This window comes from Desulfobulbus sp. (assembly GCF_031547805.1).
Taxonomy (GTDB): Bacteria; Desulfobacterota; Desulfobulbia; order Desulfobulbales; family Desulfobulbaceae; genus Desulfobulbus.
Map to the genome: position 1 here is coordinate 1 of NZ_JAVBRQ010000030.1, position 57671 is coordinate 57671.

General features: G+C 61.9%; 49 protein-coding genes, 1 tRNA gene and 2 riboswitches (1 of these 52 running past the window's edge). Of the genes, 30 read left to right on the forward strand and 20 right to left on the reverse strand.

The window, feature by feature from the left end; all coding sequences use genetic code 11:
• Positions 1-150: 150 nt before the first annotated feature.
• The 4 genes from RMR13_RS10460 to RMR13_RS10475 form a co-directional block, all read right to left on the reverse strand.
• On the reverse strand, positions 151-714 hold the full coding sequence (locus tag RMR13_RS10460) for a hypothetical protein (RefSeq protein ID WP_310600578.1): 564 nt from the start codon (positions 712-714) through the stop codon (positions 151-153).
• A complete protein-coding gene (locus RMR13_RS10465) occupies positions 711-1133 on the reverse strand; it encodes a hypothetical protein (protein ID WP_310600579.1) in 423 nt (140 codons plus the stop codon). Before RMR13_RS10465 ends, RMR13_RS10460 begins: the two co-directional genes overlap by 4 nt.
• 2 nt (positions 1134-1135) lie before the next feature.
• Positions 1136-1855, reverse strand: coding sequence for a TIGR04255 family protein (locus RMR13_RS10470; RefSeq protein WP_310600580.1), 720 nt, complete (start codon positions 1853-1855; stop codon positions 1136-1138).
• 307 nt (positions 1856-2162) lie between these two features.
• Positions 2163-2240, reverse strand: a tRNA-Pro gene (locus RMR13_RS10475).
• A gap of 328 nt (positions 2241-2568) precedes the next feature.
• On the opposite strand from RMR13_RS10475, the gene RMR13_RS10480 reads away from it, so the two are divergent.
• From RMR13_RS10480 to RMR13_RS10490, 3 genes are all read left to right on the forward strand, one after another.
• On the forward strand, positions 2569-3690 hold the full coding sequence (locus tag RMR13_RS10480; protein ID WP_310600581.1) for an AI-2E family transporter: 1122 nt from the start codon (positions 2569-2571) through the stop codon (positions 3688-3690).
• Positions 3691-3848: 158 nt separating this feature from the next.
• Positions 3849-4661 carry an undecaprenyl-diphosphate phosphatase gene (locus RMR13_RS10485; protein WP_310600582.1) on the forward strand — a complete coding sequence of 271 codons (813 nt, stop codon included), beginning with the start codon at positions 3849-3851 and terminating at the stop codon, positions 4659-4661.
• Positions 4658-5281, forward strand: coding sequence for a DedA family protein (locus RMR13_RS10490; RefSeq protein WP_310600583.1), 624 nt, complete (start codon positions 4658-4660; stop codon positions 5279-5281). Before RMR13_RS10485 ends, RMR13_RS10490 begins: the two co-directional genes overlap by 4 nt.
• 199 nt (positions 5282-5480) lie before the next feature.
• On the opposite strand, the gene RMR13_RS10495 is transcribed toward RMR13_RS10490, so the two are convergent.
• A complete protein-coding gene (locus tag RMR13_RS10495; RefSeq protein WP_310600584.1) occupies positions 5481-5621 on the reverse strand; it encodes a hypothetical protein in 141 nt (46 codons plus the stop codon).
• 61 nt (positions 5622-5682) lie between these two features.
• On the opposite strand from RMR13_RS10495, the gene RMR13_RS10500 reads away from it, so the two are divergent.
• From RMR13_RS10500 to RMR13_RS10510, 3 genes are all read left to right on the forward strand, one after another.
• Positions 5683-7158, forward strand: coding sequence for a DegQ family serine endoprotease (locus RMR13_RS10500; protein WP_310600585.1), 1476 nt, complete (start codon positions 5683-5685; stop codon positions 7156-7158).
• A gap of 261 nt (positions 7159-7419) precedes the next feature.
• Positions 7420-7604, forward strand: a riboswitch (cobalamin riboswitch).
• Between the two features lie 240 nt (positions 7605-7844).
• A riboswitch (cobalamin riboswitch) is annotated at positions 7845-8029 on the forward strand.
• A 130-nt stretch (positions 8030-8159) separates the two neighbouring features.
• Positions 8160-10199, forward strand: coding sequence for a TonB-dependent receptor (locus RMR13_RS10505; RefSeq protein WP_310600586.1), 2040 nt, complete (start codon positions 8160-8162; stop codon positions 10197-10199).
• Positions 10200-10252: 53 nt separating this feature from the next.
• Entirely contained in the window at positions 10253-11044 is a 792-nt protein-coding gene (locus tag RMR13_RS10510) for a TonB family protein (protein WP_310600587.1), read from the forward strand.
• A gap of 12 nt (positions 11045-11056) precedes the next feature.
• Here the strand turns inward: RMR13_RS10510 and RMR13_RS10515 are convergent, their stop codons facing one another.
• From RMR13_RS10515 to RMR13_RS10525, 3 genes are read right to left on the reverse strand one after another with little or no spacing between them, the layout of a single operon-like run.
• Positions 11057-11794, reverse strand: a complete 738-nt coding sequence (locus RMR13_RS10515; protein WP_310600588.1) for a UPF0280 family protein — start codon at positions 11792-11794, stop codon at positions 11057-11059.
• Between the two features lie 31 nt (positions 11795-11825).
• Complete coding sequence (locus RMR13_RS10520; RefSeq protein ID WP_310600589.1) at positions 11826-12236, reverse strand: 4Fe-4S dicluster domain-containing protein; 411 nt, start codon at positions 12234-12236, stop codon at positions 11826-11828.
• Positions 12233-13426, reverse strand: coding sequence for a homocysteine biosynthesis protein (locus RMR13_RS10525; protein WP_310600590.1), 1194 nt, complete (start codon positions 13424-13426; stop codon positions 12233-12235). Before RMR13_RS10525 ends, RMR13_RS10520 begins: the two co-directional genes overlap by 4 nt.
• A gap of 216 nt (positions 13427-13642) precedes the next feature.
• Here RMR13_RS10525 and acnA point away from each other — a divergent pair, with 216 nt between their 5' ends.
• The 3 genes from acnA to RMR13_RS10540 all read left to right on the forward strand — a co-directional run bounded on the left by acnA (position 13643) and on the right by RMR13_RS10540 (position 19079).
• The gene (acnA, locus tag RMR13_RS10530; protein ID WP_310600591.1) at positions 13643-16315 is read left to right on the forward strand and encodes an aconitate hydratase AcnA; all 2673 of its coding nucleotides are present in this window, start codon (positions 13643-13645) and stop codon (positions 16313-16315) included.
• A gap of 77 nt (positions 16316-16392) precedes the next feature.
• Positions 16393-17481, forward strand: coding sequence for a polysaccharide deacetylase family protein (locus RMR13_RS10535; protein WP_310600592.1), 1089 nt, complete (start codon positions 16393-16395; stop codon positions 17479-17481).
• Positions 17482-17564: 83 nt separating this feature from the next.
• Positions 17565-19079: a DUF4080 domain-containing protein gene (locus tag RMR13_RS10540; RefSeq protein WP_310600593.1), complete on the forward strand. Its 1515-nt coding sequence runs from the start codon at positions 17565-17567 to the stop codon at positions 19077-19079.
• 182 nt (positions 19080-19261) lie between these two features.
• Here the strand turns inward: RMR13_RS10540 and RMR13_RS10545 are convergent, their stop codons facing one another.
• From RMR13_RS10545 to RMR13_RS10570, 6 genes are all read right to left on the reverse strand, one after another.
• Positions 19262-20317, reverse strand: a complete 1056-nt coding sequence (locus RMR13_RS10545) for a M48 family metallopeptidase (RefSeq protein ID WP_310600594.1) — start codon at positions 20315-20317, stop codon at positions 19262-19264.
• 38 nt (positions 20318-20355) lie between these two features.
• The gene (locus RMR13_RS10550) at positions 20356-21780 is read right to left on the reverse strand and encodes a DUF898 family protein (protein ID WP_310600595.1); all 1425 of its coding nucleotides are present in this window, start codon (positions 21778-21780) and stop codon (positions 20356-20358) included.
• Between the two features lie 743 nt (positions 21781-22523).
• Positions 22524-22997 carry a DUF4411 family protein gene (locus RMR13_RS10555; RefSeq protein ID WP_310600596.1) on the reverse strand — a complete coding sequence of 158 codons (474 nt, stop codon included), beginning with the start codon at positions 22995-22997 and terminating at the stop codon, positions 22524-22526.
• Complete coding sequence (locus RMR13_RS10560; protein ID WP_310600597.1) at positions 22994-24301, reverse strand: XRE family transcriptional regulator; 1308 nt, start codon at positions 24299-24301, stop codon at positions 22994-22996. The genes RMR13_RS10555 and RMR13_RS10560 overlap by 4 nt, the downstream gene beginning before the upstream one ends.
• A gap of 217 nt (positions 24302-24518) precedes the next feature.
• Positions 24519-25766 carry a translesion error-prone DNA polymerase V subunit UmuC gene (umuC, locus tag RMR13_RS10565; protein ID WP_310600598.1) on the reverse strand — a complete coding sequence of 416 codons (1248 nt, stop codon included), beginning with the start codon at positions 25764-25766 and terminating at the stop codon, positions 24519-24521.
• A gap of 2 nt (positions 25767-25768) precedes the next feature.
• On the reverse strand, positions 25769-26206 hold the full coding sequence (locus RMR13_RS10570; RefSeq protein ID WP_409070285.1) for a LexA family protein: 438 nt from the start codon (positions 26204-26206) through the stop codon (positions 25769-25771).
• Between the two features lie 270 nt (positions 26207-26476).
• On the opposite strand from RMR13_RS10570, the gene fdnG reads away from it, so the two are divergent.
• The 21 genes from fdnG (at position 26477) to RMR13_RS10675 (ending at position 50633) form a co-directional block, all read left to right on the forward strand.
• Complete coding sequence (fdnG, locus tag RMR13_RS10575; protein ID WP_310600600.1) at positions 26477-29548, forward strand: formate dehydrogenase-N subunit alpha; 3072 nt, start codon at positions 26477-26479, stop codon at positions 29546-29548.
• A gap of 11 nt (positions 29549-29559) precedes the next feature.
• Positions 29560-30432 carry a formate dehydrogenase subunit beta gene (fdxH, locus tag RMR13_RS10580; protein WP_310600601.1) on the forward strand — a complete coding sequence of 291 codons (873 nt, stop codon included), beginning with the start codon at positions 29560-29562 and terminating at the stop codon, positions 30430-30432.
• Positions 30429-31049 carry a formate dehydrogenase subunit gamma gene (locus RMR13_RS10585; protein WP_310600602.1) on the forward strand — a complete coding sequence of 207 codons (621 nt, stop codon included), beginning with the start codon at positions 30429-30431 and terminating at the stop codon, positions 31047-31049. Before fdxH ends, RMR13_RS10585 begins: the two co-directional genes overlap by 4 nt.
• A 90-nt stretch (positions 31050-31139) precedes the next feature.
• Entirely contained in the window at positions 31140-32048 is a 909-nt protein-coding gene (gene fdhE, locus RMR13_RS10590) for a formate dehydrogenase accessory protein FdhE (protein WP_310600603.1), read from the forward strand.
• A 76-nt stretch (positions 32049-32124) separates the two neighbouring features.
• On the forward strand, positions 32125-33324 hold the full coding sequence (locus RMR13_RS10595; RefSeq protein WP_310600604.1) for an MFS transporter: 1200 nt from the start codon (positions 32125-32127) through the stop codon (positions 33322-33324).
• A gap of 303 nt (positions 33325-33627) precedes the next feature.
• Positions 33628-35139: a WD40 repeat domain-containing protein gene (locus RMR13_RS10600; protein ID WP_310600605.1), complete on the forward strand. Its 1512-nt coding sequence runs from the start codon at positions 33628-33630 to the stop codon at positions 35137-35139.
• A 53-nt stretch (positions 35140-35192) separates the two neighbouring features.
• Positions 35193-36551: a radical SAM protein gene (locus RMR13_RS10605; RefSeq protein WP_310600606.1), complete on the forward strand. Its 1359-nt coding sequence runs from the start codon at positions 35193-35195 to the stop codon at positions 36549-36551.
• Positions 36548-36964 carry a PqqD family protein gene (locus tag RMR13_RS10610; RefSeq protein WP_310600607.1) on the forward strand — a complete coding sequence of 139 codons (417 nt, stop codon included), beginning with the start codon at positions 36548-36550 and terminating at the stop codon, positions 36962-36964. The genes RMR13_RS10605 and RMR13_RS10610 overlap by 4 nt, the downstream gene beginning before the upstream one ends.
• On the forward strand, positions 36961-38400 hold the full coding sequence (locus RMR13_RS10615) for a radical SAM protein (RefSeq protein WP_310600608.1): 1440 nt from the start codon (positions 36961-36963) through the stop codon (positions 38398-38400). The genes RMR13_RS10610 and RMR13_RS10615 overlap by 4 nt, the downstream gene beginning before the upstream one ends.
• On the forward strand, positions 38397-38687 hold the full coding sequence (locus RMR13_RS10620; RefSeq protein WP_310600609.1) for a hypothetical protein: 291 nt from the start codon (positions 38397-38399) through the stop codon (positions 38685-38687). The genes RMR13_RS10615 and RMR13_RS10620 overlap by 4 nt, the downstream gene beginning before the upstream one ends.
• Entirely contained in the window at positions 38684-40696 is a 2013-nt protein-coding gene (locus RMR13_RS10625; RefSeq protein ID WP_310600610.1) for a radical SAM protein, read from the forward strand. Before RMR13_RS10620 ends, RMR13_RS10625 begins: the two co-directional genes overlap by 4 nt.
• Before the next feature lie 9 nt (positions 40697-40705).
• Positions 40706-43489, forward strand: coding sequence for a radical SAM protein (locus RMR13_RS10630; protein ID WP_310600611.1), 2784 nt, complete (start codon positions 40706-40708; stop codon positions 43487-43489).
• Between the two features lie 242 nt (positions 43490-43731).
• The gene (locus RMR13_RS10635; protein WP_310600685.1) at positions 43732-44256 is read left to right on the forward strand and encodes a NifB/NifX family molybdenum-iron cluster-binding protein; all 525 of its coding nucleotides are present in this window, start codon (positions 43732-43734) and stop codon (positions 44254-44256) included.
• Between the two features lie 19 nt (positions 44257-44275).
• A complete protein-coding gene (locus RMR13_RS10640; RefSeq protein WP_310600612.1) occupies positions 44276-44491 on the forward strand; it encodes a hypothetical protein in 216 nt (71 codons plus the stop codon).
• Between the two features lie 67 nt (positions 44492-44558).
• On the forward strand, positions 44559-44969 hold the full coding sequence (locus RMR13_RS10645) for a hypothetical protein (protein ID WP_310600613.1): 411 nt from the start codon (positions 44559-44561) through the stop codon (positions 44967-44969).
• A complete protein-coding gene (locus tag RMR13_RS10650; protein ID WP_310600614.1) occupies positions 44966-45832 on the forward strand; it encodes an ATP-binding protein in 867 nt (288 codons plus the stop codon). The genes RMR13_RS10645 and RMR13_RS10650 overlap by 4 nt, the downstream gene beginning before the upstream one ends.
• Positions 45817-46719: a 4Fe-4S binding protein gene (locus RMR13_RS10655; protein WP_310600615.1), complete on the forward strand. Its 903-nt coding sequence runs from the start codon at positions 45817-45819 to the stop codon at positions 46717-46719. Before RMR13_RS10650 ends, RMR13_RS10655 begins: the two co-directional genes overlap by 16 nt.
• A gap of 52 nt (positions 46720-46771) precedes the next feature.
• Complete coding sequence (locus RMR13_RS10660) at positions 46772-47146, forward strand: NifB/NifX family molybdenum-iron cluster-binding protein (protein ID WP_310600616.1); 375 nt, start codon at positions 46772-46774, stop codon at positions 47144-47146.
• A gap of 15 nt (positions 47147-47161) precedes the next feature.
• Entirely contained in the window at positions 47162-47521 is a 360-nt protein-coding gene (locus RMR13_RS10665) for a NifB/NifX family molybdenum-iron cluster-binding protein (protein ID WP_310600617.1), read from the forward strand.
• A 318-nt stretch (positions 47522-47839) separates the two neighbouring features.
• Entirely contained in the window at positions 47840-49924 is a 2085-nt protein-coding gene (locus RMR13_RS10670) for a hypothetical protein (RefSeq protein ID WP_310600618.1), read from the forward strand.
• A gap of 193 nt (positions 49925-50117) precedes the next feature.
• The gene (locus tag RMR13_RS10675; RefSeq protein WP_310600619.1) at positions 50118-50633 is read left to right on the forward strand and encodes a GNAT family N-acetyltransferase; all 516 of its coding nucleotides are present in this window, start codon (positions 50118-50120) and stop codon (positions 50631-50633) included.
• A 285-nt stretch (positions 50634-50918) separates the two neighbouring features.
• Here the strand turns inward: RMR13_RS10675 and RMR13_RS10680 are convergent, their stop codons facing one another.
• The 6 genes from RMR13_RS10680 to RMR13_RS10705 all read right to left on the reverse strand — a co-directional run.
• Complete coding sequence (locus RMR13_RS10680; protein WP_310600620.1) at positions 50919-51845, reverse strand: transporter; 927 nt, start codon at positions 51843-51845, stop codon at positions 50919-50921.
• A 743-nt stretch (positions 51846-52588) separates the two neighbouring features.
• Positions 52589-53818: an FAD-dependent oxidoreductase gene (locus RMR13_RS10685; RefSeq protein ID WP_310600621.1), complete on the reverse strand. Its 1230-nt coding sequence runs from the start codon at positions 53816-53818 to the stop codon at positions 52589-52591.
• A gap of 14 nt (positions 53819-53832) precedes the next feature.
• The gene (locus RMR13_RS10690; protein ID WP_310600622.1) at positions 53833-54156 is read right to left on the reverse strand and encodes a thioredoxin family protein; all 324 of its coding nucleotides are present in this window, start codon (positions 54154-54156) and stop codon (positions 53833-53835) included.
• A 117-nt stretch (positions 54157-54273) separates the two neighbouring features.
• Entirely contained in the window at positions 54274-55608 is a 1335-nt protein-coding gene (locus RMR13_RS10695; protein ID WP_310600623.1) for an alkyl/aryl-sulfatase, read from the reverse strand.
• Between the two features lie 55 nt (positions 55609-55663).
• Entirely contained in the window at positions 55664-56782 is a 1119-nt protein-coding gene (dctP, locus tag RMR13_RS10700; protein WP_310600624.1) for a TRAP transporter substrate-binding protein DctP, read from the reverse strand.
• A gap of 283 nt (positions 56783-57065) precedes the next feature.
• On the reverse strand, positions 57066-57671 hold the 3' portion of the coding sequence (locus tag RMR13_RS10705) for an MFS transporter (protein ID WP_310600625.1). Its footprint extends 837 nt past the window's final position; only the last 606 of its 1443 coding nucleotides appear in the window; its start codon lies beyond the right edge, outside the window — the gene reads right to left on this strand; the stop codon is at positions 57066-57068.

Here is a 57671-nt window from a genome sequence, read left to right on the forward strand (position 1 = left end):
AATCATGGCGGCTCTCCATCGGGTCATAGGGTGGCAAGGCTCTTTAAAACGATGGAAACAATAGCATATTATCGATAAATCAACAAGTTAATGGTTTAATCCGCTGCAGATTACTGCATCTAATTTTCAAGATACCCATAACAAATACGATTAATCATGCCTGCCATCATCTCTGGCCAAATAGCGAACCAAACATGAATGGAGCAATAACCAAGATTTCATGGTCAATCGAGCAACTAATTCTGTAAATGTTGATAAACATTTTTTGTCAATTGAGCATATCAAAGTAAAATCAATGTAAAAACCTTGCGCCATGCCTCCACCCCAAGATGGGATGTAAAATTTTTTATAAGTGCTGTAAGACTGAAGCTTCGATATTATTTGTCCTGGTGTATCTGTCGTTAAAGGAATTATTGGAGTGATATGTGAATAATGGGGTGACGATATATCACGTTGGAGATCACAAGTATTTCCAAGAATCATCCAATAATCATATTCTTCCTCAAGGAGTTTAATATTTCCTAATTCGTCAACAAAAGGAAATTGCCCGGCAAACTTTAAAATATCACCTTGACATAAAATTGGTTCAAGATTTCTTTCAAAGAAAAAGAAATTGAAAATTTCCTTAGAAGAGACAAGCCCTTTTATCTCTTCTCCTAGTCCATCAAAGTCATAAATTGGCGGCCAACGGCCATCACATCCTAAATTGTTCATCCCTTGTGGATTCGATTGTTTATAAAAATTGTTTTTGTTCTTATTGGTTTTGATGCAAAATATTGCTCAACTTCTCTGTCGATTTCTTCGTTTACTGGTAAAAATGCTAATTTTTTAATAACATTTAATGAATCCTTAACGTCTAATTTTGAATCGATATATTTATTTGCATCAAAATAGGCGAAATTTTTAAGCGGTGACCATGTATGAGATGGAAATTTGTAAACTGGATTCTGAATATTACTCCCTTGGTTTTCGATGGCGCATCCATAATGTTTCATTCTTTCCAATGGCCTTTGGTCATTGATATTTGCCATCCCGCCATTATAAAACAGAGCACCGCACAAAAGATAAGTTACCGCTAGATTTTGATTAATATAATATGGTTTTTCTATATATGTTCCAGCATCATTTTTCATTATTAATACTCCGGATTCAATGTTTCAACGAATTCCTTCTTCAACAATTTGAAGAAAAAATCAAGCGCCTCGTCATGACACTTATCAATTAGATCATTCAACCCATCAAAATAAAAACGATCCTGAGGTTCAAAAAAAGTATCCGTATCTATAATAGAGCCAACCTTCTCCTTTCCAGACAAAACAACAGTTGCATTATTGACAACCTGAGCCCTGGTTGAGCATCCATCATTATTAAAAATAGCTGTAAAAACAGACTGCACAGAATCCAAAGGCTTGTTATTCAGAGTAATTGAAAGGTTGATATGGTCGTAAATATCGAATTCGAAAAAATCAATGTAACGAACTCCAACACGGGAGAATGAATCAACAACCCCTGATTTCTTTATATTTTCAAGCAAGTCTTTCAATTCAGGGAAATACTTCTCTTTCCATCCACTATAATTCCCAGTATTAGATAGTGAAATTACACGGGGGCCAATGTTCAATTTAAAAGGTGGTGCTTCAGCTTGATAATACGGATTGAACCACAAATTGGGATCATTTCTTCTTATATCTTCAGGGATAGCTGTAATGGGAAGATTCTTGAAATCAGAATATTTTGAATTCACTTGGGCAAAAATCATTCCTAAGATTGCATCAGGAGGAACTTTGCTTTCGTAGCGCAACTCCACAACGGCATCAATTATGGGATCAGGAGTGATTTTTGTTGGACGTTTCATGGGCAGAGTACCTTTTGACCGGGATGGCTTGAAGTCCTTTCGTGAAAGAAAAGGGGTGCATGCAAACCGCTTTTTACAAGCGAGTATATAGCATTCTTAATGATTTGTCAGCGTAATCAAGCCTTGACAACCTCCTCAAATTTTGACCCCTACCGGTACGACTACACCCTGAAAATATTTTTTTATAGCTTAGGGTTACTGTGTAGGCAGCCATATGACATGAAACCGGCATGAAACCGGCACAAGCTTGATAAAAATAAAGGGTTACCGGAAAACCGATAACCCTTTATTTTTTCTTTATAAAAAATGGTCGGGGCGGAGTGATTCGAACACTCGACCTCCTGCTCCCAAGGCAGGCGCGCTAACCAGGCTGCGCTACGCCCCGACAATGATGGCGGTTTGGTCGAAGGGTAACTTTACTACACCATTCATCTGGAGCCTGCAAGCATTTTTCCTGTGATATTCGGGGAAAAGCTCGCTAATCCCGCCGCATGCATCCCAAAAGACAAGCTAACAAAACCCGATTCCTGTCCGAACATCGGGGACCACCTCTTCCCAGCCGTCCCGCCGGTTTTTTCCCGTTCCGCCCCCCTCCTTCTTGCCGGCCATTATTCGGCTGGCGCAATCCAGAGGGATTGCGTACAGTAAGGATGGCATAAGCCTGCCGCCGGACCGGACCGGCCAGTCTCGGCGAGCAGTCTTTGGAGTACCCCATGGCCGTCCCGCCCACCCTGATTCAACGCATCACCTTCCTGCTCATCAGCTTCGTCGCCGCTCTGGTTCTCGGGCTGGTGCTCTGGCCATTCTGGACCCAGTTGGTGCTCGCCTTTCTCTTGGCCAGCGTGTTCCGACCGCCATACATATGGTTGTGGACTCGCCTGCATGCGCCTTGGGCCGCCGCCTGCCTCACCTGCCTGCTGATCACCCTGTGCGTTTTTCTGCCGTTGCTGTTCTGCATCGGCGCCCTGTCCGCCGAGATTCCCGGAGTCATCAGCCTGGTCAGGGAGAACGACGTGCTGCAACTGCTCCAACAAGGGCTGCACAGCAACCCGATGCACCGATTAAACCTCCTGCTTGCCGGGCTTGGCATCCACATCGATCTGGAGCGTCTTCCCGGCCTGATCACCGATCTGTCCACCACGGTCGGGGTCTTCGTCTACAATCAGGTCTCGGGCTGGGCCGCCAACATCGTGCGATTTGTGCTCCAATTCCTCCTGGTGATCGTCGGCGTCTTCTTTCTCTTAATCGAGTTCGAGCGGCTGACCAACTTTCTCATCCGGCTCTCGCCGCTGCCCGAGCCGCAAAACCGATTTCTCATCGATCGCTTTTCGGCCATCTCCGGCGCCATCCTGGTCGGCAACAGCTTAAGCGGCCTTATTCAGGGAGTGTGCGGCGGCCTCTATTTCGCCGCCCTGGGTCTGATCTCGCCGGTGCTCTGGGGCTCGGTGATGGCCGTCGTAGCCTTCATGCCGATCGTCGGCATCGGGCTGGTCCTGCTGCCGACCGCCCTGATCCTCGCCCTCAAGGGCAGCGGTTGGCTGGCCCTGGCAACGGTTGTGTTCTACCTGTCACTCACCTTTGCCGTCGATTACCTATTCAAGCCCAAATTCGTCGGCAACCAGGCGAAACTGCCGCCGCTCCTCGTCCTGCTGTCGATTCTTGGAGGAATCAACCTGTCCGGTGTCATGGGCATCATTTACGGCCCGCTGGCACTCACGGCATTCTTCACCTTGGTCGACATGTATCTTCTTGAATATCAGCCCTACTTTGACCACAGGGATGCCGACGGCCGTCACGATCCGGTGGAACGCGATGTGCCGGACCAAGGCTCCTGATCCCATACAATCCCCCAGAATTGCACGCATCTCCTTGACATGACCGGGGCGATCAAGTAGAGCAGGAAATTTGCCGGTTCCGCTGCCGGGATCGGTCATGGCGAGGGGTACGCCTTTTTCCGAATCCACCCCGTTTTTCTTCTGCTTGCGGAGTACCGATGGAATTTTTTGCATTGATTCAAAGCATTGTGCTTGGCCTGGTGGAGGGCCTCACGGAATTTTTGCCGATCTCCTCCACCGGCCACCTGATCATCGCCGGCGATCTGCTCAATTATACCGGCGAGCAGGCCAAGACCTTCGAAATCTGCATCCAGCTCGGCGCGATCCTGGCGGTCTGCTGGCTGTACCGGCAGCGGCTGATGCGGGTGGCGGTCGGCGTGACCCGCGAAGCCGGAGCCCGGCAATTCGTGATCAACCTGATCGTCGGGGTCCTGCCCTCGGCCGTTTTCGGGCTGTTGCTGCACAAGCTGATCAAAGAATACCTGTTCAACCCGGTGGTGGTGGCCCTGGCGCTGATTGTCGGCGGTTTGATCATCTTCCTGGTCGAACGGAAGCAGCGCAAACCCCGCATCACCACGGTCGAACAGATGAGCGCGGCCGATGCGCTCAAGATTGGCTTTGCCCAGATTTTTTCCATGATTCCGGGAACGTCCCGCTCGGGGGCGACCATCATCGGCGGCATGCTCTTCGGGCTCTCCCGTCAGGCGGCCACGGAGTTTTCCTTTTTTCTTGCCATCCCCACCATGTTTTTGGCCACCGGCTACGACGTCTACAAATCCTGGGGCACGCTGGCCCAACAGGATCTGGCATTTTTCGCCGTGGGCTTCGTCACCGCCTTTCTCAGCGCGCTGGTGGCCATCAAGGGGCTGATCCGCTATGTGGCGCACCATGACTTTACCATCTTCGCCTGGTACCGGGTGGTGTTCGGCGCCCTGGCCCTGGTCTACTTCCTCCATTGGTCCGCACCATGATTACTGAACTGATCACGGAAATCGCGGTGAAAATTCTTGAAACCACCGCCTACGCCGGCGCCTTTTTGCTCATGGCCCTGGAAAGTATGATCGCCCCGGTGCCCAGCGAGGCGGTGATGCCCTTTGTCGGCTTTCTGGTCACCGACGGCAAGTGGAATCTCTGGCTGGCCGTGCTGGCCACCAGCTCGGGGTCGATGGTGGGATCGCTGGCCTCCTACGCGATGGGCTATTACGGCGGCAAGCCGCTGGTGCTCAAGGTGGGCCGGTACTTGCTGCTCAACCGCCACGATCTGGAGCTGACCGAGCGCTATTTCAACCGGCGCCAGGGCTTGTACACCGTATTCGCGGCCCGCTTCATCCCGGTGATCCGCCACTTCATCTCCATCCCGGCCGGGATGGGCAAAATGCCGCTGATCCCGTTCGTGCTGGTCTCGACCGTCGGCGCCACCCTGTGGAACGGCTTTTTGCTCTATCTGGGCATGCGCCTGCGCGAACACTGGACCGTGGTGCAAAAGTATTCCCACCAGGTCGATATCGTCATCGTGGTGACAGCGGTGATCGGCATCGGCTGGTTCATCCGCAGCCGGCTTGCCGCCCGCAAGCATCGCCTCGACAACTGAACACCGCCACAGCGCCGATCCGGCGTGAATCGGCCGGATCGACGGCCGCCTTGCCGCCCGAGGCGCCGCCTCCTTCTCCGTTCGAGATCCCTCCACCCTGCCGGTGATACGCGCACCTCCCCCCTATCGGAAAAATTCCCGGGGGAACGCGCCGCTGAGAAGAGCAGCCGGTTGGAACGACCCCAGCGCGCGGTGCCGACTACTCGATCGACACCCGCATCTCCGCCTCCGCACCACCGCCCAGGAAGCGGCTCAATTCCATGGCCAGCCTCTTGACGAACCAACGGCCCGGTATAATGTTGTTGCCAGCATCGTCAAAATCGGCTGTTAGCCGCGCCAAACCGTTGTCCCCGTTCCGCGGGATGACCGCCTTCCTTTCCATGCTCAAATGGAGAACCATTATGGACCAATCCCACAAACGCACCGAATCCAAACGCACATCCGTCCTCGCCTCGTGCCTGCTTTGCCTTATGCTGCTGGCCGGAGGCCATCATGCCGCCTTTGCCCAAAGCGATGACGACCTGGCCCTGCTCGACCGTTCCGCCAAGGCTTTTTCCTCCGTGGTCAAGAAAGCCGGCCCGGCGGTGGTGTATGTCGGGGTGGAAAAAGAAACTTCCGCCAAAGGCATGCCCCAATTTCCCGACATGTTCAACGATCCCTTTTTTGAACGGTTCTTTGGCCCCCAGTTCCGCCATCCCCGGACCAATCCCAAGCAGGATAAGCGGACCTTCAAGCAGCAGGCCGCCGGTTCCGGCTTCATCATTTCAGGCGACGGCTATATCCTGACCAACAACCATGTGGTCGAGGAGGCCAGTAAAATCACCGTGCGCCTGGCCGATAAGCGCGAATTCCAGGCCAAGGTGGTGGGGACCGACCCCCAGTCCGACGTGGCGGTCATCAAGATCGACGCCAAGGACCTGCCGGTTCTGCCCCTCGGCAATTCGGACAAGCTGGAAGTGGGTGAGTGGGTCATCGCCATCGGCAGCCCCTTTGAACTGAGCCAGACCGTCACCGTCGGGGTGGTCAGCGCCAAGGGCCGCAACCGCATGGGCATCACCGATTACGAAAACTTCATCCAGACCGACGCCGCCATCAATCCCGGCAACTCAGGCGGCCCCTTGCTCAACATCCGCGGCGAGGCCGTGGGCATCAATACCGCCATTTTCTCGCGGAGTGGCGGCTACATGGGCATCGGCTTCGCCATTCCGATCAACATGGCCAAGTCGATCGAGCAGCAGCTGCGCAAGAGCGGCAAGGTCACCAGGGGCTGGCTGGGCGTCATGATCCAGGATGTCAACGAGGAGCTGGCCAAATCCTTCGGCGGCAAGGCCGGCGGTGCCTTGATCACCGAAGTGAGCGACGACTCCCCGGCCAAGAAGAGCGGTTTGCTGCAGGGCGACATCGTCATGTCCATCAACGGCGAACCGGTGGCGGATGTGGCCGACCTGCGCAACAAGATCGCCATGACCCCGCCGAACACCGACCTCAAGCTGCACATCTTGCGCGACGGCACTGAAAAGGACCTGGTGGTGGCCGTGGGTGAGCAGCCGGCGGACATGGGCGCACTCGCCAAGAAGATGACCGGCACCGCCCTGGGCGAATTCGGGCTGACCCTCCAGGATCTGACCAAGGAGGTCGCCGAACAATTCGGCTATGCCAAGGACCAGGGCGTGTTGATCGCCGATGTCGATGCCAACAGCCCGGCCGCCGAACTGGGCCTGCAATCGGGCATGCTGATCGAGGAGATCAATCGCACCCGGGTCCGCAACCTCAAGGAGTTGCAGCAATCCTTGAAAAAGGCCGGCAATGCCAAGCAGATCCTGTTGCGGGTCCGCTCCGGCGAGCAAAGCCAATATGTGGTGTTGCAGTTGAAGTAGGCCGCACGACCCGCAAACCGCAGGCTGAACGAGCCGGCATGGGCAACCATGTCGGCTTTTTTTATCCAGCCGCGCGAGAGGCGGCATGCGAGACAGCGCAATCGGACCGGGCAACACGAATACGTGCCGATATTTCGCATGATTCCGATGACACCCCCCGCTGGCGCAGCTCCCGGGTCGGCCGCCAACGGCTGAAGCGGCCAGCCGTTTTCCCTCCGGCCATCGCCGCCATTTTTCCCTTGACGAGAACCCTCACATGGGTTCTAGAAAGACCGTTTGGGTGTTCATTCGTGAACTGAAAAGGGAACTCCGTGCAAGTCGGAGACGGGCCCGCCGCTGTAACCGGGGACCAACGCTGCACCGTGTCACTGGCCGCCAGGCCGGGAAGACGCAGCAAGTAGGATGAACCGGGAGTCAGAAGACCTGCCTGAACGCGCGAAAGACGAGTGCGAGGACGGCACGCTTTCGACATTGTTGTCTGTGGATAAAAAAGGGCTATCCCGGATCGATCTCCATCGATCCGGGATTTTTTTTTGGGGGGAGAGGAAAGGGGGTGAAAGGCAGCGGCACTCCTTTTCCCTGCCGGCCAAGTACCGGCTGGACACGCTGCCCGCCGTACCGTCGACCGGCCCGACGGCGCGGCGCTTGGATGCAATCGGCCGGAACACCGGGCCATCCGTGCCCGGAGACGACAACGCCTATCAGGTGCTCGGCAACGAGCCAAACAGGGAACCCCGTGCAAGTCGGGGACGGGCCCGCCGCTGTAACCGGGGACCAACGCTGCACCGTGTCACTGGCCGCCAGGTCGGGAAGACGCAGCAAGTAGGACGATCCGGGAGTCAGAATACCTGCCTGATAAGCACGTGCATGCCACGCCTTCCCGCGGACCTCGGGACGACGGGCGGATCTCGCGGAGAAACAGGGAATCTCCAGATCGATTATGTTTCGGTCCGGGGAGTTGTATGCCTCGGACGCACAATTCCAATCACCTGGAGGTTGCAATGAGGAACGCGAAACTTTTTCTCCTGGCGCCATTGTCCCTGGCGGCGGCGCACGCGCCGCTGGCCTGGGCCGCCAACAACGAGCCGACCGTCATGGACGAGGTGGTGGTCACCGCGACCAAAACCGAGGAGACCCGCAGGGCGATCGTCAACAGCGTGGTGGTCAAGGACGCCTACGATATCGAGGAGGCGCCGGCGACCTCGCTGGGCGAACTGCTGGCCAACGAGCCGGGCATCGACTGGCGGACCCGCGGCAATTACGGCGGTGCCGCCGAGGAAATCCACCTGCGCGGCATGGGCGGCGACGGCACTCTGGTACTCATGGACGGAGTGGTGCTCAATTCTCCGTCGCTCGGTTCGGCGGACGTGAGCCAGATCCCCCTGAACAGCATCGAGCGGGTGGAGGTGGTCAAGGGACCGGGCTCCCTGCTGTACGGCTCCGGCGCCATGGGCGGCACGGTGAACGTCATCGGCAAGGAGCCCAAACGGGAGGGCTTTGCCGCCAAGGTCGAGGCCGGATACGGCACCGAACACACCTACCATCTCGCGGCGGAAAACGGCGGTTTCGTCCTCGGCGACTTCGGCTATTACCTGACCCTCAACCGCAAGGAAACCGACGGATTCCGCGACAACAGCGACCTGACCCACAACGATGCCACGGTCAAACTGCTACTCGACAAGGGCAAGCAATTCCAGGGCAGCCTGGACGCGGGCGTGGTTGACCGCGACTACGGCCTGCCCGGCCCGCAGCCGCCTGCCGGCACGGTCCCGTATCTGCCGTTCTACAACGACGATTCCGCGACCCTGCTCGATTGGAGCGAGGACACCAACAGCCACGCCGCCCTGACCTTCAAGGGCCAGGGCGCCGAGTGGCTCGACTGGCGGATCAAGGGCGATTGGAACAACCTGGACGCCACCACCCTCAGCCGCCTCAGCTACAGCGGCGGGGGCAGCAAGACCGATGTCACCAATACCGTCAAGGGGCTGGAAGGCAACCTCGATTTCCACGCCTTTTCCCGTCGGGTGGGCTTATTGGTGGGCAGCGAGTACCGCAATTACGACTACGACAACGAGATGTACGCCCTCGACACCGCCGGCCGGGAGATGGCCGGCAGCCTGCAGGCGGGGGAGCACCGGGTCTTCACCAACGGCACCTTTGCCGAGCTGAGCCTCAAGCCCGTGGAAATGCTGAAGCTGGTGGGTGGCTACCGCTACGAGACCCATTCATTGTTCGGGCACGAGGACGTCGCCCGCTACGGCCTGGTGCTGACCCCCTTGGCGGACACGGCCATCAAGTTCAACCGGGGCCAGCATTTCAAGGCCCCGACCATGAACGACCTGTTCTGGCCCGACGATCTGTCCACCAAGGGAAATCCCCATCTCAAGCCGGAAACCGGCTGGCACACCGACGTGACCGTGGAACAGGGCGGGCTGCTGGACGGGAAGCTGTTTACCTCGGTCTCCTGGTTTGAATGGGATATCGACGACAAGATCAGCTGGGCCGAGGATCCAAACCAACCCAGTCCCACCGGCTGGGGCAACTACTGGACGCCGTCCAATGTCGACACCTATCGGGCCGATGGCTGGGAGTTCAGCGCCAAGGTCGGCCCCTTCTACGGCCTGCTGGCCGATTTCGCCCTGACCTTGACCGATGCCGAGGAAGAGAGGAACCACGGGGCCACCAGGCCGGCCCTCTACGTCCCGGATACCCAGTTCAAGGCCCAGTTGAGCCATGCCAGCGACTTCGGGCTGACCTCCACCGTGACCGCCCGCTACACCAGTTCCCGGCCCGGCTACTACCAAAACGACGCCAGCCGGGATGCGGCCATCGAGCTCGATTCCTACTGGACCGTGGATGTCAAGCTCCAGCAGATCCTGGCCACCCATTGGACCGTGACCCTGCTGGCGTCCAACCTGCTGGATGAGGAGTACGACACCTATCTCGCCGGTTTCTCGGATCAGAGAACCGGCGCCTACACCCAACAACCCTATCCCGGGGCCGGCCGGAGCCTGTTCGTCTCCCTGGCTTACACCTGGTAAAACGGCGGCGCATCGGCCTGTCGACGAAGAACGCGCGGTAACGGAGGGCGGACATGGAGCATATTCTGGCGGAACGGGAAATCGCGATGATGGTGGCGGCCCGGGAGGAAGCGCGGCCGATGCCGGCTGGAGGGCGACGGCCGCCGGGCTGGCGGCTGTCCCTGGCCGGGGCGCTGGCGGTCCACGCCGGTCTGTTCGTGCTGCTCCAGGCCGCGCCGGGTCCCTCCCGGCCGCCGGCAGTGTTTTCGTCCGAGGTGGTGGAGGTGGCCCTGCTTGCCGAGGCTCCGAGCGCCGACCCGCCGGCCGCCGCTCCCCCGGCGACGGCCAAGGCTCCGATACAGCGGGAAACGGCACCGAGGCCGGCGCCGCCCGCCCATCGCCAACGGGCCGCAATGCCGCCGCCGGAGTTGGCGCGACCCGTCCAGCCGCCCCCACCCTCCGCTCCGGTCGAAACCGCCTCTGCCGCCCCTTCGGAGACCGTGGCGGCGACCAAAACGCCGGTCGCGGCTTTGGCCGGCAATGGCGGCGACGCGGCTGCGTCGTCGTCGGCATCCGGCCCCACGCCCGCCGAGGTGCCGGCCAAGCCGCGCTATCGCGACAATCCGCCGCCTCCCTATCCGGAGCCCGCCCGACGGCTTCGCCTGGAAGGCACGGTGGTGCTGGAGGCCCTGGTCAACGGCGTCGGCACGGTCAACGATTTGGCCGTGCACGCCTCCAGCGGCCATCGACTGCTGGACGACGCCGCTTTGCGGGCGGTCCGGAGCTGGCTGTTCGAACCGGGCAAGCGGGGCGGCATGCCGGTGGCCACCACGGTGCTGGTCCCGGTGCGGTTTGCCCTGCGCTAGGTGCAGCTCTGGCTATCCTTGGAAATCGGAGCGGAGATCGCGGGTGATCTTGCGGCGGGCTTCGGCGTCCTGGTTGCGGACCAACTCCGGCAAACGGCCCCAGAGACCGATTTTGCCGTCCTTGATCGCCAGGATGCCGTCGATGCCGGCAATGGCGCCGACCCGGTCGAGCACCGGGGTCAGGTCGCGCTCCTTGGTGATCAGGTTGCAGACCAGGGTGACGGCGGCATCGGCCAGCGCCGCGTCCCTGGCCACCACCGTGGCCAGGTCGCACCGGCCGAAACTGACGGAATGCCCCATCTTGGAGGAAGAGGAACACAGGGCCAGGGGCAGGTCCGCCGGATTAAGGCGCAGGGCCAGCTTGCCAGCGATGGCATTGTCGCCGGCGTACAGGCCGATGGTGACCTCGCGGTCGGAATGGACGAAGATGTCGCCGCCGTTTTCGACGATGGCCTCGCCGCACCCGGCGGCCGCGGCGGCCTCGACCCCCAGCTGCGCCAGGGTGCCGGCCACGGCGGCCATGGGGCCGAGCCCGGTCAGTTCGCTGGCAGCGGCCATGCGGAGGGCCGCCTCGGGCGGATCGTCCAGCAGGACGACCGGCACCAGGGAGGTGAGGAATTCGGGGTGGCGGCCGATATAGCGTTCCAGCTTGCGCCGTTCCTCGACCACGGTCCGAGTCACCAGGTCAAAGGCCTCGCAGGCCACCCGTAAATTGGTTTCCTTCCAGGCAAAAGAACGGTAGACGCGCATCGGCAAGGCGGCTGGGCGGCCCGGTTTTTCCTCAGAAGGTCGAGGAGCAGGCGCCGAAGGGACAGGCGGCGATGCAGGCCAGGCACTCGACGCAACTCTCCTCGTTGAAGCCCACGGTCCGGGTGGGCCGGTCGATGATCGACAGGGCCGCGGTCGGGCAGTGGACCACGCAGGCGCCGCAGTGGACGCACCGGCTCTCGTCCCAATGCACGCCCTTGTTGCCGGCGTGGATGACCACGTCGAAGGTGGTGAGGAAGGCAAAGGCCCGGTCGATGTTCTCCTGGGTGCCGGTCACCTCCAGGCTCAGATATCCTTCCTCTTCCGGCGTTACCTTGGCCCGGAAGATATTGACGATCAGATCGTAGTCCTTGACCAACTGGTAGACGATCGGCTTCTCGGTCTCGCTCTTGGGAAAATAGAGATAGATTTTCTTGGTGATCATCTGACCGGTCCCGTGATGTTCATGGATTGCATGCCCTGGTTGAGCGGCAGGCGCTGGCTGGGCTCGGCCAGCAGGAATGTGCCGTCCTGGATCTCGCTCTTGAGCAGGTTACAGATCTTGAGCGCCTTGTTGTAGGAGGAAAGCGAGGTCACCGGTATTTTCTTGCCCATCAGCTCGACCTCGCCTGCGCGCAACTCCTCGTAGGAAAACCGCCCCAGGACCTTGCCGGTCTTTTCCGGATAATCCGCCGAATAGTCGATGACGCAAGCGGAGATGTCGCGGTCGCGCACCGTGGTCCGCTTGAGGATCTGCGGGTTGAGGATGGGAATGGGGATGCCCACCCCCAGCGCCAGCGACACGCCGTAGCCCTTGAAGCTGGCGCCGCGAACGAACTCGGGCAGCATCTCCTTCATGTTGCCGGTCAGGGCGAGGGTGCCGGCGCCCTCCACCGGCACGTCGTTTTCGCCGCGCTCGACCAGCGAGCAGTGCTGGGTGCCCTCGGCATAGACATGGCCCCGCGCCCCGGCCAGCCACACGCTGGTGCCGACGCCGATGGTCTCGTACAGGGGATCGTTCAGCAGCGGTGCCAACTGGCCGGCCGAGCAATAGGTCATGTTGCGCATCTTGGCCCGGAGAATGCCCAGGTAGGTGTAGATGCGCTTATCCGAGACGTTGACCGCCACATTGTAGTTCTGGTAGCAGTTGCGCGGGTTGACCATGATCGCCTGGTTGAGGTCGTTGATGTCGAATAGGGTGCGGACCTCGCGGCGGGGATAGTCGTCGGTGCCGTAGGAAAGGCCGAAAAGCTGCAGCTTCTTGCCGGCCACCAATTCCTCGATCACGTGGCCGCCGCCGTAGCGGAATTCGCCGGGAGGATACATGTTGGCCGGATCGTTGTGGCGCAGCTGGGTCGCGCCGAGATAGACATCGACCGCGGCGATGCCGCAATAGGCGGCCACATCGTTGATCCAGGCCTCGGAGATGCGCATCTTGGGCTTGCTGTGGCCGAAGTTGAGGAAGCAGCCGGAGGAGCACATCGGGCCGAAGGTGGCGGTGGTGACCACGTCCACCTCCTTGGCCGCGGCCTCCAAGCCCCGTTTATCGACATAGTCGATCACCTCTTCGGCGGTCAGGACCACGGCCTTGCCGGAGGCTATTTTCTCGTTGATTTCCGCATAGGTCTTGGTCATGGGACATTCTCGCAAATAAGGGCTCTTTAGATTCGCCGGAAAGTGCCTACTATAGGATAAATGGAGCAGAACGGCAAGTTGCCGCAACAGGGTGACGACGAAAAAGCCCCAGCCCCGGTGCTTTGCGGCCCGGCCGGCCGCCTTCCTGCTTGTGCTGAGCCGGATGAATCGTGTAAGGAGAATTATTCCCCATTATTTCTTCAGGAGGCATGCGCTATGACCGCAACCAAGGATTTATCCCGCTTCATCCCCCGGACAACCCTCCAGGCCGGCAACACGACCTATACCGTCTTTTCGGTGCAGGCCCTGGAGCAACTGGGGTACGGCTCGATCGACCGGCTGCCGTATTCCCTGCGCATTCTCCTGGAGAACCTGATCCGCCATGCCGCCCGAGGGCTGGCCACCGAAACCGACATCGCCAACCTGGCCTCCTGGCAGCCCGGCGCGGTTCCGGACGCGGCCGTTCCCTTCATGCCCGCCCGGGTCATCCTCCAGGATTTCACCGGCGTGCCCGCCCTGGTCGACCTGGCGGCGATGCGTTCCGCCCTGGCCCGCCACGGCGGCGATCCGGCCACCATGAATCCCTTCATTCCGGTGGACCTGGTCATCGACCACAGCGTCCAAGTGGACCGCTGCGGCAGTTCCGAGGCGTTGGCGGTCAACGTCGGCCTGGAAATGACCCGCAACCGCGAGCGCTACACCATGCTCCACTGGGGGCAGCAAGCCTTCGACAATTTCCGGGTGGTGCCGCCCGGCACCGGCATCGTCCACCAGGTCAACCTGGAATACCTGGCCTCGGTGGTCACCACCGGCGCCCAGGACGGCGAGACCGCGATCTATCCGGACAGCGTGCTCGGCACCGATTCCCACACCACCATGATCAACGGCCTGGGTGTCATGGGCTGGGGCGTGGGCGGCATCGAAGCCGAGGCGGTGCTGCTCGGCCAGCCCTATTCCCTGCAGATTCCCGAGGTGGTGGGCGTGCGCCTTGCCGGCAACCTGCGGCCCGGCACCACCGCCACCGACCTGGTGCTGACCATCACCCGCTTCCTCCGGGCCAAAGGGGTGGTCGGCCGCTTCGTCGAGTTCTTCGGTCCCGGCCTGGCCCACCTGAGCCTGCCCGACCGGGCGACCATCGCCAACATGGCCCCGGAATACGGCGCCACCATGGGCTTTTTCCCGGTGGACAACGAAACCCTGCGGTATCTGCGCGCCAGCGGCCGCACGCCGGCGCAGGTCGAATTGGTGGAAAGCTACTGCCGGCAGCAGGGCTTCTTCTACACGCCGGACAGCGCCGAGCCTTCGTATTCGGTGGTGTACGACATCCCGCTCGATTCGGTGGTGCCCAGCCTGGCCGGTCCCAAACGGCCGCAGGATCTGCTGCCGCTGGCCGGGGTGGGAGAGGATTTTTCCCGCCAGTTCGCCCAGCAGGTGGCCGCCTCCTCGCCCGGGCCGGACGCGGCCGGCCTCACCAACGGCTCGGTGGTGATCGCCGCCATCACCAGCTGCACCAACACCTCCAACCCGGACGTGATGATCGGCGCCGGTCTCCTGGCCCGCAAGGCGCGGGCGCGGGGGCTGGCCAGCAAGCCCTGGGTCAAGACCAGCCTCGCCCCCGGCTCCCGAGTGGTCACCCGCTACCTGGAGCAGAGCGGACTGTTGACCGACCTCGAGGCCTTGGGCTTCCATGTGGTCGGCTACGGCTGCACCACCTGCATCGGTAACTCCGGGCCGCTGGACGAGGCGGTCGGCGCCGAGGTCCGGGACCGCAACCTGGTGGTGGCCGCGGTGCTGAGCGGCAACCGCAATGTCGACGCCCGCATCCATCCCCCGGTCCGGGCCAACGCCCCCGCCTCGCCGCCGCTGGTGGTGGCCTACGCCCTGGCCGGGACCGTGCTGGTCGACCTGGAGCGCGAACCGCTGGGAACCGATGCCCAGGGGCAGCCGGTCTACCTGCGGGAGATCTGGCCCACGGCCGAGGAAATCCGGGAGGCGGTGCGCCAGAGCCTCAAGCCCGACCTGTTCACGGTCAGCTACGGTTCGGTGTTTGCCGGCGACGCCGAGTGGAACGAGCTGCACGGCGGCAGTGGCCATCTCTATCAGTGGGACGCGGACTCCTCCTATATCCGCGAACCGCCCTTTTTCCAGGACCTGGCCCCGGAACCCCGGCCCATCGACAACGTGGTCGGCGCCCGGATCCTGGCCCTGTTCGGCGACTCGATCACCACCGACCACATCAGCCCGGCCGGCGCGATCGGGCCCCAGACCCCGGCCGGCCTCTACCTTCAGGATCTGGGCATCCAGCCGGCGGATTTCAACAGCTACGGTTCGCGGCGGGGCAACCATGAGGTGATGATGCGCGGCACCTTCGCCAACATCCGCATCCGCAACCGGATGGTGGACCGGGAGGGTGGCTGGACCAAACATTGGCCCGAGGGTGGGGAAATGCCGATCTACGAGGCCGCCATGCGCTACCGGCAGGAAGAGGTGCCGCTGGTGGTCTTTGCCGGCAAGGATTACGGCACCGGCTCCTCGCGCGACTGGGCCGCCAAGGGCACCCTGCTGCTCGGGGTCAGGGCGGTGGTCGCCGCTTCCTTCGAGCGCATCCATCGCTCCAATTTGGTGGGTATGGGGGTTTTGCCCCTCCAGTTCCCGGCAGGCATGGATGCCGCCAGCCTGGGACTGGACGGCAGCGAAATCGTCAGCCTCACCGGTATCGACGGCGATTTGGTGCCGGGCCAACAGGTGTCGCTACGCATCGACCGGGCCGACGGCCGCAGCGATACCGTCCAGGTCCGGCTGCGGCTCGACAATGCCATGGAAATCGACTATTACCGCCAGGGCGGCATTCTCCACAAGGTGCTCAGGCAGCGGCTGCAGGGGCGGTGAGCGCCCCGGCCGCCCGTCCCGTCTTTGTGCCGCGCCCGCAGCCGAATCGTTGATCGTTTGAGCCCCTTTGCCGCGCGATGGATACCTTGTCCTTGTTGCCCGCCTTCCTGTGCATGGTCGTGGTCGCCTTCCCGGCCGTTTTGGGGGCGGCCGAGCCGATTCCCGGCCGGTTGCCGCCCGAGCGGACGCCCCAGTTCGTCGGCATCGGCTTTGACGACAACTATTCGCCGGCAGGGGTGGACTGGGTGGTCGATACCCTGATGGAGCTGCGCAACCCGCCGGGCACGGGCAATGCCGCCACCTTTGACGGCGCCCCGGTGCGGGCCACCTTTTTCAACAACACCGACAACGGCCAGCCCGTCCGCCCCGGCAACGAGCTGGGCCGCAGTTACGTCCGGGCCGCGGCCAGCGGCCACGAAATCGGCGCGCACACCCGGCGCCACGACACCTCGGCGGCCACCTTGCTTGCCCGCTGGCGGGAGGAGATCGGCGGCTGCCGGCAAGACCTGGCCGCCCTCGGCCTGCCGCTGGAGTCGATCGCCGGCTTCCGCGCGCCCTTCCTGCTCACCAATCGCGCCGCCTTCGTCGTCCTGCGCGAGCTCCGTTTTGCTTACGACTGTTCCCTTGAGCACGGATTTGCGGATCGTTCCGACGGCACGGACCTGCGCTGGCCCTATCCGCTCGATCACGGCAGCCCGGACGATCCCCGAATCGGGCCGCAGCCCGGCCTGTGGGAGATGCCGGTCTACGCCCTGACCGTGCCGCCCCGGCTCCGTGCCGCCGTCCAGGCCCGGCTGCGGGATTTCGACGTCACCAGCGGCAAGATCACCGGCATGGACTGGAACATGGTGGTCGCACCCGAGCTGGGCGGGGCCGGCTTCACCGCCGAGGAATACCTCGAAACCCTGAAATACAGCCTGAACCAGCGCTTGCGCGGCAACCGGGCGCCGCTCCTGTTCGGCGCGCACTCGCAGTTTTACTCGAATCGGGCCGTGGAGGCCGGTATCTCCCCGCCCAACATTACCTTGCCGGAAATGCGCCGGGCGCTGACGCAGTTCATCGCCTATGCGCTGACCAAGCCCGATGTCCGGATCGTGCCGTACCGCAGCATCCTGGCCTGGAGCCGCCACCCGGTGCCGCTCGGTCCGCCGCCGGCCGCACGATGACCGTGGCGACGCGCCGGGCCTGACCCGCAGGCGCGCGGCCCGGCCCGAGTTTGCCAACCCATTTCGCAAGAAGTTCATCCCGTATGCCCGCCATCATCCTTGCCACCGTCAACGCCCGTTACATCCACGCCAACCTGGGGCTGCGCTGGCTGTTCGCCAACCTGGAAGAGCTGCAACCCCAGGCGGCCATCCAGGAATACTGCCTCACCGACCGGCCGGGCGACATCGCCGAGGCCATCCTGGCCGCAGAGCCGGCCATCGTCGGCATCGGCGTCTACATCTGGAACGCGGCCGAGGTGCGACGCCTGGTGGGCGTGCTCAAGCGGGTGGCGCCCGCGACCACCGTGGTGCTCGGCGGGCCGGAGGTCAGCCACCTGCCCTTGCGGGTGGATTTGCGCGAGGCCGACTATCTGATCCAGGGGGAAGGAGAGCACAGCTTCCGCGAGCTGTGCCGAGCCCTGCTGGCCGGCCGGCCGCCGGCGGAGCGGATCGTTCCCGCCGCTTCAGTCGAGACCGACACCCTCAAGCCCCCCTACCGGTTCTACACCGACCAGGACCTGGCCCACCGCCTGATCTATGTGGAGGCCTCCCGCGGCTGCCCCTTTGCCTGTGAATTCTGCCTGTCCTCCATCGACCGGCGGGTACGGCCCTTTGCGGCCGATGCTTTCTTGGCGGAGTTGGAGGCGCTTTGGACGCGGGGGGCGCGGACCTTCAAGTTCGTGGACCGCACCTTCAACGCCAACCCGGCCACCGCCGCCCGCATCCTCGATTTTTTCCTCGCCAAAGAGCCGCCTTTTCATGCCCATTTCGAGGCGATCCCCGACCATTTTCCGGACAGCCTCAAGGAGCGGCTCGCCCGTTTTCCCGCCGGCACCCTGCAGCTCGAGGTCGGCATCCAGACCCTGGATGCGCGGACCGCGGCCAACATCAACCGCCGGCTCGACATGGACCGCATCTGTGAAAACCTGGATTTTCTGGAGCAGCGGACCGGCGCCCATCTTCACCTCGACCTGATCGTCGGCCTGCCCGGCGAGTCCCTCGAACGGTTCGGCCAGCACCTCGACGCCCTGGTGGCGCTCACCTCCGGCGAGATCCAGATCGGCATCCTCAAGAAACTCTCCGGCACCGCCATCGACCGGCACGACCGGGAGCACGGTATGGTGTATGCCGCCGATCCGCCCTATGAAATTCTGCAAAACGATTTGATCGCCTTTGGCGAAATGCAGGAAATGAAGCGGCTGGCCCGGTTTTGGGACTTGGTCTACAACAGCGGCAACTGCAAGCGTACCGCCCCGCTGTTGTGGCCGGACGGCGGCGTGTTTCGGGGATTTCGCGCCTTCTGCGCCTGGCTCCATGCCCGGACCCGCGCCACCTGGCAGATCGGCCTTCCGCGCCTGGCCGAGCTGCTGTTCGAGTATCTCACCGCCGAACTGGGGCGGGACAAGGCCGAGGTGGCCGATGCCCTGGCCGCCGACATCCTGGGAATCAAGGGCCGGGTGCTGCCGCCCGCGGTGATGGCGCACGTCACCCGGCAGCCCGGCGAGCGCCGCGACCTGGGCGACTCCCTGACCCGGCGTCAGAGCCGGCACCGACTGTAAATGCGAAGAAGACCCGGTCAGCGGTCAGACGGAATGTGGTTTTTTCGATACCGATGACCACGCAAACTCAGCCGATTCATTCGATTTTGAATCTGGAATGATCGGGGATTCGGGGCCGGCGAAAACCTGAGCAGGGATCGGCGGCGAGGTGCGGGGACATCGGTCGAAAGCAACGGGCAAACTTACTGCTTTTCCACCTTGTTGATCCGCTCGGCCGTTGCCGGGTGGGTGGAGAGATAATCGCCCAGTCGCGGTTGGGAGTCGTCTTGTTCGCTCTTTGCGCCTTGTTCGTTCTGTTTGGCGCGATGGGCCTCCTCCAGGCGGGCCAGGATACGGCCGAAATGCGCCGGATCGAGTCGCGCCTCCCGCATCCGCGCCACCGCGAAGGCATCGGCCTCGCTCTCGAACCGCCGAGAATAGCCGGCTTCGACCAGAAATACCGGGGCGGCCGTCACCAGCGAGGCCACCGAGGAAACATCGCCGGTGACGGCGACGATCACCGCCGCCAGCGCCGACTGCTGCAAGATGCCGCGCATGGCGTGCCGCCATTGGACGTGGCCGGCCTCATGGTAGAAAACGCCCAACAATTCCTCGTCGTTGTGCGCCAGGCGCACCAGTTGGTCGGTGAAGACGATGGTGCCGGAAGGGAGGGCGAAGGCGTTGGCACCGATGCCCTTGTCCGCCTCGCGGAACTCGATGGCCAGCGGGATGCCGTCCACCGTGCCGACACCGGCGAGGAAGCGGCCGCGCAGGCGCTCCTGCTCGGCGGGCGGCAGGCGGCTGGGCGAGAAGATCGCCTTGTCGAGCGCATCCAGCGCCCCCTGGCCGATCCGGCGGTTGTTTTCGGCGGAAATGGAAAAGGCCACCACCCGGGCAAGCAGCGGAATGCCGTATTGGATCGAGCCCCAGGTGAACAGGATCGTCACCACCAGGCCAAGGGCGGCATAGCGCAGCCGCGACTCCAGGCGGTGCGTCAACCCGGAACCGGGCCGCAGCGAGGTCGCCAGGCGGTCGACGGCGTCGTTGTCGCCGGTTTCGAACACGCCGCCGTCCGGAAACCGCACAAACCGCTTGGTGTCGCCGACTCGGGAGGCGATGTCCAGGCCAAGGGCATCCTCCACCCAGGCCAGGCGGGTTCCCGCCGGGTCAAAAACGCCGACGCCCTTGCCGGTGCGGCACAGCACCGCCGGACAGGGGCGGGAGGAACGGCCGTCGAAATAATTTCCTGAAATATCCATGGGATCGCAGTCCAAATGCCGCGCGGCTCCTTCTGGGCTTAAAAGCCGATGTCAATATCGAAGAAATCGGCGGCCTCGCCGCCCAGGGCCGAAACCCCGGCCTGGTGGCTGGCGACGAAATCGTCGAGATCGCCCTGAATGATCATCTCGGTATGCTCGGCGGCATAGCGGGCGGTACGGACCTTGGCAAAGGGATAATACAGCCCCAGGCTCAGCATAATGCCCAGGGTGTTGGTCAGTACCAGCCACAGATACGAGCCGAAGGCATAGCTGGTCACGATCCGGTGCGGCCCGATCTCGGTCTTGCCGAAACGCAGGTTGACCATCCTGACCTTGTACAGGGCGGACATGATCACCCAGGCCAGGGAGGCCAGCACCATGCCCGCCAAGGCCGACATTTGCCGGACTTCCGGCGCCAATTCCTGCACCATTTGGCCGAGTGCGGCGACCCCTATGCCGCCCGCCGCGCCCAGCACCAGGCCGAGTACCGCCAGGATGGCGAAGGCGACGAAAAAGTTTCCCACCGTGCTGCGGTTGGCGAACCTGGCCGAGCCGTAGCAGGACCGATCGATCAGGTAATGGGTCTGGCGGTGCCAGATCACGGGCAGGAAAAATAGGAACACGGTCAAGAGCGGCCAGAGCAAAAAAGCCCGGAAGGACTCTCCCAAACTGCCGGTAAAGGCGAAACGCACTCCCCGCCAGGCCGTGTAATGGCGCTGGAACCGCAGGCTTTGCCGTACGATCCACGGCGTCAGCAGCAGGAGGATCAAGCCGCCGATCGGGTTGATCAAGGGATACAACTGCGCCACCGCGGAAAAGGCCGCGAACACGGCAAAGACCAGCAGCCGCCCCTTGAGGATCTTCACCGGCTCGGCCAGGTATTCGAACGCGTTGCCGCCGAGGCTGGTGTTGCCGTAGAAATAGCGCATGGTCCGCACTTTGGCCCAGGCGGACCAGACGCCCAGGGTGAGGATGGTCAACAGCACATTGACCACCCAAATCTTGTAAAACTCGCCGCCGCTGCCGCTGAAGACAAAGGGCATCCGGCGCTGCCCGCTCGCCACGGGCCGGGGTGGACGGGACGGTGCCTCGGCCGGGTTTTCCGGGGAGATCGGCGGCTCGGTCGCAGGCGGTTGCTCTTCCCCGGCCGGCGCCGGTTCCGGTGAGGAAGAGGACTCCGGCGCTGGCATCGGCGTGGGCGGGGCGGACCAGACGGTCTTCTTCTCGACCGCGACGACCGCCATCACCATCCCCAGCTGCCGCAGCCGTGCCGCGCCCTGCTCGGCCGCCTCCCTGCTGGGAAAACGTTTGACGATGATCCGGCGGCCGGCAAACAGCGCCTCGGTTTTGGCGGGATCGCAGCGCATGAACGCCGCAAAGCGCGTCTTCACCTCTTCCACATCCTGTCCTTCGGCCACCTGGCCCTCAAAAACCAGGGCGTATTCTCTCTCGTTGGTCTCCATGCGCCGCCATCCCTCCTGGTGTTTGTCCGTCGCTCTCGATCCGTGCCGGCGGTTGCCCGCGTATCTTCGATTGTAGCGGCTGTTGGCGACGAAACAAAAAAAATATGGCCGCAAGGTCGTTTCCGGTCGGCGGCGGACGGCATCGCCGCCAGGATCGAGGGGACCTGTCCGCTCCTGTCCCGGCCGGTCCCTGTCCGTCCGCACGCGGCGGCGCACCTGATGTGTCGCCCCGTCGCTCCCAAAAAATGTCCGGGCGATTTGTTCACCCTTTGCCAACTCGGAGCAAAAGTCCACGTCACGCGAAAAATGGCACCTGGAAAAAGTCTGTGTCGGGAAAAAACAAAAACGCCTGCGGTGGGCTATGCCGCAGGCGTTCAGGTCAAACTGTTCGTGAGGCTGTTTACGGGCGCTTGTCGCTTGCCAGCTTTTCCGTGGCCGGATCCAGAACCGTGAGCTTCGTCATGAAGTTTTCCATTGAATGGAAGGTATGATAGGAAAAACTGAGGGCCACTCAAATTCAACCGATTTTACCCTGGACGGTATTCTGTTGAAATTTCTCATCTCTGTGTCCGTCGAAATAACAAGCAAAAGACGTTCGGCACAATGACAACGCTGGACAGATTGTCATTTGGAATACAAGGTTCGGGAGTAAACTGGGGCATTCTTGACACTAAATAGCCCCAGCCTTAGGTAAAGGCTGGGGCTATTTGATGATTTTGCTAGCGAATAGTGTCGTAGTCAATTTATATGGGCATAGTACTACGCAATTCCCACATGAAACCAGGAAGCGTCAGGCATGGGACATGAAGGCCTTCACAGATAGTAGGAATTTTCTTATTTTTGATCACCGATGTCTCTTTAGGTTTTTCTCCAGTCACAACAGTCCCGCCGGCTGCCATGGCATGAGCGATGACGTAGGGGTCGGCTCTCAAAAATTCTAGGTCTGTCTCAGTGGGGTTTCCATACCCAGCAAGCGCATGTGGCAAAGAGAATATACATTCTGACGTTTTGCAGGAAAATGTCGCTTGATGGCTATTAACCCATTCTACCAAGTCGTCATTACCACAAGTCACTTCATTGTGTACGGCTTCAGGTATTCTCAATACGCCATCTGTTCCCAGTCGTACGAGCCAATTCCAGAACTCCGGCTTTCCAGTTATAGGAAAATGCAAATTTTTTGCATCGATAAGGAAGTTGGAGTCCAAAAAATAGGTCATCGCATTACCTGTTCAAATCGATTGACGGGGAGGTTCATGAGACGGGCGGCATCCTGGAGCCCGATACGCCCTTCCCGCGCTGCGATAACAAATGTGTGTATGGTTTTCCCGCCAAGCCTATATTTTGCCATTTGCGTGGGGCCAGGCGCTCCTTCTTGCTGCGATTGCTTTTCCTTATGCTTGACCCACCTAGCCTTATAAAAGGCGAGTAGACTTCCGTATTCCTGGCTGTCGATAAGATTCATATCGAGCAAACGCCTACCAATAACGGCTCCACTCACTTTGAAATATCTTGCAACAACATCGACAGAACAACTAAGTTCTCCTTGTGGTTTTTTCCATTTGACTAGTAAGTCAGCCGCAGGCACCAAAAATTCAGCCGCAACACTGTTGCAGAGTTTTTCATGGTCCCCATCGCCGCCATTATTTCCCAGAGCATTAAAGTTGGATACCCCGCTGGAGCCTAGCCAAAGGTGGGCTAGCTCATGAACCAAGGTAAACACCATCGCCGCCTTGGCATCATTGGGGTTAACAACAACCAGAGGCACTAATTCATCTGCCAACGCGATGCCGCGAAATTCCTCAGCAGGGATATTGGAATGGTGGCTACCAACATTGCCTTCCAAAAGAACGTATACCCCTATATTTTGGGCCAAATCGCGCAGATAGCCGAACATAGCATCTTCACTGCGTATACGCCGTTGTTCTTCAACGCTGGCTCCGAGGGCTGCTCGGAGCGTGCCAACGAACTGTTGAACGGGTGTACTCTCAGAAAGAGAACCTATGAAGGGTAGCTTTGGATTCCTGGCGTCTTCCGCCAGAGCGCGTAATTCTTGATGTAAAAGGGAGATCCGACGCCTTAAGGCGGCGAATTCAGGGCTGTCGGTGGGGGATAGTTTATCCCACACTGCACGGAAATCCGCCATGCTCGCAACTTTTTGCGGAGGCTGCGCCAAGAAAAACGTAAGCAGCGGGCGGCGGTATGCAGAAGCAATCTTCTCCAGTTGACTCAGCGAAGGGGTATCTTTACCCTCTTCCCACGCTGCCAACCTATCTTCCGCCGTCAATACGGGTTCATCCTTCTTTTTGCGTGGCGGAGTGATCTTGGCACGCGAAGCCGCCTCATGGAGACTTAGCCCGGCCTCCAGGCGAGCCCACTGTAATACAGAGGGATTTATAGGGATAGATTGCTGCTGCATGGTATTCTTGAGGGTGAGTGAAAGACAAATTCCAAATATCCTCACAAGCGAAACCTCGCCAAGAAGATAGCCTGGAATCAATTTTGACGCAATCTGATTGAGCACAAGTTAGGCGCAGGCATTTGGGGGCTTAATGTTGACATTGAAGCAGAAATGAGAGGGATGCACTCTCCAATGATACACGCTTTTCAATATTTGGAGGTAGCCCCCATTGTCCGAATGGACACAATCGAAATCAATTCATTGAATTTACTTAAAATATTCAAACCTTGGATTTCCAGCAAACCTGGAAATCCACGCGGCACGGACCGGCCAACGACGGCTAGCGCACGCAGGGGATCGCGTTCCAGTTGGTGGTGTAGGAGGGGGAGAGGTGGTTGCGGAACATGGTCCAGGACGGGTCGATGCCCTGGTTGGCCCAGAAGACCCGGCCGCGGCCGCTGTGGTTGATCCGGTCGAGGGCCGCCATCAGGGCGTCGCTGGCGTGCAGCCCCTGCTTGCCCAGCAGGGAGAGCTGCAGCGGCGTCGTGGGGCAGCAGTCGTGCAGCATCACCCCGGCCTTGACATAGGCATGGCCCTCTTTCCAGATCGATTCCAGCAGCCGGCGGGCCAGCCGGTGGAAATCGCGGGTATCGCCGCTGGGGACGGGCAGGCTGCCATGGGCGGCATTGCCGTAGTAGGGCGCGGCGGCGTGCGAACTGGTCTGGATGAAAACGCTCATGCTCCTGGCGTACTGGCGCCCCCGGCGCAGTTTCTCGCAGGCCGTGGCGGTGTAGGTGCAGACCGCCTGATGCATGGCCGCCAGGTCGGTCACCCGTTCGCCGAAGGAACGCGAGGAGATGATCTGCTTGCGCGGCGGCGGGGCCTCGTCCAGTCCGAAGCAGGGCAGGCCGTCGAGTTCTGCGGCCGTGCGGGCCAGCGTCACGCTGAAGCGCCGGCGCAACTCGCCCTGGTCGCGGGCCGCGAGATCGAAGGCGGTTTCGATGCCCATCAGCCGCAGCCGCCGGGACAGCCGCCGGCCCACGCCCCACACCTCCTCCACCGGCATGATCCGCAACAGGCGCAGCTGCCGCTTGCGGTCGTGCAGGTCGACCACGCCGCCGGTGGCCGGAAACCGCTTGGCCGCGGCGTTGGCCAGCTTGGCCAGGGTCTTGGTCGGCGCCATGCCGATGGCCACGGTGACGCCGGTCCATTGGCGGACCGTGGTGCGCAATTGCCGGCCAAAGTCCTCCAGCCCGGCGATTCCCCCCACATCGAGAAAGGCCTCGTCGATGGAGTAGAGCTCCACCTCCGGCGCCAATGCGGCGAGGATGCGCATCACCCGCTGGGAGATGTCGGCATACAGGGCATAGTTGGACGAAAACACCTCGACGCCGTGGCAAGCGATGGCCTCCCGGAGTTGATAGGCCGGCACCCCCATGGGAATGCCCAGGGCCTTGGCGGCCGGCGAGCGCGACACCACGCAGCCGTCGTTGTTCGACAGCACCACCACCGGCCGGTGCCGCAGGTCGGGGCGGAACAGCTGCTCGCACGAGGCGTAGAAATTGTTGCAGTCGACCAGGGCGAACACGGCTACTTGAACCGCCGGACCAGGCCGGTGACCTTGCCGACGATCTCGAAATCGTCGTGTTCGCGCAGCACGATCGGCTCGTAGGCGCTGTTGCGGGGGATCAGCCGGAGAATGGGGGTGGTAGCCAGTTCCTTGACGGTCAGCTCGCCGTTGACGATGGCGATGACGATGTCGCCGTGGCGCGCCTCCCGGGAGCGGTCGACCGCCAGGATGTCGTCCGGGTGGATGCCGGCCTCGACCATCGAACTGCCGGTGACCTTGACGAAAAAGGTGGCGGGCGGATTGGTGACAAGCAGGTCGTTTAAGTCGAGGGCCTGTTCGATGTAGTCCTCGGCCGGCGAGGGAAATCCGGCCGACACCGACTCCGTTGCCAGGCAAACGGCCGTCCTGGCCGTGGCCTCCGGCCGGCCCACGATCTCGATCTCCTTGATTTTCGGCATCCGCATCACTCTTTCCTCCCGAAATGCCGCACCCCGGCATCCCCTCACTCTACCAGGACAGGCGGTCCGGGTCGAGCCCGGAATGATACCACAACGCGGGGAGTCGCATCCATCCCGCCATTTTGCTTGACAAACATGCCACCACCTGCTCAGCTAACGCATAGTTTACCGCATTTACCGGACATTTTTTCACAAGGAGTTCCACCACCAGAGCAGTCGAGTACCCACATTCACCATAAGCCCTGAGCTACAAACACGGAGGAAGACGCGATGCACATCAATCGACGGCAGTTCTTCAAAGTTTGCACAGCCACCGTCGGCAGTTCCAGCCTTGCCACCCTGGGTTTCAGCCCGGACGAGGTCCGGGCCGAAGTTCGCGAGTTCAAGCTGACCCGCACCACCGAAACCCGCAACACCTGCCCGTACTGCTCGGTGGGATGCGGCCTGCTCATCCACAGCTTGGGGGATTCCTCCAAAAACGCCGTTGCCGACATCGTCCATATCGAGGGCGACCCGGACCATCCGGTCAACCGCGGCACCCTCTGTCCCAAGGGCGCCGGCCTGCTGGATTTCGTCCACAGCCCCAACCGGCTCAAATATCCCGAATACCGCGCCCCGGGCAGCAAGCAGTGGCAGCGCATCTCCTGGAACGAGGCCTTCAGCCGGATCGCCACCCTGATGAAAGCGGACCGGGACGCCCACTTCATCGCCAAGAACGACCAGGGCCAAACGGTCAACCGCTGGCTCTCCACCGGCTTTCTCGCCGCCTCCGCCTCCAGCAACGAAACCGGCTTTCTGACGCAGAAAATCGCCCGCAGCCTGGGCATGCTCGCCTTCGACAATCAGGCCAGGGTCTGACACGGCCCCACGGTGGCAAGTCTTGCCCCCACGTTTGGCCGCGGCGCCATGACCAACCACTGGGTCGACATCAAGAATGCCGACCTCATCCTGATAATGGGCGGCAATGCCGCCGAAGCCCATCCCTGCGGCTTCAAATGGGTGACCGAAGCCAAGGCCCATCGCAAGGCCAGGCTGATCGTGGTCGACCCCCGCTTCACCCGCTCGGCGGCGGTGGCCGACGTCTACGCCCCGCTGCGCGCCGGCACCGACATCGCCTTTCTGGGCGGCGTGATCAACTACCTGTTGAGCAACGACCGGATTCATCACGAATACGTCAAGAACTACACCGATTTCTCCTTTCTGGTGCGGGAGGATTTCTCCTTCGACGACGGCCTGTTCAGCGGCTACAACCCCGAGAAACGGAGCTACGCCAAAACGAGCTGGGGCTACCAGCTCGGCCCGGACGGCTACGTCCTCACCGATCCGACCCTGGCAAACCCGCGCTGCGTCTACCAGATGCTGAAAACCCACTACGGGCGCTATACCCCGGAGGCGGTGGCCTCCATCTGCGGCACGCCCAAGGAGGATTTCCTCAAGATCTGCGGCCTGATCGCCGAAACCGCCGCGGCCGACAAGACCATGACCGTCATGTACGCCCTCGGCTGGACCCAGCATTCCCAAGGTTCGCAGATGATCCGCACCGGGGCCATGGTCCAGCTGCTGCTCGGCAACATCGGCGTTGCCGGCGGCGGCATGAACGCCCTGCGCGGCCATTCCAACATCCAGGGCTTAACCGACCTCGGCCTGCTCTCCAACCTGCTGCCCGGCTACCTGACCCTGCCCGGCGACGCGGAACAGGACTACGCCGCCTACCTCGGCGCCCGGGCCTCCAAGCCGCTGCGGCCGGGCCAGCTCAGCTACTGGCAGAATTACGGCAAGTTTTTCGTCAGCGTCATGAAGTCCTGGTACGGCGACGCGGCCACGGCCGAGAACAACTGGTGCTACGATTGGCTGCCCAAGCTCGACAAAGGCTACGACATCCTCCAGGTCTTCGAGGACATGCACCAGGGCCGGGTCAACGGCTACGTCTGCCAGGGTTTCAATCCCCTGGCCTCGGCCCCCTGCAAGATCAAGGTCGCCGGCGCCATGGCCAAGCTGAAATACCTGGTGATCATCGATCCCCTGGCCACGGAAACCTCCGAATTCTGGCAGAACCACGGCGAGTACAACGATGTCGATCCCGCCAAGATCCAGACCGAGGTCTTCCGGCTGCCCTCCACCTGTTTTGCCGAGGAGGACGGCTCCCTGGTCAATTCCGGGCGCTGGCTGCAGTGGCACTGGAAAGCGGCCGAACCGCCCGGCGAGGCCAAGGGCGACCAGGCGATCATGGCCGGCATTTTCTTGAAGATCCGGGAAATGTACCAAAAGGAAGGCGGCGCCTTTGCCGACCCGATCCTCAACCTGAGTTGGAAATACAAGCGGCCCGAGGAGCCCTCGCCCGAGGAGCTGGCCCGTGAGTTTTCCGGCACCGCGCTCAAGGATCTGACCGATCCCAAAGATGCGGCCAAGGTGTTGCTCAAGGCGGGCCAGCAGCTGAACGGGTTCGCCGAACTCCGGGACGACGGCTCGACCGCCTGCGGCTGCTGGATCTTCGCCGGCTGCTGGTCGGAAAAGGGCAACCTGATGGCCCGCCGCGACAACTCCGACCCCTACGGCATCGGCCAAACCCTGAACTGGGCCTTTTCCTGGCCGGCCAACCGGCGCATCCTCTACAACCGCGCCTCCTGCGATCTTGCCGGCAAGCCCTACGACCCGGCGCGCAAGTTGATCGCCTGGAACAAGGTTGCCGGCGCCTGGTCCGGATCCGACATTCCCGACTACAGCGCAATCACCCCGCCGGAAAGCGGTATGGGACCCTTTATCATGAATCCCGAGGGGGTGGCCCGATTCTTTGCCGTGGACAAGATGGCCGAAGGCCCCTTCCCCGAGCACTACGAGCCATTCGAGTCGCCCTTGGCCGCCAACCCGCTCCACCCGAACAACGCCAAGGCCCGGTCCAATCCGGCGGCCCGGGTGTTCAAGGACGACTGGGACAGCTTCGGCACCGCCGACCAGTTTCCCTGCGTCTGCACCACCTACCGGCTCACCGAGCATTTCCATTTCTGGACCAAGCACGCGCTCTTGGACGCCATCCTGCAACCGGAGCAGTTCGTCGAAATCGGGGAAGAGCTGGCCAGGGAAAAGGGGATCAAGGCCGGGGACAGTGTCCGGGTCAGGTCCAAACGCGGCTTCATCGTCGCGGTGGCGGTGGTCACCAAGCGGATCCGCACCCTGGACATCGCCGGCCGCAAGGTCCATACCGTCGGCGTGCCGATCCATTGGGGCTTCATGGGGGTGACGAAAAACGGCTACATCACCAACACCCTGACCCCCTTTGTCGGCGACGCCAACACCCAGACGCCGGAGTTCAAATCGTTCCTCGTCGCCATCGAGAAGGTGTAAGGAGGTGAGCCATGGCACTACAATCGCTTGATATCAAAAGACGTTCCGCCACCACCACGCCCTCGCCCAGCGTCCGCAAGCTTCCGGAGGTCGCGAAACTGATCGACATTTCCAAGTGCATCGGCTGCAAGGCCTGCCAGGTGGCCTGCATGGAATGGAACGACCTCCGCGACGACATCGGCACCAACCGGGGGGTCTACGACAATCCGCCCGACCTGTCCGATCGGTCCTGGACGGTGATGCGATTCGCCGAGGTCGAGCCCACGCCCGGCCGGCTGGAATGGCTGATCCGCAAGGACGGCTGCATGCACTGCGCCGATCCGGGCTGCCTCAAGTCCTGCCCCGCCCCCGGCGCGATCATCCAGTACAGCAACGGCATCGTCGATTTCCACCAGGAGGCCTGCGTCGGCTGCGGCTACTGCGTCATGGGCTGTCCCTTCAACATCCCCCGGCTCTCCCGCAAGGACGGCAAGGCATACAAATGCACCCTCTGCTCCGACCGGGTGGCCGTGGGCCAGGAGCCGGCCTGCGCCAAGACCTGTCCCACCGGGGCGATCGTCTTCGGTTCCAAGGAGGACATGCTCGAACACGCGGCCGGCCGCATCGCCGACCTCAGGCAGCGCGGCTTCGCCCTGGCCGGGGTCTACAACCCGACCGGGGTGGGCGGCACCCACGTGATGTACGTGCTCCAGCACGCCGACCGGCCGGGACTGTACAAGGGCCTGCCCAGGGATCCCGGCATCAGCCCGCTGGTGGTCCTGTGGAAGGAGATCGCCAAAACCCTGATGAGCATCGGCCTGGGCGCCGCCGTGGTCGGCGGCATTGTCCACTACCTGAGCCAGGGGCCCAACGAGGTTCCCGAGGAAGAGGAGGAAACGTCATGAACACGCATGCACTCATCCAGCGGCACAGCGCCGGCGAGCGGCTCAACCATTGGCTGGTGGCCCTGGCCTTCGTCCTTGCCGCCCTGTCCGGGCTCGGGTTCTTCCATCCCGCCTTTTTCTGGCTGACCGGCCTGTTCGGCGGCGGTACCTGGGCGCGCATCCTGCATCCCTTTTTCGGCGCGGTCCTGGCCCTGTCCTTTTTCGTCTGGGCGGGCCGGGAATGGAAGGACAACCGGATCGTGGCTGCGGATTGGCAATGGGCCAGGCGCATGGGGGACGTCCTCCGCAACCGGACCGACAACCTGCCGCCGCTCGGCAAGTACAACCTGGGCCAGAAGCTGCTGACCCGGACCATGCTGGTGGCCATCCTCCTGTTGCTGGCCTCCGGCATCCTGATCTGGCAGCCGTGGTTCGCGCCCGAGTTTGCCATCGCCCAACGCCGCATCGCGGTGGTGGTACACGCCGGCGCCGCTTTTGTCGCCCTGATCGGCTTCATTGTCCATGTGTACGCCGCCTACTGGACCCGCGGTTCGATCCAGGCCATGACCAGGGGCACGGTCACCCGCGCCTGGGCCCGACACCACTCCGCCGACTGGTACAAGAAGATCGCGGAGTAACGGCAAAACGCTCCATGGGGCGAAGCGGCGGCCAACTCGTCGGCCCATGCTTCGCCCTTCTGTCCCCTCACCATCGCCCGCGGGTACGCCATGATCACGACTCCCATCCTGCAACCTGGCCAAGTCGAGGCCCCGGCCGGCGACATTCCGGCCTTGTTTCTTCCGGCGGCGGACCTCTTTGCCCGCCGGTCGCGGCGATTCGGCCACCTGGCGCCGGGGCACGGCCTGGCCGACTATCTCCTGTTTTTGGCGCGGCTGGCGGAATGGCAGCAGCAGGAGCTGGACCGCCCGACCGATCTGGACCTGCCGGATGTCCACCTGCTGGCGCAATGCCGCGAGCACGCCATGCCGCCGCTGGCCCCGGCCGGGTGGCCCCGCCATCCCAGCTGGCGGGACGCGGTCTTCCGCGCGGTCGAGGCGGTCGCCCACCTGCTGCCCGCCAAGGGCAGGCAGGCATTGACGCCGCTGCTGCACGGCGATTTCGCCTGGCTGGACATCCAGGCGCATACGCTGCTCAACGGCCCGGCCGCCGAACTCGATCTGGCCTCAGCCCCGTTCATCGGCGCGACCCTGCAGGCGCAATGGACCCGTCTGGCCCGCGGCCTCCAGCCGGAACAGCTCGGCCGGCCGGAACACCCGGCCATCTGCCCGGTCTGCGGCAGTCCGCCGGTGGCGTCGGTCATCCGCGCCGAGGCATCGGCCCGCGGACTGCGTTATCTGCACTGCGCCCTCTGCGGTTCGGAATGGCACGTGGTGCGCGCCAAGTGCGTCCAGTGCGACAACACCAGGGAGATAGGTTATTACGGCCTGGAAAACGCCCACCCGGCGGTCCGCGCCGAGGCCTGCTCGGAATGCCGCTGCTACCTCAAGGTGCTGGTTCGGGAGCACGATGCCTCGGTCGATCCGGTCGCCGACGACATCGCCACCCTGACCCTTGACCTGCTCATGGATGAAAAACAGAAATACGCCTGCATCGGCACCAACTTCTTCATGATGTGAGCCCGCGGCGGCCCGCCGTAAGCCGCCGCCGCCTTTCCCCTTCCCGCCCGAGCCGTCCGCACCCCCGTTTCTGCCCATGACCGGCAACATCCTCAAGCTCAACATCTTTTCCGCTCTCAAGATGATGCTCTTCCCCATGGCGATCATCACCGTGTTCTGGAAAGACCAGATCGGCCTGTCGCTGGCGGAGATCCTGCTGGTCAACGTCTTTTTCTCCACCGCCAACCTGCTGATGGAATACCCTTCCGGCTATGTCAGCGACCGGCTCGGCTACCGCCTCTCCCTGCTCATCGCCTGCGGCTTCTCCCTGGCGGGCTGGACCGCCTACCTCTTTGCCCACGGCTTCTGGCACGTGATCGGCGCCGAACTGCTGCTCGGGGTCGGCCACGCCTTCATCAGCGGCTCGGACAGCGCCCTGCTCTACGAGACTCTGCGGGCCGACCGGCGGACCGAACTCTACATCCGCTGCGACGGGAGGATGGCGGGGTGGGCTCAGATCGGCGAGGCGGGCGGGGCGCTTTGCGCCGGCCTGCTCTACGTGGCCGACCCGCTGCTGCCGTTCGCGGTCCAGATCGGGGTGTGGCTGGTCGCCCTGGCGGTGGCCCTATCCCTGCGCGAGCCCCAGGGGGAAAAAAGCCCCCATGTCGCCTCTCACCTGCACGAGGCCCTGCGCATCAGCCGCTTCGGCCTGGTCGAGCAGAAGCAGGTCCGGGCGACCATGGTGTTCGGGGTGCTGCTCGGTCTGGCATCCTTTTACCCGGTTTGGCTGGTGCAGCCGTTCATGCAGCAATGCGGGGTGCCGCTGGCCTGGTTCGGGCCGGTCTGGGCCGGCGCCAACCTGACGGTGGCCCTCTGTTCCTCGCTCAGCCATCGGCTGTACGACCGGCTGGGCCTTGCGCGCCTGTGCCTGCTCTTCATCGGCCTGACGGTCCTGGCCTTTGCCGGCCTGGGCTTGACCTCCATGGCCGGCAGCTTCCTGTTCTACTACCTGCTGACCGCGGTGCGCGGCCTCCAGGGCCCGGTCATCCGCAATTTCCTCCAACGGGATGCCACCCGATTCATGCGGGCCAGCCTCCTCAGCCTGCACAGCCTGCTCTTCCGGATGGGCTACGTGGTCAGCGGCCCCTTGATCGGCTGGGTCAGCGATGTCCGGGGAGTACAGGCCGCCTTTCTCGCCCTGGCCTGTCTCTTTGCCGTCGCGCTCCCCCTGGCGGCCCGCAGTTTCCTCCATCACCAGGGCAGGGCCGATCGCGGCCGGCCCTCCGCTTCGGCCTGAACCGACCGGCTGGGCAACCACGCCACTGTCACCGAAAGAACAATATTCCGGGATCTTGCCCGCGCAACCGCACCTCTGCCCCACCCAAACGCGGCCGGGACAACGAATTCATATGATAAAATACGTATTCTTACATCGGAACAGCATCCGAAAAGCGAAAACACTTGCGCAACATTTGCAAATGCTCGTTAAATGGCATTTTCAATCAGCAACCATCGCAACAGGCCACCCAGGCCAACACCTTTCCCGCGCGGCCCACCGCCGGATTCGCCCCGAAGCGCCGGGCCCAACCAGGAGGAAACAATGACGGACGACAAAAAGCATCCGACCTTGGACCAGACACCCGACGACGAACAGCCGGAGATTTACGGGGTCATCAAGGGCAAAGACGGCATCGGCTTGAACCGGCGTTCCTTTCTCGGCGCCATTGCCGCGGCCGGGGCCCTGAGCGCCTGTTCCGGCCCGGTGCCCGAACCGGCCGGAGCCCCCGCGTCCAAGAAAACCGCGCCGCCGGAAACGACCGCCACCTGCACCGGCGCGCCGGTCAAAACCGCGCAGACCTGCGGCCAGACGCATGAAAAAGGGATCGAGGCCATCGCCATCGGCAAGGACGGCAAATCGATCGTCTCCTGGGACCAGACCGCGATCAAGCTGTGGAAGCTGCCGGACTGCAGCCTGAAGAAAACCCTGCCGCGCGAGGCCGACGCCGCCCTCAGCTCCGACGGCAAGTACCTTGTTGCCTGCCGGGCCGGTCAACAATCCACCGCAATCAAGGAACTGCCGAACGCCACCTCGCTACGCACCCTGCCGGTCCGGGTGGACGCGCCGGTGGCTTACGGCTCGGATGGCAAGACCCTGGCGTTGGTGGGCCAGGAAGGCATCGAGCTGTGGGGCCTGGCCGATGGCAAGCGCCGCACAGTCATCAAGGAGGCCGCACCTTCGATCCGCTCGCTCGCCTTCAGTCCCGACAACACCCTGCTCGCCGCGGGGTACAAGGACGGTTCGACCAAGGTGTGGCGCCTGCCGGAAGGCGAACCGGTGCAGACCGTGCAAGGACCCACCTCGCCCGTGGTCGCGGTGGCCATCGGCTCCAAGGGCGGCCTGCTGCTCTCGGGCCACGAAAACGGCACCGCCAAGATCTGGCGTCTGCCGGAAGGCACCCCGGTGCAGACCATGGCCTGCCACAGCGGCAAGCTCTTGCTGGCGCGCATCGCGCCGGGAGGCGATCTGGCCGCCACGGCCAGCACCGACGGCACCGTCAAGCTCTGGAAAATGCCGGAGGGCAAGCTGCAGGCCACGCTCAAGCATCAGCAGGGCGAAAAGATCACCGCGATGGCCATCGGCCCGGACGGCCAGGTGCTGGTCACCGGCTCCGACAGCGGCCGCATGCACCTGTGGCGGCTGCCGGAGGGCGAATTGATCGGCTGCATCCTCGATCCGGCCCTGACCTACAAAGGGACGCCGATGTCTCACTATCGCCAGACCGGCCAACAGACCCTGGTCCAACCCTGCACCACCCCCCTGCCGGCGAACGCCACCTGCGTCTGCGACTGCGTGGCCACCGACCGGTCGTACCGCAGCAGCCAGACCGTCTGCGTCTGCGACACCATTGCCGTGCCGGTCGGCTATGCCGTTGCCGGTGGCGTCTGCACCTGCAACACCATCGCGGTCGGGAGCAAGAGCCTGCCCAAGGGCCACAAGAGCACCATGTCAAAGGAGGGCACCTGTACGTGCCACACCATCTGCACCTGCAATACGGTGTGCTCCTGCGTGGGCAATGTCTCGCAGCAAAGCCACTACTGGCGGCCCAATTGATCGAGGCCGGGGAGGAGCAAAGGATAGCGGAACGCGACCCATCAAGCCGGGTTATGGAGCTGCACACCATTCCCTATCGGGACAAGGTCATCGTCTACAGGCCGCTGCAGCACCTGGCCTTTATCGGCAATCGGGCCATGGCGCGGCTGTGCGAACGCTTTGCCGTCGGAGAGGTGCCGCCAGCCGCCGATGACCAGCCCACCGGCTTTCTCCGGGCCATCGGTTTTTTCGAGGAGGACCGACAACCGGAGCAACAGCCGATAGACGCGGACCAGTTCCAGCCGACGGTTTGCGTGCTGTTTCTCACCAATGCCTGCAATCTGCGCTGCATCTACTGCTACGCCCACGGCGGCGGCGAGGCCCCGGCCAAGCGGCTGCCCCTGGCCCTGGCCCGCACGGCCATGGAGACGGTCTGCCGGCATGCCGCCGACCGGGGGCAGGACCACTTTTCGCTCTGCTTCCACGGCGGCGGCGAACCGACCACGGCCTGGACCCTGCTGACCGATTGCGTGGCCCTGGCCCGGCAGGCGCCGCTGCCCGCCCGGATCAACCTGACCAGCAACGGCGTCTGGACCGGGGAGCAGCGGGCCTGGATCCTGGACAACCTCGACGAGATCAGCCTGTCCTTCGACGGCCCGCCCGCCATCCAGAACCGGCAGCGGCCCACCCGGAGTGGGGACGAAAGCCACCGGTCGGTAATGCGCACCGTGCAGGAGCTGGACCGTCGGGGAATGGCCTACGGCATCCGGGTCACGGTGGTCGACCGGAGCATTGAGCGCATCCCGGAGATCGTCGAATACCTCTGCCAGGAAACCGGAGCCCGGACCTTCCAGGTCGAACCGGCCTTCGACCACGGCCGCGCCCGGACCGACCGGGTGGCCCTGGCGCAGCACGCCGCCTTTGCCGAGGCCTTCATGGCCGGCTACGACATCGCCTGCCGGCACGGGCGGCACATGTACTATTCCGGGGCCCGCCCCTGGCTGCTGACCGACCGGTTCTGCGACGCGTTCGCCAACGCGCTCATCGTCGGCCCCGACGGTTTCCTCACCTCCTGCTACGAAATCTGTGACCGCCAGCACGAGTTGGCCGGGGATTTCATTTTCGGCGCCATGCAGCCGGACGGCGCCATCGGGATCGATACCGGCATCAGGCGGGCCTTTCTCGCCAAGATCGAGGAGCGCCGGCAGACCTGCCGCGCCTGTTTCTGCTTCCGCCACTGCGCGGGCGATTGCCCGTCCAAGACCTTTTCCGCCCGGACCGGCGGCCATTTGCGCCATGGCAGCCGTTGCGAACTGAACCGAACCCTGACCAGGGAGCTGATCGTCCACTCCATCGCGGCGGGCAACGGCGTGTGGCAGGGACGGGCCCAGGCGGCGCCGGGCCCCTGCGGCCGTACCGGAGAGGCGGCATGAACGGGGACGGCCGCAGAGTCTACCTGCATTCGCTGCTGGCCGGGGCGGTCGCCGCGGTCGACGAGCTGCGCGGCAAGCCGCATTTCAGACTCGACCAGCTCGAAACCCTGCCGGAGACGGTGCTGCACGGCATGGTGCCGGTGGTGCACCGGGACCAACGCATCCGCATCGAGGACGGCTGGCTGCTGACACAGGAGCGGGGCGAGGCGGACTTCGGCCGCTGCCTGCGGCTGGACGCCCGGCAGGAGTACGCCGTCAACCGGTTCGACGGCCAACATGCCCTCGGCGGCATCTGCGAGCTGCTGGCGGCGGAGTTCGGCATCTCGCGCCAGACCGCGGCGGCAACGGTCCGCCAGCTGTTCGTCGCCCTGGCGCAGCAGGGGATCTGCCATCCCGCCGGGAGGCCGGAGTGAACGCGGCCGGGGTCGACAGTACCGCAGCGGACAAGGCGCGGCCCAGCCTGTTCGCCCTGCCGGTCAACGACGCCTTTTTGGTGTGTAATCCGCCGGCCGGGGTCGCCTCCCTGGTCAACGGGCCGGCGCTACGCCGGTTGCGCCGGGCCATCGGCCAAGCCCCCTCGGCGCCTTCGTTTCCGGCCCTGTCGGACGACTTGCGCCAACTCGCCGACCTGCTGGCCCGAAAGCCGGAAGCGCCGCCGGCGGCAACCGAACCGCTTCATCCCCTGTTCCTCGGCCTGCTGCCCACCCGGAGCTGCAACATCCGCTGCACCTACTGCGACTTCGGCGCCGACGGGCCGCAGGCCGCCGCCATGTCCCCGGCCCTGGCCAGCGCGGCGCTCACCTGGTACGCCCGCTTCCTTGAGGATGCCGGCCACGGGCGGATGGAGGTGCATTTTTTCGGCGGCGAGCCCTTTGTCGCCCGCGAGGTCGTCGAAACCGCGGTGCACCGAAGCCGGCTGCTGGCCGAACGCCACGGCCTGACCCTGCATCTCGAGGTGTCGACCAACGGGGTGTTCGAGCCGGAATACGCCCAATTCGTGGGGGATTATTTCCAGGCGGTGGTCCTGTCGCTGGACGGATTCCAGGAGGTCCACGACCGGCATCGCCCCGCCCGCGCCGGCCGCGGCAGCTTTGTCCAGGCCCGGCAAACCGCGGCCCTGCTCGCCAGGACGCCCACCGAGCTCTGCCTGCGCTGCTGCGTCTCGACCTTGAATGTCCACCAACTGGAAGAGATCGCCCTGTGGTTCTGCAAAAAATTCCAGCCCTCGGCCATCAATTTCGAGCCCCTGACCGGCAATGCCAGGACCCTGGCCGCCGGCCTGCTGCCGCCGGACCCGTACCTCTTTGTCCGCCAGTACGCCAGGGCCCATGCCCAAACCCTGCGCCACGGCGTCAGACCGGTGTACGCGGCCACCGAGGGCGACCCCTCGGGGACGAGCTTCTGCCCGGTCGGCAAGGACGCGCTGATCGTCTCTGCCGACGGCCGCATCAGCAGCTGCTACCTGCCGCAGGCGGCCTGGCTGGAGCGCGGCCTCGACCTGGATGTCGGCCGTCTGGACGCACAGGGACACCTGCGCATCGATATGGACGCCATTGTCCGCCTGCGGCGCCTGCCCGAAGACAAACCCCGCTGCGCCCGATGTTTCTGCCAGTGGGTCTGCTCCGGCGGCTGCCATGTCCACCACACCTATCCGGGCAGCCCGCTCACCTACGAACCGTTCTGCATCCAGACCCGGCTGCTCTCGGCCTGCCGGCTGCTGGAAGAGATGGGGCTGGGCGCCGTGGCCGAAGCCCTGCTCAACGACCGACAAGCCATGGAGGCCCTGGCCCAACGGCCTTCGGATCTGTTCGAGGATCTGCCTGAACATCCATTGCCGGAGGCGCCATGAAGACCGCCGGCAACCACGGCCCGCCAGGCGCGGCTCACATCTTCTGGCTGGTGGAGCGGCAGGGCATCGTGCTGCTCGATCCCCGACGGAACCGGCAGCTCCACCTTGCCTATCCCGAGGCCGCGGTGTGGGATCTGCTGATTCGGCGGTGGCCGGCAGCAACCATGCGCGCCATGCTGGCGGTCATTGCCGGGATCGGCGAAGACGAGGCCGGACGGCTCATTGCCGCCTGCCTGGACAGGTGGCGGACGGAAGGCTGGCTCAAAGAACCGGGGGCGGCGTCATGAGCAATCTGTCCGTCACCCTGCTGTGCAACCAGGCCTGCGGCTACTGTTTCGCCCGCTCCCTGGGCCAGGCAGGCGGCCACATGCCTCTGGAGGTCTTTGCCCGGGCCCTCGACCATCTCGAGCGTTCGGGCATCCGCCAGGTACGGATGCTCGGGGGAGAGCCGACCATTCACCCGCAGTTCGGCCTTTTACTCGATGCGATTGAGGCCAGGGGGCTCGATCTCCTGCTGTTTTCCAACGGCCGCATGCCGGGCCGGGCCATGGACCGGCTCAAGCGCTTTCCCGAAGAGCGCCTGGCCATCCTGCTGAACATCGATCCCGCCGCCTGCCAGCCGGATATCCGCGACCGCCGGGTGCGCCAGGTGGCGGAGCGTTTCGCCAAGGCCGTGATCCTGGGCTGCAACATCCATCATCCCGGCCTTTCGCCCGCGCCGCTGCTGCCGCTGATCGACCGCTTCCAGCTGATCCGGACGATCAGGCTCGGCCTGGCCCACCCCTGCGTCGGCGCGGCAAACCGCTTTCTCCACCCGCGCCATTACCGGACCGTCGGCCGCGGGATCGGCGCCTTTGCCCGCGATGCCGCGCGCCGGGGAATCCGGCTCGCCTTCGACTGCGGCTTCGTGCCCTGCATGTTCACCGAGGACGATCTCGAACTGCTGGCCACCTGGGGCGATCCGCCGGGCAGCCGCTGCAACCCGCTGCCGGATTTTCTCCCCGACGGCCGGCTGATCCCCTGCTATCCCCTGGCCCATGTCTGCCACACCGCGCACCGCCCCGGCGACAGCGCCGAAACCGTGCAGGCGCGTTGCAACGAACAGTTGGCGCTCTATCGGACCGCCGGCATCTACGGCGAATGCAGCCACTGCCAACTGCGCCGGCAGCAACGCTGCAACGGCGGCTGCCTGGCCGCGGCCATGCAACGGCTGCGGCCCTCTTTCCCGCAAGGATGCGCCGGCTCCGACGACGGCAAGGCCGCAGCCGGCCCGCTGCCTGACCAACGGGCCGGAGCGTCCGCCCGCCCGCGCGCCGCTTCGGCCATCGGCGGCAAACAATGGGCCATCCCCTATATCGACCAGCCGCTTTCGTTCTGGCAAGAGGTGCACCGGCGCTTCGGCTCGGCGATCCGGGAGGTCTATCTGCCGCTGCCCCGCAGCCTGCTGGCCTCCGGGCGGCCGGAGCAGGGAAGCGAGCATCTCGAGGCCTTCCTGCGTCACACCCCGATACCGGTGTCGGTGCTGCTCAACCCGGTGGTGCTGCCGCAGCCGGTGGCGCAAATGGCGCCGCAACTGGTCGAGGCACTCGAGCGCCTGCGCTCCATCACTCGCTTAAACGGCATCACCGTCGCCGACTGCAGCCTGGCCCGGATCCTCAAGGAGCACCTGCCGGACCTGCCCTTGACCGCCTCGGTCCTGATGGATGTCGCCCAGCCCCATCAGGCGAGCCAGCTGCGCGGCCTGTGCGACGCGCTGGTCCCGGCCAGCCGGATCATGCGGCATTACGCGGCACTCCAGGCGCTGCGCCGGACCTTTCCCGGCACCCTCCGGCTGATGGTCAACGAAGGCTGCCTGCCCGATTGCCTGATGCGCACCCAGCACTTCTTCGAGATGGGCTATGCCGCGGAGACGCCGCTGTCCCTCTGCGGCAAACTTGTCGCCGAACAGCCCTGGATGCGGCTGACCAGCTCCTGGGTGCTGCCGCAGCACCTGCACCTTTTCGACGACCTGGCCGACGAATTCAAGCTCGCCGGCCGAGCCACCCTGCAGCGGCCCGAGCAGTACCTGGAGGTGCTCGATGCCTATGTCAACCGCCGCCCCCTGACCCCGGACGTCATCGGCGGCGGCCCAGCCTCGGCCGTCACCCCGCTCAAGATCGGCGAATCGTACTACCGCACCACTTTGCACTGCGACAAGCAGTGCCATGTCTGCCCGATTTGCCGCGACTATTACCGTCAGGCCACGGCCCGCCTCAACCGCCAGATGCCGGACGAACGGCAGCACGACCGGGCCTGAGCGGGCGCCATGCGCATCCATCCCCAACTTCCCATTTATCGACTGGCAGGCCCCGGCGACTCGGTCCTCCTCTACACCCCCGGTACCCTGGCCACGGTCAGCCCAACCCAGGCCGCATTGCTGCAGGCGGCGTGGAACGGCGATATGCGCCTGCAACAGGAGCCGTCGCTCCGGGAACCGAGCGCCTGGCTGACCGGCCATGCCCGCCGGGCCGCCGCGGCCAGGGAACAATGGCGCCAGGCACCCTACCGGCCCGAATGCCTGACCGTGTATCTCGGCAACCAATGCAACCTGGGCTGCGGCTACTGCTTTGCCGCCCCGGGGCGGCACACGACGGCGGCGGCCGATTCGCCGGGCCTCTGCCTGGACCCGGCAATCTTTGCAGCGGCGGCCCACCTGGTCGGCCGCCATTGCGCCGAAAAAAAACGGCCGCTCCAGCTTGGCTGCCATGGCGGCGGCGAACCCACGGTCCACTGGGATCTGCTCCTGCACCTGGTACGAATCAGCCGGGAGATCGCCGCCCAACATGCCGTGCCCTGGCAGGGCTATGTCGCCACCAACGGCGTGCTGCCGGTCGACAGAGCCCGGCATCTGGCCACGCTCTTTTGCCGGGTCGGCCTGTCCTGCGACGGTTCCCCCGACATTCAGGATCGACAGCGCCCGACCGTAGGCGGCGGCCCCACCTCCGTGCAGGTGCGCCGGACCGCAGCCGCGGTGAAACAGGCCGGGGCCCGGCTGGAAATCCGGGCGACCATCACGCCGGCAACCGCCGGCCGCCAAGCCGAGATCCTGCGCTATCTGGCCACCGAACTCGGCGCGGACGCAGTGACCTTCGAACCGGTCTACGGCCAGGGCCCGGCCGCGGGATCGGACCGACAACCCTCGCCCGATCCCGGACTGTGGGCCGAACATTTTCTGCAGGCCAGACAGGAAGCGCTGCGGCACCAAATCGTCCTCCACTTTGCCGGATTGCGGCCGGATGAGCAGCATGGGCCGCACTGCAATGTCCTGCGCCAATCCCTGCTCCTGACCCCGGACGGCAAGGCGACCAACTGTTTTCTGGTGGTCGACGGCGGCAATCCCCGCCATGCCGCGCACATCGTCGGCGGATTCGATCCGCATTCCGGCCGCTTTCTGCTCGACCAGGCCCGAATCGACCGGCTGCGCGCGCAGGCGATGACGATCGGCGCGGCCTGCGAACCGTGTTTCGCCGCCTGGCATTGCGCCCGATCCTGCCCCGAAACCTGTCCGGTCGAAAACGCCGTTTCGCCGTCCACCAGGGAGGGAGCAGCTGCCTTCCGCTGCCAATTGCACCGCGCCATCGGCCACGGGCTGCTCAGGGAGGCGGCCCTGGACATGCTGCGCCAGGAGGCGCATTCCCTGCCCGCTTCTTCCCCTGCCCCATCCGCGCCATCGATGGCCGCGGCACCCTCCGACGAAGCCATTGCCGCAACCATGGTGGCGACGACCCGCAGCCTGGCGCCGATAACCGGACAGGAAGCGCTTCGGGCCTGGGAAACGTCGCGCCGCCACTACCGCCTGGAGGATCGGGGACTGCCCGCGCCGCTCTGGCAAACGGAAGGTTTTCGCTACGATGGCGACGAGACCTGGCGGCGATTGCGCCGGATCGTGGCGCAATCGCCCGCCCGTCCGCTTTCCCTGTATATTCACATCCCTTTTTGCGCCGGCCGGTGCGGCTTTTGCGACTGCTACACCCTGCCCACCAGGGCCGGCCATCGCCTGCATGCCGACTATGTCGACCGGCTGCTGCTCGACCTGCGGCAGTGGTCGGAGCAGACCGCCCTGGCGGCCTGGCCGGTGACCACCGTCCATTTCGGCGGCGGCTCGCCCAACTTCCTTGCCCCCGAGCTGTTCTCCTCGCTCGTCGTGGCCCTGCGTTCCCGCTTTGGCATCCGGCAATCCACGGAGTGGGCGGTGGAAGCAACGGCCCGGCTGCTGAGCCGGCCGCATCTCGAACGGCTCAGCGACCTGGGCTTTAGCCGGCTCCACCTCGGGGTGCAGACCCTGGAAGAGCCGCTGCGCCGCGACATCGGCCGGAGCGAGCCGGCCGCAATGGTGCTCCGGCGGCTTGAGGACTGCCTGGCGCTGGGCTTCATCACCACCGTCGACCTGCTGTACGGACTGCCGGGCCAGACGGCTACGGGCTTTTTCGCCGGCATCGCCCGCCTGGTCGATCTGGGGGTGCACGGCCTGTCCCTGTACCGATTCAACCGCTCCCATCGCAATCGCGGCTTTGTCCGCCGCTATCGCGATCAAGTCGATCAAGTCAATCGAACCGATACGGCGCGGGACTACAGCCTGTTTCTCGCTGCGGACCTCGAACTGGAGCGGGCGGGCTACCGCAAGAACCACTTCTGCCATTATGCCCGGCCCGAGGACCGCAACCTGTACTACACCCATGCCAGGCGAGGCGAGGATTTGCTCGCCCTGGGCGCCACCGCCGACGGGGTGTTTGCCGGCCTCCACTACCGCTGTCCGCCCCTGACCAGGACCTTGCTCGACCCCGCCCGCCCTCACCCCCTGTTCCAGGGCAGCGTCGCCAACCCCGGCACCGACCGCCACCGGGCAGCCGTTGCCGCCCACCTGATGACCGGCTCGGTTCCCGGCCATCTGCTCCGGGCCGCCGGCCTGGCCGAGCAAGCGGCCCACTGGCACCGGTGCGGACTGCTCCGCGCCCGGACCGACGAGCCCGATCTGTTCGGCCTGACCGGCAGCGGCTCCTGGCATCTCTGCGCCATGCTCGAGGAATTGAAAACCAGCTCTCCAGGCTGACCGCGCCGCCAACCGCGACAGAGTCGCACAAATGCGCCCAGCAGGGTTGCGCATAGTCGCACAAACGCAACCTTCTCTGGTTTCCTCTCGCCGTTTCCTTGTCACCCGTCCCCTGTTTTTTCGCCCCGCATCCATCCCGTAGCTGCGGAGAAATCCGATCCATATCCGCACCCGCAGCCGGGCCTTGCCTCGGCCGGCGCAGGTCTTTTTCCCTGTTGGCACGCCGTATGCTTTCCCCTGGTATGGAAGCGCGGGACAGAAAGCGAAAAATCGCCGTAACCGTTTGGGAGCACCGGGTCTCACCGGTGTTCGACGCAGCCCAGACCTTGCTGATCGCCGAAATCGACGGCTGCGGGCTGGGTGCCGTGGTCCACCGGAGCTTCGATCCGCAGCGGCCCCTGGAACTGCTCCGGCTGCTGCACGCCCAAGAGGTGGAAGTCATCATCTGCGGGGCGGTTTCCGAGGAACCGGCCGCCATGCTCGAAGCCGCCGGGATCAAGCTCATCCCGTTCGTCACCGGCAGGGTCGACCGGGTGCTGGCGCACTACCTGCGCGGCCGGCCCTTCGAGGGCGAATTCTGCATGCCCGGCTGTGGCCGCTGCTGCCGCAAGGGCAGGCGGACCGGCTCCGGCCCGTCCGGTTCCTGTGAACGGCCCGTTGCCACGGAGAGCGGCGCCCGATGCCGAAGCGCAAGTGGAAGCGGACGCGAAGCCCAGGCGGCCAAGGACGAATCCGGCGGGCATCCGGCCCACCGGCCCCGCGCATAACCGATACGGGAGGTACCCCATGCCAGAAATGAACGAACAAGGCCCCATGGGCCACGACCCTCTCGGCCCCCGACCGGGCCGATGCGGGCGCAACGCCGCCAGCCGGCAACAATCCGCCGGCGAATCCCCCCAAGCCGACAGCCAGGGCAAGGGCCGGGGCATGATCCATCGCCACGGCCGATGCGCGGGCCAAAGCGGGCACTGCGGCGGCGGACAGCGGCACGGCAAGCGCTGATGCGTCTCCACCATTACTGCCGCCTGCCGCATGAGCCGGCAGGCGCATTTTTTTTTGAGAGGTTGCTTTGATCATCGCCTGCGTTGCCAAGGATTTTACCCGATGTTCGGCCCTGACCGCCCGTTTGTGGCTGGAACCGGGGATCGAGCTGATTCTGGTGGTCACCGGTCCGGCAGACGCGGAACCGGGGTGGGAACAACTGCGCCATCAGCGCCTTGACCTGGCCATTGTCGACGAACAGCTCGACGGCATGAGCGGCATCGACTTTGTCCGTCAACTGGTACGGGTCAACCCCCTGGCCAACACCGCCATCGTCGGCACCATGGCCCCCGAGACCTTTCACGAGGCCACCGAGGGGTTGGGCGTGCTGGCACAACTGCCGCTCAATCCCTCCGAAGCCGACATCAGGGCCCTGCTCCTGATCCTGGCCCGGATCAACGGGCTGATTGCCCGCAGCTCCCGGGTCGTGCGGCCGTGATCGTCAGCGTGGCCAGCGGCAAGGGCGGCACCGGCAAGACCACTATTGCCGTCAACCTGGCGGCGGCGTTGGGCCGAAAGGCCCAACTGCTCGACTGCGACGTCGAGGAACCCAACGCCCATCTCTTTCTTCGCCCGGCAATCGGCCACAGCCGCAAGGTCGGCACCCCCGTGCCCCTGGTGGATGCGGATCGGTGCACCCTGTGCCGCCAGTGCGCCGAGATCTGCCGGTTCAACGCGATTGCCGTGGCCGGCAAGCAGGTGCTGGTGTTCGCCGAGCTCTGCCACGGCTGCGGCGGCTGCACCCTGGTCTGCCCCGAGCAGGCCATCGCCGAGGTCGACCGCGAGCTGGGTACCATCGATTTCGGCACCTGCGCCGGGCCGGACTATGTCGGCGGCCGCCTGCGGGTGGGCGAAGCCATGGCGCCGCCGTTGATCAAGCAGGTGCGGGCCGCGGCCGATCCACGGCGCATCACCGTCGTCGACGCGCCGCCCGGAACCTCCTGCCCGGTCATCGCCGCCATGCACGGCGCCGATTTCGTCCTCCTGGTCACCGAACCCACGCCTTTTGGCCTGCACGACCTGCGACTGGCGGTCGAGGCGGTCAGGCTGCTCGGCATTCCCGCCGGCCTGGCGGTCAACCGGGCCGATCTGGGCGACGACCAGGTGTTCGTCTACGCCGAACAACAGCGCCTGCCCCTGCTGATGTCCTTCCCCTTTGACCGGGCGATCGCCGAGGCCTACTCGCGCGGGCAGCTGCTGGTGGATGCCGATCCCGCCCGACGCGACCAATTCCTGGCGCTGTATCGCGCCATCGAAACCCTTGTCCAACAAGGCGGAGCAGGCCCATGCGCGAACTCGTGATCGTCAGCGGCAAGGGCGGCACCGGCAAGACCAGCCTGACCGCGGCCTTTGCCGGCCTGGCGGCTCAGGACGGCACCTTGGTCCTGTGCGACGCCGACGTCGATGCCGCCGACCTGCACCTGCTGACCCAGCCGGCAATCCGGCAACAAACCGACTTCATGGGGGGCGGCAAGGCCCTGGTCGATCCCGATCTTTGCACCGGATGCGGCATCTGCCGCGCCCACTGTCGATTCGCCGCCATCAGCGAACGGTTCGCGGTCGATCCCATCCGGTGCGAAGGCTGCGGCGTCTGCGTCCATTTCTGTCCGGAGCGAGCCATCGCCTTTGCGCCCCAGCGCTGCGGCCAATGGTTTGTCTCGGAGACCCGCTTCGGCCCCATGGTTCACGCCCACCTGGGTGTTGCCGAGGAAAACTCGGGCAGGCTGGTCAGCCTGGTACGCCGGGAGGCGCGGCAACTAGCCGAGGAGCGCGCCCTGGAGTTGCTCATCACCGACGGGCCGCCGGGCATCGGCTGCCCGGTGATTGCCGCGGTCGGCGGAGCCACGGCCCTGGCGATCGTCGTCGAGCCCACGGTCTCCGGCCTGCACGACCTTGGCCGAGTGCTCGACCTTGCCGCTCATTTCCGCGTGCCCGGCCTGGTCTGCGTCAACAAGTTCGATCTCAACCCGGAGATGACCGAGGCCGTCGAGGAGCTTGCCCGGTCGCGCAACGTGGCCCTGGCCGGCCGCATTCCCTTCGATCCGGCCTTTGTCCGGGCCATGGTCCAGGGCCAAACCGTGCTCGAATTCGACCAGGCCGGCCAAGCCCGGCAGGCGGTGCGGGCGGTCTGGGACAACATCATCCGTTCGCCGGCCATGAACCCTGCGGGGATCGTGGATTTCCGGTAAACGACACGCTGACACCACTACACTCACACCATAACTACAAGGAGTTGCAACAATGGTACGATTAGCGATCCCTTCCGAGGGACAAGGCGGTTTGGACGGCATGCGCGCGGGCCACTTCGGCCACTGCGAGGTTTTCACCTGTTTCGACCTGGAAGACGGGCGGATCACCAAGGTGACCATCCTGCCCAACAAGGAGCATGTGCAGGGCGGATGCATGGTGCCAGTCAGCCTGCTGGCCGAGGCCGGGGTCAACGCCCTGGTGGTCGGCGGCATCGGCATGCGGCCCCTGATGGGCTTCCGCCAAATGGGCATCGAGGTGTATCACGACGCCGTCTGCCCGGAGATCCGGTCGGTGGTCGAGGACTTCCTGGCCGGCAAGCTGTGCCGGATCGGCGACGATCAGGTCTGCGGCGGCCATCACCATTGATGTGAAGGAGACGACATGAAAGCGGCCGTGACATCCAAGGGCGTTGCGCTCGACAGCGAGGTCGATCCGCGATTCGGCCGGGCGCCCTACATCCTCATCGTCGACACCGAGACCATGGCCTTCGAGGCGGTGGACAACAGCGACAACGTCAACGCCTTCAAGGGCGCGGGCATCCAGGCCGCCACCCTGGTCGCCGACCGGGGCGCCACGGTGCTGATGACCGGCTACTGCGGCCCCAAGGCCTTTGCCGTGCTCCAGGCCGCCGGCGTCAAGGTGGTCAACGACATCGACGGCACCATCCGCCAGGCAATCGCCACCCTCAAGGCCGGCACGGTCACCTATGCCATTGCCGCCAACAAGGAGGCCTACTGGTAAGAGCCCGGCCATTCGTCCGAACCGGATCGGAACCCGGCCAGTCGCCCGTTCTCATCCGCAATGAGCGAAATACAAACAAGGGGTTGCGATCGTCGATCGCAACCCCTTGTTCTTTTCCCCTCCCTTCACCTCGCCGCGTCCCCCGCTTCCACTTCGGGCCGCCGTGTTTCCGGCGCTCAACCGCCTTGTTGCCGACAAAGGCACGGCCGGTCATTTTTATCGTTGCCGATATTGCTTTACATCATGCATGGTTACACTATAGACAACGGAGTGCGCCTTCGGCGGCTGGCCCCCATCACCCATGCGTTTCAGGTACCCATGCACCACGAGACGAACAACCGGCACAAACGGCGGACCCTCGACGCCTTCCTCGACGTGTTGCGCGCCAGCGGCATCGCCCTGCCGCCCTTTCTTTCGGCCAATCCCCTTGCCGATGCCGATCTGCCACCCGAGGCGCTGGCATGGATGCGCGATTTCATCCGTCTGCACCCGAAGGCCGCCCCGGTAGCCGGCCGGGACGGCAACCTGCTGCCGCCGCTGTTTACAGCCATCATGGCCTTTCAAGGACATGAATACGCCTGGCACACCCCGGGCCATGCCGGCGGCAATGCGTTTTTAAAGTCGCCGGCCGGCCGGGCCTTCTACCATTATTTCGGCGAGTCGCTGCTCCGCTCGGATTTTTCCATCTCGGTGGGCCGGTTCGGCTCACTCCTGGACCATTCCGGGCCGATGGGCGAGAGCGAGCGCTATCTGGCCCGCGTCTTCGGCTCGCACCGTTCCTACCATGTCACCAGCGGCTCGTCCGAATCCAACCGAATTATCCTGGCGGCAAGCGTCGCCCGCGGCCAGATCGTGCTGGTGGACCGCAATTGCCACAAGTCCGTCAAGCACGGGATCGTCATGGCCAACGCCATCCCGGTCTACCTGCCGCCCTCGCGCAACCGCTACGGCATGATCGGGCCGATCTGCCCGGAGCACCTGGCGCCGGAGACCATCGCCGCCAGCATCGCGCAGAACGCCCTGGCCGCCCGGGCCACGGATTCTCGGCCTGTCCATGCGATCGTCACCAACCCCACCTACGACGGTCTCATCTACAATGTGGCCCGGGTGGAGGAACTGCTCGGGCGCAGCGTGGACCGCCTGCATTTCGACGAGGCCTGGTTCGGCTATGCCCGCTTTCACCCTCTGTATGCCGGCCGTTTCGCCATGCACGGCGATCCCCGTGACCATGGGCCGGCCCAACCGACCGTGTTCGCCGTCCAGTCCACCCACAAATTGCTGACCGCCCTGTCCCAAGCCTCGATGATCCACGTGCGCGACGGCCGCAACCCGGTGGAACATGCCCGCTTCAACGAATCGTTCATGATGCACGCCACCACCTCGCCGCTGTATCCCATCATCGTCTCCAACGAGGTTAGCGCCGCCATCATGGACGGCCGGGACGGCCAGGCTCTTTTGACCGGCACCATCGCCGAGGCCGTGGCCTTTCGCCAGGCCATGGCCCGTCTGCACGCCGACTTTGCCGCCCAAGGCCAATGGTTTTTCAACTGCTGGCAGCCGGATCGGGTGCGGTTAGACGGGAAATCCGTGTCTTTTGCGGAGGTCCCGACGCGCGACCTACAGGAGCGCCCCGAACTCTGGACCCTGGCCCCCGAGGCCCAATGGCACGGATTCACTAATTTTCCGGCCGACTACGTGATGCTCGATCCGATCAAGGTCACCGTGACCACGCCCGGCATCGGCGCGGACGGGGGCCTGGAGCAGACCGGCATTCCCGCGCCCCTGGTCGCGGCCTATCTGAACGCTCGGGGCATCGTCCCGGAAAAAAGCGCGAACTTTACCCTGTTGTTTCTCTTTTCGGTCGGCATTGCCCCCGGCCAGTGGCAGACCTTGACAGACGCCCTGCTGGCCTTCAAAAAAGACTACGATGCCGATGCGCCTCTGGACAGCACCATCCCCGAGTTGGCGCGCGTTCATGTCGAATATGCTGGTTTCGGGCTGCGCGACTTGGGCGAGTCGATGTTTCGGACCATGGCCGAGTTGCGGCTGACAGAGCTGATGGCCGAGGCCTTTGCCCAACTGCCCCGCCCGGTCATGACTCCGGCAGCCGCCTACGAGAAGCTGGTGCGCAACGAGGTGGCAAGCCGCAGCTTGAGCCAGGCGGCCAACCAAGCGGCGGATTGCGTCGCCGCCACCGGCATCGCACCCTATCCGCCCGGCATTCCGATGCTGATGCCGGGAGAATCCCTTTTCCCGGAACCGGACAGTGGGCCGCGGGCCGCTCCTGTCCTGCGCTATCTGCAGGCCTTGGAGGCCTTTGATCGGCGCTTCCCCGGCTTTGGCCACGAAACCCATGGCGTCGCGGTCGAGCAAGGCACCTATCGGCTGCTGTGCGTCCAGTGATATTCGGGAAGGGCATCGCCCAGAAGAAAAAAGCAGGCCGCGAATTGCACGGGGGCGCCGTCGAGGCAAGAAGACAACCGGACGGCAAAAACGCCGGATTGTGGCCGGACGGAGGGGCCGAAGCCTCCAGCGGCCCATCGGCAGGCGCCAGCACAACGTGCCCCGGCGGCGGCAAACCCAATTTCCCTGACCCATGCCAACATTGAAAAAAATATGGCCGCTGATGGAGGCGGCCTTTCCCGCCTGTGAAAGGCGAACCTTGGCCCAGCACCGGCAAGCGGCGGCAAACCCCTTGTACCGCCTGGACCCGATCCGCTCTGGAGACGAGTTTGCCGGATTTTTGGGCTGCTGGCTCGTCGAGGAATATCTTTTCGTTGAACATTTCGCCCTGGAAAAGCGGTTCCGGGGCAGCGGCCTGGGAACCAACGCCCTGCGGCACCTGGTCAACCGGGGACGTCCCGTGGTGCTTGAGGTCGAGCCGCCCAAGGGACCCGGCGCGGCGATGGTTGAAAATCGGAGAATACGGTTCTTCGAACAATCGGGCTTTGTCCGCCAGCCATATTCCTACTACCAGCCGGCTTACGACGGCTCGGACGCGCGGGTTTCCCTCATCTTAATGGTCCACGGCAAGGGACTGCTGCCGGAAGAGGAGTTCGTCCGCTTGCGCAGTGCCCTCTACCGGGTTGTGTACGCGAGGCCGACGCCATAGCCGTTGGCCCCGGGTCCGGGGCCGCAGAAAAAAAGCTCTTGATGAAGTACAAGGCAGCCTGGTGCCGCGCCATCCAGGCCAAGGAGTCATGCCTGCCGGATGCCCCCATGGGTTCGATTTCCCCCCTGGCCAGGCAATGAATCCGGCCAGGGGGGAATGCCGTCAGCTCCCCTGGCAGCGGCAGTCAACCGCTGCGGTGCGGGGATCAAGGGGAGCCGACGGCCATCCAAAGCATCGATCATTTTCCGAATGAAATCGCTGCCGCAACAACTGAGGGGGCGCCGATCACCAGCTCCAAAGTTTACCGAGTTTCACTTCGATACGAATATCGTCGGAGGCGGTTGGGATGTCATAATCCCGTAGCACGGGAAAGAGCACGTTGACCCCCAGCCACATATTCCACTTGGGCAGGCAATAGTTAGCCGCGGGCCCCACGTACATCTCGGTGTAGCCATTCCTCATGCCGATCCCGTTTTTTTCGGAAGACTGCGTCTTGTCGAGGGTGAATTCCAGGCCGACATCGAAATTATCGTTGAAGACGTAATGATAGCTGCCTTGCCATGTCAATGTCGTATCCTTGCGGACGCCTCCATTGCCTGTTTCCGTCGGCTGCACGAAGCCAATGTCGGTGTCAAAGCGATGGTTGGGATGCCATATTTTGGTCATGCCTATTTTGGCTTGGTATGACCAAACATCGCTGCCGGCGGGATGATTTGCACCTTGCTGCCCAGTTGGCATATTCACCGCAAAGGTGACGGCTGCACTCAACGGATCTCCCTGCCGTTGTCCCAGGAACATGTAGCTGCCGCCAAAAGCAAAGTCTGTCGGGCCATGCACATCTGCTGAAGGTGTATTATTAAAGGAGTCCAACTTATTGTTGATATAGCCGGGTACCATGAAGAACTCTACGCTATCCGTAAAACCATAACGTAATTTCAACAAGTATATATCGTTGCTCAGTGTTCTTGCCCCCTTGCCGTTATCGTCGACGATGCTGTCTTTATCTCGAAACGAGGCGTTGAAAACAGTAACCAATTTTTTTTCCGGAACAGTCACGCCTCCAGCAATGGCCGAGTTTACTGGCGTTCCGCTCAACCCACCCATTTTTTTCGTTTGCTGCGCAGCATCACTTGGCTGATTTTCGTTTGCGGATACGGCCTGAACATTCGAAAAACATGAAATCGACAATCCGTACAGGATAATCTTATGCAATCTATTACTTACCACAGCTACTCCCTCCGTTTTATTTTTAAACCATCAATTGCCACCACCAACATGCCGTTCGCGGCATATCAAAGTTACAGCCTCTTCATCCATGCACCTGCATTGCTTTCCGACACCTGATTTCCACCAACCAATCACATCGGCGAGAGCGCGAGCAAGCAAACGATCTCTCTCCGGCCTTGCATCCCGACGTCAAAGAGCCGAAAATTCAGCGCGATACCCATGAGCACGCACAGCAACTTCACTAGCATACGGGAGGACATCGCTCGAATGGCACACCCGACACCGCAACACACGCAACCACATTGTGGCCCTAGCCAACAAACAGCACGGCACGCTGCGCCACGAAAAATCGGTACACAGGAAACAAACACCATGAAACGCAACCAGGGCCTCGCCTCGCCCCCCAGACACGTCCCGCCGCTCAACGGGGCATGAACGCACCCCGGGAAGGCCTTGCCTCCCAAAAAAAACATGAAGCAGCAACCCTGTGCTGGAGGCGGACCGAACACATCAAACAAAGCCCAACCCACGACACACACAGCACGGGAACACACCTGTCGGAAGGACCTCACTGCCAACGGATGGCGCACCGATCGACTGTTCGGCGTCGCCACCTCATCCCAACGAAAATACCGGCAAGGCGTGCTCTTAATATGAATTCGGAAATTTCATCAGTATGGCATCCCAGAGTTTTTCTTTATCAATGGAATGCCCTTGACAACTGACAACTAAATACCGCCCAACGTATTCATTACTGTCAGTTCATCCAAAACAGCATCCATCTTTTCAAGAACATTGCCATGGTCAATGGCTACAATTGCAGGGACAGCCGCCACACCATATTTCTTGAAAAGATTTTTCTTCGTAGAGACGTCAATTTTAACCATATTGAACTTTGCATTCAATTTGCCATTGACCTGCTCTACCATGGATAAAAATTCCAAGTTTTTGGCAACTTTGGGATCGAAAAAAACAAGCAACACTTTTTTGTCGCTGTTATTTATATTATTATTAAACTCCTTCACCTCATCTATATATCTTTCAGCAGCGACAGCAGCTGTTGCCCCATCTCCTGCGGCAGAAACTATTTGTCTTAAATATTTAACCCTGTTATCACCAACAGCGTAAATACCATCGATGGATGTTTCCATCATTTCATTTGTTAAAATATACCCCCTATTATCAGTATCTATTCCTACATTTTTTATGAATCGAGTAGATGGCACCATGCCAACCCAAAAAAATACCCCTTTGCATTCAATTGTCTTCGAATCACCTGTTTTGATATTTTTAATTTTTACTCCCTCAACCTCTTCGCCTCCAACGACTTCTTCGATTGTGGAATTCCAAAGAAATTCCATTTTTTTATGGGCAAGCGCCTTTTCGGCGCTTACTTTGTTGCAATCCAAAACACCTTCATCATGCAAAACAATTACTGTTACTTTTTTGGCAAATTTTGTTACATACATGCCTTCTTCAATTGCCTGATCGCCACTACCGATCACAACCACATCTTCGCCTTCAAAACACTCGGCATCGCAAGTGGCACAATAAGCAACGCCGCTTCCCCTCAATCTTCTTTCACCGGGTATATCAAGAAGCCTCGGCTCGCTGCCGCAAGCGAGAATCACAGCTTTTGCCAGGAACTCCTTCTTTTTTTTCGTTCGGATAAATTTTTCTTCCTGCGAAAAATCCACCTCAACGACCTCATCTTTTAAAAACTCGACGCCAAACGATTCGGCGTGAGCCTTGAAGTCCTTCATCAAATCAGGACCGGTTACATTTATATATCCAGGATAGTTAACTATTTCTCGAGTTGTGGTAACCAGTCCACCAATGGCGCCTTTGTTGATGACCAAGGTATTGAGCTTGGCCCTGCCGCCGTAAATGGCAGCGGCAAGCCCTCCGGGACCTCCGCCGATGATGAGCAAATCGTATTCTTGAGCCATTTCTTCCATTCTCCTACTGGAACTCAGCCGATCACTTCTGCAATTTTTTCTTCAATATCATCCCGTTCAGCCAAGCCGGCGACCTTGCCCTGATATTCCCCTTTATTGAAAAACAATACCTGCGGAACACTTTTCATGGAAAAACGTTGAAACAACGCCTTTTCTTCTTCAATATCAACAGAATAGAATAAGAATTTACCTTTGTATTCGGGCTCCATTTCCTCGAGTTCCGGAATAACCTCTTTGCACACATGGCAATTTTTTCTAAAGAAAATCACCAGGCAAGCGCATTCTTGGTCGTATATGATTTCTTCAAATTTACTGGAATTCAGTTTTTCGATTTTCATGTCAAAATCTCCTTAATTTCATGACGGAACAACAGCTAAAAAAAAATTACTATTTTTAACAATCAGGAACGAATCATTTCACTATCACTGGCTTATTTTACCATCATCGTTATATTCTCATTCAATCATTTGTTTTTCAGCAAACGATCGATAGTAATTTGCCGACGGACCATTGGCTGTCCAATGACTTAAGGCCATTAAAGAATGAGCGCTCAAAGCCATCGCCTTTTTATTTTTCTGGTCACCGGCAAGAACCATTTCACACAGCTCCAGTACAGCTTGATGCCTACCTTCTCGCTGTGCTTCTTCTGCATGGACCAATATTTTTTCCGCGGATCCGGCCAGGGCAATCACTTCACGTCCCAATTCCGCCCTTGAAAGAGGCGAAAGATTCACAGGATTTCCATCGAACCAACCGACATAGCTGTTGATAATGCTTTTCACGCTATACGGAACGCAGCCATAGGACTGGATGAGATACGGCAGGCTTGCCAGATGATCAGGCAGGCACGCTTTTTTTACAGCCTCATCCAAGGGCAGAAAGCCCTGCACCGCTTCAAGCGCCAGCTTATGCACATGCTGAATTGCTTCGCGGTAATGGGAAAGCACGGTTTTTATTTCCGCTTTTCCATGAACCGGGAAGCCATGCCCCTGCAGCAGATGTCTGGGTTGCAAGGCGATAATCTTGTTTTGCGCCTCCGCCCAATCCAGCACCGGACGAGGGCTGCACCCTCGGATCGTGTAAAGATTCGGAAAACTCGGATAAAAAATATCACCGCAGGCGATCGCGTCCATTTGCCGGATGTGCACGATGGTGTGGTCCGGAGTCTCTCCAGGGGTATGATAGAGATCGAACTCGACCCCTCCCACGGCAAAGGACGCATTGCTGCCGGTAAACATTTCGGTCGGCTTGACGATGCTATCCGGCTTTACATGCTCAAAAACAAATTGCACGGCCACCGGCGAGGGATATGCGCTGATATTGGGGGCCACTCTTTCAGACTGCGGAAGCATGGCGCCAAACATCGCCGCCCCCCGTTGCGCACCGCTCATCCCCAATTGCCCTTGCAGCGACAGCTCCCGCATAAAACTTTCGTGGGCGTAGACGATTACGCTCTTATCGTAAATTGCCTTGCAGCCGAAGATGTGATCGGGATGGCTGTGGGTGTACACGAGGGCCTTGACGGAGGCCTTGGATATGGCCTTAAAGTCGTCCAGAATCTTTCGGGCAGCCTTTTGATTGTCCGTGGTATCGATGATGACCAACCCATCGCCGGTGTCCACCAGGATCATGTTGGATACGCCATATCCAACCGCGACATAAAGGCCTTGCCCGATCGTCACAATGCGCGGGCCGGCATACTGTTGAACGATCCGCTCGAGGTGCCGGCGTTCCGGGGATTGCGGGAAATCACTCTTTTTTACAGACGACGTGGTACAAGCAACAGACATGGTCAGATCCTTTGGTGGCCCTATCCGCAAAAACGGCGGCCTGATTATGGTTGTCTTATTTTTTGTTTTTCTTCCCGATCCGGCCCTGTGCCCACCACGCATCCTCGGGCGTATCGGTCACCTTGATTTGCTCACTTATTTCGATCATTTGTGCGAAGATGGCCTTTCCATTCAACCCTTTCGCGTCCAGCCGGTTGATCCAGGCGTCATACATGGGCTTGATGGCCTGCTTCCATTTCGCGACTTCTTCCGCTGGGGGAGTGTAAAACAGGTCCCCGCGTTTTTTAAGTTCCTCAAGCACCCAAGTCCCCTCGTTCGTCAAGGTGTGGCCGCATAGGCGGGCAAATGAAGGGGTGAGTTCATCGAACACCTGCTGCACCTCGGGTGGCAACTCATTCCAAGTTTCCTGACGCATGGCGATGATCATGGGGTCAACCTTGAAATTTGCTATAGTATGGGCGCTAGTTAGCTCCGTAACCCTAAAGGAACGGAGAGGAGCATTGGGAAAGAGTGTCGCGCTCGCAATATTGCGCTGAAGCGCCATATAAACTTCCGAATACCCAACCAGTTGAGGTTCCATGCCAAAAAGTTTCCCCATTTGCGCAACCGAGCCGCTGCCCACGGCGACGCGGATATTTTTCATTTCATCAAGCGTCTTAATGAGCTTGCCATCAGTTGAATGCAAATTGAGAACATCACTGGTAAAAATACCCAAGAACTTGAAACCTTTCATTTCTTGCCGCATCTCGGGTATTGTCTTATACATTTTCCATGCTACATCAGCAGCGTGGGCCGAGTTTTGCATCGTAAACGGCAAGCTGAGCCCTTCTGTAATTGTAAAATCGTCCGGGTATAGATAGGCGGCAACCACAACCAAATCAACAACTCCGGCGCGGAGAGCTTCGTAGGACTGCGACGGCTTGATCAGGCTGTCTCCGAAAAACCAAGTAAATTTAACCTTGCCGTTCGTGCGTTTTTCCACATCATGTCCAAAGAGTTGATAGGCATCTTTAGACAAACGGTGCGTTATCACATGTGAAGGTGTAGCAGCTTTGATCTGTATCACACCGTTCTCTTCAATCGCCGGATGAACAATAGAAGCAAAACACATCACAGCTGCTGTTGCATATAAAACTGCTCTCGCAATAAGCTGATCTAAAATTGATTTTTTCATAGGACCCTCCAGAATTCAACAAGCTCGGCTGCAGTATCGGCTGCCAGCCCCGCCCTCCTTCTTTGTACGATGACTATGATAAATAATACAATCAACTTAGATGGCTTGCGAGAGAGAACATTTTAGTTTTTTTATTTTTTAACCTTTTTAATTGAGATGAATGACAGATGAAAAAATAGTTTTTCTTTCAAGTACCCCCTGCCTTATAGTTGCTATATTGGTAATAACTATGAAGGCAGGAGGGATATAATTGCAACTATTTGCACATTATTCTTATAATGATTTAATCGAGAACCTCACGGACTCTAAAAGCCATCCCATTACCTAATTCTTCGTGCATCTCTTCAAGATTGCGTCCCGCTGTTGCCAGCCCGAACATACAACATTGCAATCCCACGGCAAGGAGTATGCCGCCAACGATCATGAAGTAGGAAGTATACCCGACCGATGCAAACAGCAAGGGCACGACCAAGTTTCCAATTGCCGGCCCTATCCGACTCATCATGTACACCAGGGAATAGGCCGTTCCGCGGACGCGCGTGGGATAACTTTCGGCACCATAGGATGAAATCATCGAAAAACCGGCAATGTGCGATGCAGCCATGACAAAGCCGAGCACCATGATCATCGTGCTGTTGGTCATCTGCCCGTAAAGTATGCCGCATATGCCATACAGCATGAACGCACCGCCAAGAGGCAACTTCCGCCCTCCCTTGTCAGTGAGAAAAGACGACAGAATTCCGCCCAGCGGCATGCCCATGGCGATCACGGAGCCGATCTGAAGACTGAGTTCCAAGCTCATTCCGTTCTTGGTCAGCAGGGTCGGTGCCCAGGAGATGAACATGAATGCCCCGGCGCATCCAAAAAAGAAAACATTGGTGACGACCGT

Bases quoted from the DNA above. Each gene is read 5' to 3' on its own strand.
- RMR13_RS10460 (WP_310600578.1), bottom strand. From the start codon at position 714: ATGAACAATTTAGGATGTGATGGCCGTTGGCCGCCAATTTATGACTTT.
- RMR13_RS10465 (WP_310600579.1), bottom strand. From the start codon at position 1,133: ATGAAAAATGATGCTGGAACATATATAGAAAAACCATATTATATTAAT.
- RMR13_RS10470 (WP_310600580.1), bottom strand. From the start codon at position 1,855: ATGAAACGTCCAACAAAAATCACTCCTGATCCCATAATTGATGCCGTT.
- RMR13_RS10480 (WP_310600581.1), top strand. From the start codon at position 2,569: ATGGCCGTCCCGCCCACCCTGATTCAACGCATCACCTTCCTGCTCATC.
- RMR13_RS10485 (WP_310600582.1), top strand. From the start codon at position 3,849: ATGGAATTTTTTGCATTGATTCAAAGCATTGTGCTTGGCCTGGTGGAG.
- RMR13_RS10490 (WP_310600583.1), top strand. From the start codon at position 4,658: ATGATTACTGAACTGATCACGGAAATCGCGGTGAAAATTCTTGAAACC.
- RMR13_RS10500 (WP_310600585.1), top strand. From the start codon at position 5,683: ATGGACCAATCCCACAAACGCACCGAATCCAAACGCACATCCGTCCTC.
- RMR13_RS10505 (WP_310600586.1), top strand. From the start codon at position 8,160: ATGAGGAACGCGAAACTTTTTCTCCTGGCGCCATTGTCCCTGGCGGCG.
- RMR13_RS10510 (WP_310600587.1), top strand. From the start codon at position 10,253: ATGGAGCATATTCTGGCGGAACGGGAAATCGCGATGATGGTGGCGGCC.
- RMR13_RS10515 (WP_310600588.1), bottom strand. From the start codon at position 11,794: ATGCGCGTCTACCGTTCTTTTGCCTGGAAGGAAACCAATTTACGGGTG.
- RMR13_RS10520 (WP_310600589.1), bottom strand. From the start codon at position 12,236: ATGATCACCAAGAAAATCTATCTCTATTTTCCCAAGAGCGAGACCGAG.
- RMR13_RS10525 (WP_310600590.1), bottom strand. From the start codon at position 13,426: ATGACCAAGACCTATGCGGAAATCAACGAGAAAATAGCCTCCGGCAAG.
- acnA (WP_310600591.1), top strand. From the start codon at position 13,643: ATGACCGCAACCAAGGATTTATCCCGCTTCATCCCCCGGACAACCCTC.
- RMR13_RS10535 (WP_310600592.1), top strand. From the start codon at position 16,393: ATGGATACCTTGTCCTTGTTGCCCGCCTTCCTGTGCATGGTCGTGGTC.
- RMR13_RS10540 (WP_310600593.1), top strand. From the start codon at position 17,565: ATGCCCGCCATCATCCTTGCCACCGTCAACGCCCGTTACATCCACGCC.
- RMR13_RS10545 (WP_310600594.1), bottom strand. From the start codon at position 20,317: ATGGATATTTCAGGAAATTATTTCGACGGCCGTTCCTCCCGCCCCTGT.
- RMR13_RS10550 (WP_310600595.1), bottom strand. From the start codon at position 21,780: ATGGAGACCAACGAGAGAGAATACGCCCTGGTTTTTGAGGGCCAGGTG.
- RMR13_RS10555 (WP_310600596.1), bottom strand. From the start codon at position 22,997: ATGACCTATTTTTTGGACTCCAACTTCCTTATCGATGCAAAAAATTTG.
- RMR13_RS10570 (WP_409070285.1), bottom strand. From the start codon at position 26,206: ATGCCGAAAATCAAGGAGATCGAGATCGTGGGCCGGCCGGAGGCCACG.
- fdxH (WP_310600601.1), top strand. From the start codon at position 29,560: ATGGCACTACAATCGCTTGATATCAAAAGACGTTCCGCCACCACCACG.
- RMR13_RS10585 (WP_310600602.1), top strand. From the start codon at position 30,429: ATGAACACGCATGCACTCATCCAGCGGCACAGCGCCGGCGAGCGGCTC.
- fdhE (WP_310600603.1), top strand. From the start codon at position 31,140: ATGATCACGACTCCCATCCTGCAACCTGGCCAAGTCGAGGCCCCGGCC.
- RMR13_RS10595 (WP_310600604.1), top strand. From the start codon at position 32,125: ATGACCGGCAACATCCTCAAGCTCAACATCTTTTCCGCTCTCAAGATG.
- RMR13_RS10600 (WP_310600605.1), top strand. From the start codon at position 33,628: ATGACGGACGACAAAAAGCATCCGACCTTGGACCAGACACCCGACGAC.
- RMR13_RS10605 (WP_310600606.1), top strand. From the start codon at position 35,193: ATGGAGCTGCACACCATTCCCTATCGGGACAAGGTCATCGTCTACAGG.
- RMR13_RS10610 (WP_310600607.1), top strand. From the start codon at position 36,548: ATGAACGGGGACGGCCGCAGAGTCTACCTGCATTCGCTGCTGGCCGGG.
- RMR13_RS10620 (WP_310600609.1), top strand. From the start codon at position 38,397: ATGAAGACCGCCGGCAACCACGGCCCGCCAGGCGCGGCTCACATCTTC.
- RMR13_RS10625 (WP_310600610.1), top strand. From the start codon at position 38,684: ATGAGCAATCTGTCCGTCACCCTGCTGTGCAACCAGGCCTGCGGCTAC.
- RMR13_RS10630 (WP_310600611.1), top strand. From the start codon at position 40,706: ATGCGCATCCATCCCCAACTTCCCATTTATCGACTGGCAGGCCCCGGC.
- RMR13_RS10635 (WP_310600685.1), top strand. From the start codon at position 43,732: ATGGAAGCGCGGGACAGAAAGCGAAAAATCGCCGTAACCGTTTGGGAG.
- RMR13_RS10640 (WP_310600612.1), top strand. From the start codon at position 44,276: ATGCCAGAAATGAACGAACAAGGCCCCATGGGCCACGACCCTCTCGGC.
- RMR13_RS10655 (WP_310600615.1), top strand. From the start codon at position 45,817: ATGCGCGAACTCGTGATCGTCAGCGGCAAGGGCGGCACCGGCAAGACC.
- RMR13_RS10660 (WP_310600616.1), top strand. From the start codon at position 46,772: ATGGTACGATTAGCGATCCCTTCCGAGGGACAAGGCGGTTTGGACGGC.
- RMR13_RS10665 (WP_310600617.1), top strand. From the start codon at position 47,162: ATGAAAGCGGCCGTGACATCCAAGGGCGTTGCGCTCGACAGCGAGGTC.
- RMR13_RS10670 (WP_310600618.1), top strand. From the start codon at position 47,840: ATGCACCACGAGACGAACAACCGGCACAAACGGCGGACCCTCGACGCC.
- RMR13_RS10675 (WP_310600619.1), top strand. From the start codon at position 50,118: ATGCCAACATTGAAAAAAATATGGCCGCTGATGGAGGCGGCCTTTCCC.
- RMR13_RS10685 (WP_310600621.1), bottom strand. From the start codon at position 53,818: ATGGAAGAAATGGCTCAAGAATACGATTTGCTCATCATCGGCGGAGGT.
- RMR13_RS10690 (WP_310600622.1), bottom strand. From the start codon at position 54,156: ATGAAAATCGAAAAACTGAATTCCAGTAAATTTGAAGAAATCATATAC.
- RMR13_RS10695 (WP_310600623.1), bottom strand. From the start codon at position 55,608: ATGTCTGTTGCTTGTACCACGTCGTCTGTAAAAAAGAGTGATTTCCCG.
- dctP (WP_310600624.1), bottom strand. From the start codon at position 56,782: ATGAAAAAATCAATTTTAGATCAGCTTATTGCGAGAGCAGTTTTATAT.